The organism is Neobacillus sp. GCM10027624, assembly GCF_042675345.1.
GTDB classification, from domain to species: domain Bacteria; phylum Bacillota; class Bacilli; order Bacillales; family Cytobacillaceae; genus Neobacillus; species Neobacillus cucumis_D.
The window spans coordinates 633324-690994 of record NZ_JBHTHD010000011.1 but is presented as its reverse complement, the minus strand read 5'-3'; the positions used below and the strand labels follow the sequence as shown (position 1 = coordinate 690994).

The following is a 57671-nucleotide window of genomic DNA, read 5'->3' as shown; positions in this document are numbered from 1 at the left end:
CTACTTCCGAAGTTAATTCCTCGAAACCTGTTCTAGTTAACTCTTGTCGCATTGGTACAACCATTTGTTTCATAAATTCTTCATAGGCATTTGACATTAATTATCCCTCCTGTTTTCAGTGTAAGCATACTATAAAAAATCGCAGAATTGCAATCAGAGCTTACTCCCCTAATTTCCTCGCTTCGGTCATTTGCTTCCAAACAGAACCCTTTGCTTCCTCGCCGCCCTCGATTCGTTCAATTGCCATTTTTATTTGCATACTGACTTCAAACTCAGAATCGTCTTCAGCAGCCTTTAAAGCAGGCAGTGCATTTTCATCGCCTACTTCATATAAAAACATAGCTGCCCGCCAGCGAACTAATTTACTTGGGTCCTTTAGGGCCTTCAGCATTTCGTCTTGAGCCTCCGCGAACCCTAAATCTGACAAGCAATCTCCAGCTGTCCGGCGGACGGTCACAGTTTTGTCATTTAGTGCTCTATATAAATAAGGCAGAACTTTGGTATCCTTAATCATTCCAAGGTACACTGTTGCCAGTCTTCTAATGGATGGTTTTTCGTCTGATAATGCCGTTTCTAAAACGGGCAAATCCTCAAGCTTAGGATCGTCCATTTGTTCGAGCAGTTGATAGCGCACCTGCCAATCTGGGTTGTTTAAATCGTCCTTAGTTATTTTTTTGCGTGAAAGTGCGGTTTTTTTATCAGATGTATCACCTGATTGGGCTTTTTCAACTAATGCTTCAAGCCGGTCCTTAGGATAAGCGGCAATCAGTTCCTCGACCACTTCCTGGCCGATTTGTTCAAAGTCACCATACCGTGCCCCTTGATTTTGCCATTTCCGTAATAAAATATAATTATCTTCCGGAAGCTGCGCCTGCTCTCTTGCCTTTAAAAAGTATTCAGGCATCCCAAACCGTTTTTCAGTCGTGCCATCAGTGAGCTTAACCTGCAAAGGAATTCCCTTAAACATTTGGATTTCAACTTTTATCTCACCGAAATGCTCATCCATGCCTTTTTCATTTTTAGCAGCATCTTCAGCGTTTTCACCAAATGCCTGACGTACCTTTGGTAATAGTTCCTTCCAATCGAATTTCGCGTTCCGCTCCACTGCTAGGAAGTCAGCTACATGATATACGCCTTTGATTCCTTCGATTTGTAAGATCTTTTGAATCACCTTTGGTGCATCTGCGCTGGTTTCTTTTTTATAATTATGACTTTTTCCCATTGGGAGTTCTTCATCTAAAAGGATTTTCATTGTATTTGGACTTGGAGTTGGTTCAATTGCTTTAATTTTCAACAGGATCACCTACTTTGTATTCTCTACACAGTTTACCATATTGAATAGGTTAAATTCATTATTGATGCATTTACCTAAAATGGCGATTTCCGCTCCAATCAATCATTAACTTAGCCTAAAAAAAGAAGAGTTCATCACTTATGCTATGAAAAACTCTCCTGTTCGTATGCTATTGTTTGACCTGCAAACTTTTTGTGCCTTGAAGTCCGATTTGTAATGAGGTCATTAGACCTTCAAATGTTGCCTCTTCAAGTGTTCTTGGGGCTAGGCAATCGCCGATTTGCCATACCTCAGGAGCAGAATCTTTAATTTGCTCATACAATTCTACATTTGGTACGCGCCCAAGTGAAAGAATGATGGAGTCCACATTTTTAATGGTATCCTTCTCATAAGAAAATAAATTTCGAATTACTACTTCATCCTCTTTAATTTCGCCTAAATCATAGTGAGGAATCATTTTAATATTTAGCTGATAGAGCTTCTTTAAATATTCATTTCTTAAATATTGATGAACTTCCTCGCCTATATAAAGCCTTGAAGAAATTAATGTTACTTGATGACCTTTTTCGGCTAAATCAATGGCAGCCTCCATACCCGGCCAATCCCCGCCAAAGTCGAAGACCAATACATTTTTTCCGATATTTTTACCTCGATAATTAAATAATTGATCAACCGTACAAACTCTAGGATCATTTATCCCAGGGATTTGGGGAATATATGGGCGGGACCCAACTGCACAAATAATCACATCCGGGCTGAGTCCCTTATTTTCCTCGGGTCCAATGTGCCAGCCAAGTTTTACATTTACATTACTAACTGATAACTTTTTAATAAAATTATCGAGCATCGTTTCCGCAAGCTCTTGTCGCATTGGAGCACGTCTTAAGGTTTGCAAAAGCCCTCCGACCTCATCCGCTTTATCTGCTAAAATGACTTCATGGCCAAACTCATCTAACGTTAAGGCAGCTTTTAACCCTGCAGGGCCTGCGCCGATAATAAGCACTTTCTTTTTCTCACGCGGTGTTTTCCGAAGTGCTTGCACCTCCAGCTCCTTCCCTGCTGTTGGATTTTGGACACAGCCTATGGCCAATCCTTTATGATAATGACCAATACATGCTTGGAGACAGCCAATACAGGCATCAATTAAATGATGATTCCCCTCTTTTGCTTTATTCGGCATTTCCGGGTCGACGATCAAGGAACGTGTCATCCCAACGACATCTGCCTTACCTGTGGCAACAATTTGCTCTGCCTCGACAGGGTCAACAATCCGCGAACCAACAAACACGGGTACGGCACCGGCCATACGGATTTTAAAGGCTTGCGGTGAATTATAACCATGTTTGACTGGGGATGGCGGCACAATATGCGTTGACCCTGCAAATGTGCTGGAATCGCCCGATGTGACATTAATAAAGTCTACACGGACTTGGTCCACTAAATACTCAACAATTTGGACGGAATCTTTTACATCCAATCCATCCATCGTCATTTCATCGGCGCTCATTCGGATCCCAACCGTGAAGTCTTCACCGACTTCTTGCCAAACCTGCTGCATCACTTCCACAATAAACCTCATTCGGTTTTCAAATGAACCGCCATATTCATCGGTACGATGATTGGTTTGGCCGGACCAAAACTGTGCTGGCAGGTATCCGTGAGAGCAACAGATTTCTACCCCGTCCAGACCACCTTCTTTAGCAAGTTTTGCTGATCTAGCAAAGCCTTCGATTACATCTTTAATTTCCTCAATGCTCATCGGTCTTGGCATCGTTCCGAACCGGAGACTTGGTACAGCAGAAGGAGCCAATGCTGCAGTGCGATAATCGCTTGAAACTACTTCTCTTCCCCCATGAAATAATTGACTGAATACCTTCGTTCCAAATTGATGGACTTCATTTGCAATCTCTAAGTAGGCCGGTACAATCCGTTGATCAAACCCTGCAATTGTATGGGTCGTCAGCATTCCTGATTCGTGTACAGCCGCTGCTTCTAATACAATCAGCCCCGCTCCACCTTTTGCCCGGGCAGAATGATAGGCAGTCATCTCCCGCGTAGGAATCCCACAGTCAACATGATTTGTCTGATGTGCTGTACTAAGAATTCTATTTTTTAATTCTGTGTGACCAATTTCGATTGGGCTAAATAAATGCTTATAATTCGTCACGACTACTCACTCCTATTGGTTTGTATTTAACAAGTAACCTAGCAAAAATCGTGCCAATCTGTAAGGTTGCTAGTAATTCAAGATATTTTTTAAAAATTCATAATTTTCACCGAAACTAATTGTATAATGGAAGAAATTAGTGAATGTTTTTTGCATCAATCGGCGCAAAAAAGGTTCACCGCAACTAAACTCTCCCTAATAAACTATTAAAACCAAATCTATAGGGGGAATCATGGTTAAAGTCGATGCAGAATGTGTTCACTTTTAAAAAGGATGGGTGGATAGATGATCACTGAATGGAACTATCAACAAAAAATTAATGGACTCGAGAAATTAAATGTATCTCTTAAGGAACAGCTGGAAATTGCACTGCAAAAAATTAAGGAACTTACTCAAATATTGAATTCTTCCTATGATGAAATTTTTGTAACGGATGCAGAAGGAAATGTTTTATTTGTAAGTGATTCGTGTAAATATTTTACTGGACTCCCGCCTGAATCCTTTATCCACAAAAATATTTTTGAATTGGTGGAGAAAGGCATCATTACCGACTCTGTCACGATTAAAACGATGCAAACCCAGACAGTACAATCAAATGAACAAAATTACCCTAATGGAAAAACCGTTCTGGCGACAGCTAAACCTGTTTTTGATGATGAAGGGAAATTGTATCGGATCGTCACTAATTCACGTGATATCTCGGAATTAGTGGAGATGAAAAGAAGGTTGGCAGAGATTCATGCTTTACAGCAGGAAAACCTAGATGAAGCCATAATCGAAAAAGCGGTCGGCCGCCAAAAGTTTATTACGCAATCCAAAAACATGGTCAACACACTAAAATTAGCTGATAGAGTGGCTCCATTAGACTCCTCGATTTTCATACATGGTGAATCGGGTGTAGGAAAGGGAGTATTAGCACGGATCATTCATGAATATAGCCCAAGAAATGGCCATTCATTTGTTCAAGTGAACTGTGGAGCAATACCTGAAAGCTTACTGGAATCAGAATTATTTGGCTATGAGGCCGGGGCATTTACCGGGGCAAACAAACAGGGAAAGGCCGGCCTGGTTGAAATGGCAGACGGCGGGACATTGTTTTTAGATGAAATCGGAGAAATGCCGCTTGAGCTACAAGTGAAAATCCTCCATTTAGTTCAGGACAAAACTTTTAAAAAAGTGGGCGGAACCACTGAAAAGCACGTTGATATCCGCATCATTTCCGCTACCAATAAAGATTTATTACAAATGATTGAGGAAAAAAAATTCCGTCAGGATTTATACTACCGCCTACACGTTGTTCCACTAAGAATCCCCCCATTAAGAAAACGGAAGCAGGATATTTTAGTTTTAACAGATTATTTTTTAAATCAATTTAATCAAAAATATTCACAGCAGATTGAATTAGATGAGAATGCCAAACTCTTGCTGCAGCTCCAAGAATGGCGTGGGAATGTGAGAGAATTAGAGAATTTTATTGAACAAATTGTTGTCACGGCAAATAAACCTTTAATAAGTATTGAAGATTTACCGTTTGCAATCGATCATCGAATTTCTCATGAAAACAGTCTATCATTGCAGCAGCTTCCATTAAAAAGAGCCGTAGAAGAAACAGAAAAACAAGTTCTTACCTATGCACTAAAGAAATATAAATCGACAAGAAAAATGGCCAAAGCATTAGGAGTAAATCAAACCACCATAATGAGAAAACTACATAAGTATCACATGACCTCAAATGAAACGACTTGATTGGTACAATTAACTGAATTTTTAGATATTGGCATAAAAATTGCATTATATTTCAGTGAACAATCAAATGACAGGGAGTGATGAGAGTGGGAGAATTACTTTTTTGTTTGGGCTATGGAGGTTCACTAATTATTTTGGGACTTATCACCAAATTTTTCGTCCGCAGAATGGAAAAAGATGTAATAACCACAACAAATATATCGAAAGATGAAAAGGCGGGGATGTAAAGATGATCTATACAATCGGTATTATTGTCTCCTTCCTTGTTTACATCCTGATCGGTGTTTTTCTTTCCAGACGAGTTAAAAATTCTGAGGAATATTATGTTTCCGGAAGAAAAGGCTCTACTCTGATGGTCACCGGTACTCTGGTTGCTTCGTTTTTAAGTACCGTTTCCTTTATGGGGGAAGCTGGATTTTCATACGAAGGCTACCCGATCCTTTTACTCATCCTGGTTATTTTCAATGCAACCGGCTATGTAGTAGGTGTGTTCTTTTTCGGGCGGTATTTACGAAGAAGTAAATCCTTGACTGTTCCTGAATATTTCGGTAACCGCTTCCAATCTAATAAAGTAAGAATGGCTGCAGCAATTACAACAATTCTTGGTATTGCTGCTTATTTGGTCGCTGTTACACAAGGTGCAGCCGTATTGCTTTCAGAAATATCCGGGATTTCCTACACATTTGCCTTACTGATAATGTGGGTCGTTTATGCTTCTTTTACCGTTCTTTCCGGCGCAAAAGGAGTTATGGTTAATGATACTATCATGTTTTTCATCTTCTCAATTGCTACTTACTTAGCTTTCCCGTATATTATTCATTCTGCCGGAGGATTCCCGGATGCCATTGTGAAAGCAGCAACAAATCCTGCTCGCCCTGATTTATTAAGCTGGCATGGGATAACTGGCCCGAATAACTATATGGGGGCACCGTGGGAAGCATTTATCTGGGCAGTTATCTTAGGTTTAGTATGGTCAGCGGTTATTTCCATCAGCCCTTGGCAGAGCAGCCGTTATTTAATGGCAAAAAATGAACATGTGGCGATTCGCTCCGGTGTTTGGGCAACCATTTCTATCATTACGATCTACTTGTTCCTTCATATCAGCATTTCTACGATTACTACGATTAATCCGGATATTAAACCTACGGAGAAAGTGTTCATTTGGGCCGCAATGAATATTGTTCCGAAGTGGCTGGGTATTATTATTGTGAGTGGTATTATGGCTGCAGCGTTATCGTCCTGTGCCAGCTTCTTGCAACTCATTGGCTCAAGCATTACGCGTGATATCATGGAACAGTCCCGAAACAAAAAGTATTCAGACAAACGCCTGCTTGTGACAAGCAGAATTTCGATGATTGTCGCTAGTATTGTCATCCTTCTAATCGGGCTTTGGCAGCCACCTTCCATTATGTGGATTGGTTATTTTGCTGCTACCCTATTTGCCGCTTCCTGGGGCCCTATTGCCTTCGCAAGTGTCTTCTCAAAAAAGGTAACAAAAACAGGTGCATTGTGGAGTATCATATTTGGATTTTTAGGAGTAATTCTTGGCGAATCCCTGAAAAAATACGGTGTTAAACTGCCGGTTTATTTAGATCCAGTAATTATTGGTGTCATTTTAAGCTTATTAGCTCTTTGGATTGGTTCTAAAGTTGGCGAAATTTCTAAGGAAGAACGGGAATTCCAAGCAAATATTTTAACACGACCAATTGAAGCAGACGATAAAGAAGAAATGGCAATCACGAAACGTTATCCTACCTATTTAATGATTAGCGGCGTTATCATCATCATTATTACTTTCATTTTCTACTACTATCCATTGACACTGGCGATGTAGAATACTAAATCTAGTTTTTTGGTGTAAAATTAAACTCAAACTCTTTTTATCAGCGATTTTTCAGGTTTTATCAGCGGTTCTACCCATTTTATCAGCGAATCGCATAGGTTTATCAGCGAATTAAAAAAAGTTGACCCAGAGATTAAATCTGCGTCAACTTTTTTATTGTACGAAACCTATTATTATCCTTCCGCCAGCTCCGCAAGATACGACCAGCGTTCAATTAACTGCTCAAGCTTCTCATTTAATTCTGCTTCTTGTTTCATCAAATCCTGTGCTTTTGTAAAATTACTGCCAACCTTTGCGAGTTCCGCTGAAGTCTCTTCCAGTTTCTCCTCTATTTTAGCAATCACGTCATCAATCTCTTCCCACTCTTTTTTCTCCATGTAAGTCATTTTTTTCTTTTTTTCCTTTTCCGGAGATTTTGCTGATTGGGCGGTGGCGCTAGTCGTTTTTTGCACTTCAACTATCGATTCTTTTTCAAGATATTCGGTGTAATTACCAAAGAACGAATTAATGGAACCTTCCCCTTGTAGAACAAGCAGCTGGTCGACGACCTTATCTAAGAAGTAACGGTCATGCGATACGGTGATGACTACCCCAGGAAATTCCTCTAAATAATCTTCAAGAACCGTCAGCGTTTGTGTATCAAGATCATTTGTAGGCTCATCCAAAAGTAGAACATTTGGAGCGGTCATTAATATTTTTAACAGGTATAAGCGGCGTTTCTCTCCACCGGAAAGCTTTCGGATTGGTGTCCCATGGGTAAATGGCGGGAATAGAAAACGCTCAAGCATTTGCGCTGCTGAAATTGTTTTCCCATCGGATGTCTCGACGATCTGCGCTGTTTCCTTAATGTATTCAATCATCCGCATGTTTTCATCCATGTCTTCGCTTTCCTGTGTGTAGTAAGCGATTTTTACCGTTTGCCCCATCAGGAATTCCCCTTCATCAAGTGGAATTCGCTTAGCAAGTATATTGAGCAAAGTTGACTTTCCTGTTCCGTTTCGTCCAATAATCCCGAATCTGTCTCCAGGCTTCACCAATAGGTCAAAATGGTTAAGGATTGTTTTCGCCCCGTATCGTTTAGAAGCATCCTTTAATTCAAAAACTTGTTTGCCCAGCCGGCTCCCATTTAAAGAAATATCAAGCTTCTCCCCAGAGGGTTTCCCTCCTGCAAGCTTATCGTCCAGCTCCTCAAAGCGCTGAATCCGCGCCTTTTGCTTTGTTGTTCTCGCCTTTGCACCTCTTCTGATCCATTCAAGTTCCCGTCTGAAAAGATTTTTTCTTTTTTCAAATGTTGCTGCCTCATTTTCTTCCCGGATAGCTTTGGATTCCAAAAAAGCCGCATAATTTCCTTTATAGCTGTAGAGATTGCCACTGTCTAATTCAAACATTCGATTTGCAACACGGTCTAAAAAATATCGATCATGGGTGACGAGTAAAATTGAACCGCTATATCTGCTCAAATAATCCTCGAGCCATTTGACAGTATCAAAATCAAGATGGTTAGTCGGTTCGTCTAAAATAAGTAAATCAGGCTCAGCGATTAAAACCTGCGCCATTGCTACACGTTTTTTCTGTCCCCCGGAAAGCTCACCTATCTTCTTTCCAAAATCCTCAATCCCTAATTTCGTTAAAATGGATTTCGCATTCGTACTCGCATCCCAAGCATTCAGAGCATCCATTTGTTTTTGTAAGTGAAATAGCTCGTCCTGAATTTTGGAGTCATTAGGGGAGGAGTTGAGCCTTTGAAGCGTTTTTTCATAATCACGCATTAATTTTAAGATCGGTGCTTCTCCATGATAGACCTGCTCAAGTACCGTCCGGTCTGCATCAAAATCGGGCTGTTGAGCCAAAAAGGCAATAGTATAATCCTTACCTGCAATAATCTTCCCCTCGTCCGGCTGATCCAAGCCTGCGACGATTTTTAATAAGGACGATTTTCCCGTTCCATTTACCCCGATTAGGCCGACACGCTCTTTTTCTCCGATTGTAAAAGAGATATCGTTAAAAAGTTGTTTCTCCCCATAGGTCTTCGTGACGTTTTCCACTGTGAGCATTTTCATGATTGACCATTCCATTCTTGATAAAATTGTTCTAAAAATATCTCCATCATTTGATGACGGCCTGCAGCCATTTTTTTTGCCGTTTCTGTATTTAACAAGTCTTTTAATTTTAGTAGTTTTTCATAGAAATGATGAATACTGGTTGATTTCCCTTTTCGGTATTCCTCTATCGTCATTTCTTCTCTTATCTGGTAGGATGGATCATAAATCTGCTGACCCTTTTTTCCCCCATAGGCAAAGACACGGGCAATCCCAATGGCGCCGATTGCATCTAGTCGGTCCGCATCTTGGACAATTTTTGCCTCGATTGAATCAAGCTTTACCTTTCTTCCACCCTTGAAAGAAATGGAAGCGATGATTTTTTTAATTTGCTGTATTTCGTCTTTTGATAATTCAATGGTCCTTAAAAATCCATCTAGTTTTGCTTCGCCTGTTTCTGTGGTTTCATTTAGTTTTTCATCTGGTATATCATGAAGGAGCGCTGCCATTTCAATAATGAACGGATCTCCTGATTTTTCTTGTTCGTTTATATATAATGCATTACGGCGGACACGGTCGACATGGAACCAATCATGCCCTGTCGCATCTTCACCTAATTCACTTTGGACAAACATTTCTGCTTGTTCAATGATTTGCTTTTTCAAATAAAACACCTACCCTCATCCTTGCTATTCTATCATGAAAAAGAAGGATTGTTGAAAAACTTTGGATGAAACTTTCCTAATTGAAAAAATAAAATCCGCAGGGATTCTGCGGATTCAACCAACTATTCCATTCCGTTAAACCAGCTAATTCCTAGGGTGTTCTCGCCCGCGTGAACGCCGATTACTGCTCCCAGTGGACAGAGGAGAATCGTAAGTTCCGGGAATTGTCTGCTTAACTCCTTCTTCCATTTTTCTGCCTGATCCTCATGCAATCCATACAAAATATAAACTTCCTTCATCTGATATTTTTCATAGGAGTGCAGCAAATAGTCGACAATCCTGTCTTTTGCTTTTTTCTCGCTTCGGACCTTTTCCCTAACGGTTAAAGCACCGTCCTCAATTGAAATAATAGGTTTCACATTCAACATACTGCCAAGGAAAAATTGCAGTCCTGTCATCCTGCCGCCGCGATGGAGCTGCTCAAGGCTGCCGACCAAGACATAGGCTTCATTTGTTTCCCTAATCGTTTCCAGCCTGTTCACGACATAGTCTAAGGTTTTTCCTTCCCAGAGCCATCCCATCCCCTTTTTAATCAAGGCTGCTAGTGGATAGGTTAGAATTTTTGAATCAATCGTCGTGACAGGAATTGCCACTAGATTACTCGCTTGAATACTTGAAGAAACTGTGCCGCTTAATTTTCCGGAGATGAGTACCGTAATGACCTGATCATACTCTTTCTCTAATCGCTCATACATCGTTTTAAAGGCTCCCACAGAGGGCTGCGAAGTTTTTGGCGGTGTCTTTAATGTTTTTAATTTTTCAAAAAGCTGTCCTGCCGTTAAATCAATCCCATCTAAATATTCCTCGCCATCGAGAACAATCGAAAGCGGGACCGTATATAAATCCGGATGTTTTTTTAGTTCATCATCTAAAAATGCTGTGCTGTCGGTCACCCAAGCCGTTTTGACCAAAAATGATCACTCCTTATCCCAATAATCTATAGCTTTAGGAATATCATTACTTTAATGGTAACCTCTAACAATTGTATTGTAAATATTTAAAATTTTCAAAAATTACCTATAATAGACCTTCAATATCTTTAACAATCTCAAACGGTTTTGTACTTGGAGCATAACGTTTATGGACATTCCCAGTTTGATCCACTAAAAATTTGGTGAAGTTCCATTTTATTGCTTTAGATCCCATGACCCCGGGAGCTTGTGAAGCTAAATAATTGAATAACGGATGTGCCTGACTGCCATTTACATCCACTTTTGCAAACATCGGAAAAGTAACACCATAATTTAATTCACAAAATGATTTGATTTCCTCTTCATTGGCAGGTTCCTGGTTCATAAATTGATTGCAGGGAAAACCTAAAACGGCAAATCCCTTGTCCTTATACTTTTCATAGATTTGCTGAAGCTCATTAAATTGCGGGGTAAATCCACACTTACTTGCCGTATTGACAACCAATAGTACTTTCCCTCTAAATTGCTCAAGTGAAACGTCAGCACCATCAATAGTTTTAGCATTAAATTCATAAATTGCCATTTTATTTCCCCCTATAAATGATCATTTCAAGCCTCTTTAACGATGAAATTACATATTCAATCATCTCAACCAAATCATCTAATTGTTCTTCCCGTACCATCCGATCAAATTCAACCGTAACGGTATGCAGCCCTTCTATTTCCTTGTGAAGTGGATTCATTTGTACCCTTTGCGTAATTTTTCTCGAAGGTCCCCATATATCTGAAAATAGTTTCTCAATTTCATTATGATCTACATTGGGACTCTCGTAACAGAATTCAAGTTTCAGGGAACAGCCCGCCATTTTTTCTGACCCGACTACTGGAATAAGTTCTGCTGCTAAATTTACCATACTAGATTCTAGTGCAATTTTAACCGAAGTACTCTTCCCAGAAGATTCATCCATTTTAAAAGAAATATCAAAATTCCGTGACATTTTTGCCATATTAATGATATCGTTGCGATCGGTAATCACGATTTCGCCGCCCAGGTCTAAGTCATAAATAGCACCCTCGATGACAACTTTCATGTTATCGAAAGCAGTTGGATCAAACATAGATTTCACCCGCTTCTAATTTATTACTTTTATTGTATCAAAAATTATTTTCTTTTCTGTAAGAGAGATAATGTTTATAATGTTATTGACCAAATATTAAAAATTTATATTTAAATAAGACATGATTTTGTTTAACAGAAGGAGATGGTCACTTGCCTATTAATATTCCAAGGCTTTTACCCGCACGGGAAATACTCGAACAAGAAAATATTTTTATCATGGATGATGAACGTGCAATCAGCCAGGACATTCGTCCGTTAAATATTTTAATTTTAAATTTAATGCCCATAAAGGAAAGAGCAGAAACACAGCTATTAAGATTATTAGGAAATTCACCGCTGCAGGTGAATGTGAAATTTTTAAAAACACGTTCCTATGAATCTACCCATACAAGTAGACAGCATCTTGAACAATTCTATACCACCTTTCCCGAAGTTAAGCCGCAGAAGTTTGATGGGATGATTATTACCGGTGCTCCAGTCGAACTTTTAGAGTTCGAGCAGGTAAAGTATTGGCAGGAGTTAACAGAGATAATGGACTGGTCAAAAACCAATGTGACTTCGACGTTACATATTTGCTGGGGAGCACAAGCTGCGCTTTACTACCACTTCAATATTGGTAAATTTGAGTTGCCGCGTAAATGTTCTGGTATCTATTCACACCAGGTTTTTGATGCAAATGATATCTTATTGCGCGGATTTGATGATGTTTTCTACGCACCGCATTCAAGATATACAGATGTATCCATTGAAGAGATAAAAGATCATCCTGAATTAAAGCTGTTAGCCGCATCAGAAAAAGCTGGGCCATTATTAATATCCTCGCGCGACAGAAAACATGTAATGATCACAGGTCACTTAGAATATGAATCTGAATCATTGGCAGAAGAATATATGAGAGATGTTAATAAAGGGCTGGATATCCATATTCCAGAAAATTATTTTCCAAATAATGACCCAAGCAACCCACCGGTAAACCGCTGGCGCTCACATGGACATTTATTCTTTTCAAACTGGCTGAATTACTACGTCTACCAAGAAACACCATTTTTATGGGATTAAACAAAGCATCGGTTCGAAGTGAACCGATGCTTTAGTTTTATTTTATCTTGAACATAAATACCCACATAAAGGACAAGGACTGCCGCAACTCTAGTGGAAGATTTTCAACAGGCAGTTTTTCTGCCTCACGCTTGTACACTCCCATATCGGCTATTTTTTTAAAGCCATTTTCCTCTGCAAGCTTTTCGAATTCCCATGGCATCATCGTATTACAAATAACCTTTTCTCCATAAAGTCTTCGAAAACTATTGATTCGAGGCATGGCAGTCGGTCCTAAAATGGCTATACAAGCGAAGCCGTCTTTTTTTACGATCCGTTTTATTTCAAAGAGAACCTTTAAGGGACTTTCTGTCCATTCTAAAGAATTAATGGCCATAACGGCATCGAGAGAATTTGACTCTAGAGGAACCTCTGAAATATCTGCCTTGATAAATTGAACGGAACTGCCCTTTGCCAGCACTGATGCCTTTTCAAGCATTTGTTCTGATAAATCGATTCCTGTTACATGATGCCCCAGTTTGGCAAGCTTAACGGAAGCATAGCCATCCCCGCAGCCTAAATCGCAGATAGCTGTCCCGGCCGGCAAATATTTTTTCAAAAACGGAATGATGTCCTTCCTGCTTCCAGTTTCCCACATCCCTCTGCTGTTGGAATGCCAGCTGTCTGCCCGATTATCCCATTGTTTTTCAGCTTCATCAACCCATTGCATTTCCACATTAAACCTCCAAAAATGAATTTATATTTATAATTCGTTCCAAATTAAAAATTCCCTTCTTGATTATTATCCCTTCGATTTAGAAAGAATAATGGAAAAAGGAGGAATAAGAATGGAGACGATTGTCGGGCTTCACCGGAATCATTTTGGCGAAATTATTAGCTTCGTTACTTCGGAAGGGAGGGTCATCTCTTACCGGAAAGCGTTAATGGAGGCTGAAAACGGCTTATTAGCTGGCATACAAACTGAAGAGGATTCTGAAGGCAATTTGACCTTAAGCTCTGGACTACAACAATCCTTTGACCACTATCCAAATTTATTTTAAAAAGCACCTGGCTTTTGAACCAGGTGCTTCTCTTTTGCAATACCGTTATTCCAATTCATTTTCATTCTGCTTTTGAATGTCTCTTAATGCATCAATTCTTGAAATGTCTTCTTCAAAAAACTGAACGAGATCACCAATCCGGTCAATCGAATCCCAGCTTAAATGATGTTCAATTCCTTCCACATCATTATAAATATTTTCGTCCTTAACACCGATAATTTTTAACATCTGCTCAAGCAGACCATGACGAAAAACCAACCGTTTTCCTATTTTCCGGCCTTTTAATGTTAGCGTAAGTCCTCTATATTTTTCATAAACCAAATATCCATCTTTATCCAGCTTTTGAACCATTTTTGTTACTGAGGAGGGATGTACTGATAACGCTTCCGCTATGTCAGAGACTCGTGCGTATGTTTTTTCTTCAATCAGTTTATAAATTTGTTCTATATAATCTTCCATACTTGGTGTTGGCATCCCGTTCCCTCCAAATAAATCATCATTAAAAGTGTACTATAGAAAAATTTGAGTGACAAGATGCTTTGTCACTTTATGGGATTATCTTTGCGGCACTTTTTCAAATAAAAATTTCACTTTTTTATCCTGGTCATCTAAATAAAGCCGAGCATTAAAGGTTTTTTCATTTTTTGTAAACCCTTCAATCATGTCCGTTTTCCCCTCAGATAGCAGTAATTTAATATTTTTTTGAGTGATATTTTTCCCAAGAATTTTTTTTGAAATCGTAAAATCACATTGATTTTTCCGATAATTATTGCAGCCATAAAAGCTTCCTTTATCGATAACCGCTCCATCACATTTTTTACATGATCCTAGTTTGGTGACGGTTTTTGTTTTTTTCTTTCCCGGCGAAAAATTGTCCCTCACGTCATCAGAAAAGCTCCAATTTTGTGATTGGTCCACACTCGTATTGATGAGATGGACAACCATTTTATTGGTCTGCTCCATAAAATGCTTTGGGGATGCAGAACCGTCTGAGATCTCTTTTAATTTCTGCTCCCATTTTGCGGTCATTTCCGGCGAGGCCAGAATTTGCTGTCCAATCGCCTCAATTAAAATTTTTGCTTTCGCCGTAGCGTAAACCAAGTTTTTGGTCACTTGAATATAAAGCCGGTCTTTTAACATCGTGATAATACCTGCCCTAGTTGCCTCGGTCCCGAGTCCTTCCGTTCTTGACAAAACTTTTTCGAGTTCTTTATCCTCGATATGCTTACCGGCCGTTTTCATTAATGTAATTAATTGGCCTTCAGTATAGCGTTTTGGAGGCTGTGTCTGACTTTCTTTTACATTTATCTTTTCTGTTATGCCCTTCTCGCCTTTTTCTAATAATGGAAGTGACGGTTCATCCTCATGTTCCTTTGGAGGCTGTAAAACCTTTCTCCACCCCTCTTCAATTTGCACCTTGCCTTTTGATTGAAAAGAGGCACGCCCATCCACCAATGTTGTTACCGTTGTATATTCAGCAATTGCCTTGTTATAATGGGCCGCAATTAAGCTCGTTACCACTAGATCATAAATTTTCCGTTCATCCGCATCCAGTCTCTCGATATTGGGAATTTGTTCTGTCGGGATGATAGCATAGTGATCTGTTACCTTCTTTTCATTCACATACCGTTTGTTATCAATTAGCGAAGAGTTTGGCAGTGGAAAGAAAGATTCATATGCTTTAATATGGCTTAATTTCCCCAGAATTTCCGGGAAAGAATTTGCCTCTTCTTTTGTGACATAGCGAGAATCTGAACGTGGATAAGATACATTCCCTTTTTGATAAAGCTTTTGCAGTACATCCAAGGTTTTTTTCGGTGAGAATTTAAAACGTTTATTTGCTTCTGCTTGAAGGGCTGATAAATTGTAGAGCAGTGGCGGATAAAATTCTTTTCTTTCAGAAACCACCTCAGCAACCTCAGCTGGTTTTCCCTTACAAAATGCAGCTACTTTTTCGGCTAAGTCCTTTGTTTTTACTCGGGTTTCTCCATCATTCTGCCATTTACCGCTATAACGTTTGCCGTTAATTAAAAAATGGGCGATTACTTCCCAAAACGGTTCGGGTTTAAAATTCTCAATTTCCAGTTCTCTTTTCACAATTAGGGCTAAGGTTGGTGTCTGGACTCTTCCAACAGAAAATACATCTGAAAAGCCTTGTTTCTGCAGGAGAAGACTATAAAGTCGGGATGCGTTCATCCCTACCACCCAATCAGCACATGCCCTTGTATAGGCTTCAAAATACAAGCTTCTGGTATCATTTTCATTTAAAAGTTTGGTAAACCCCTCTCTTATTGCGTTGGCAGTCAAGGAAGAGATCCAAAGTCTTTTCATGGGCTTTTTACATTTGGTTAAACGGAGGATATTCCGGATGATTAATTCGCCTTCCCTCCCGGCGTCCCCGGCGTGAATAATCTCATTTACTGCCGGATCGGTGATTAACTTTTTAATGACTGCAAATTGCTTTGCTTTATCTCTTGTCACTTCATATTCAAAGTGTTCAGGAATCATCGGCAGTGATTCAAGTGACCATTTTTTCCAGCCCTGTTGATACTTCTCAGGTGAAACTAATTGACATATATGACCGATTGCCCAAGTCACGTAGGCACCATTTGTAAAAATTTCATTTGGAAAGATTTCAATAAAGCCATTTTGTTTTTTATGTTTAAAAATTGAAGCAAGCGTTGAGCCCTGGTCCGGTTTTTCGGCAATAATTAATTTCATGCACATTGCTCCCTTTTTGCAAACTATCCGACATCCATTTTCCCACTTTGCCACCGCAACGTAAAGAGTAAAAAATCACTCAAAAAATAAAATCCCTTCCAGTTACCGTGGTTTCTGAAAGGGATTTACTAAAGTTATAATTTTCTCTTTAATTGAATTGTTGTATCTTGAATATACCAATGGTCTTCTTCGATAATATTGGAGACTGTCAAAATAAATGAAGGAATTCTCTCAACTTCAAAAACAATCGCTCCAATTTTCTTGGAGAACATAATAAAAGCCTCACCGTGTGAAAAATTGGATAATTGATTACCGATATGGAGGATAGACAACATAATTTCTTGTTTTTCATCTGTTTCGATTTGTAAATTCGGCGAGAATCTTAATATCCAATCCTCTCCGTCAATGGAAAATCGGAACATGCCCTCACCCTTTTTCTTCTTTATAATTATAAATATGAAGAACCTTGAATTTTATGTTTAAACACGCTAAAAGTTGTCCATTCCTATCCTTCGTCCATTTGGTTAAATAAACGCTTTCATTCCTTGACTGTCCAATTCTGATATTGTATATTTAAAGCATCATGTTACATAATGCTTGGCAAAATTTTTGCCCTATTTGACATGATAATTATTTAACTTGGCACTGAAAAAAGTGTCTTGAAAGGCTTAGGAGGAAGAAGTACATGCAAAACGGTAAAGTAAAATGGTTCAACAATGAAAAAGGTTTCGGTTTTATCGAAGTTGAAGGTGGAGACGATGTATTCGTACACTTCAGCGCTATCACTGGTGAAGGCTTCAAATCTTTAGAAGAAGGTCAAGAAGTTTCTTTTGAAATCGTTGAAGGAAACCGTGGACCACAAGCTGCTAACGTGGTAAAACTTTAATCTCAAATAATCTAAGGCTGGCCATTTGCCAGCCTTTTTTATTTTCTTAGTCAAGTTAGTTTTTTTCCAAACTCTTTGATCTGCTCCCCGACAGTACATTGTGAAATACAAAATTGATGAGCCTTCCTGCGGCCGTTGTCTTTAATTAACTGGCGATGCAGAAAACACCCTTCACAGTATTGGGCCATTAAAGATTCTACATATGTTAATACTTCTTTTCTTGCTGGACTCTTCACTTGACTCTATCCTCCCATTCTTAAAGAATTTGTGTTTTAGCGAAAATTTCTTTTCCCTCCAACGCCTGTGTGGCTAATTTATCGGCTTCTTTATTTTCATTTCTAGATATAGCTGTGTATCTCGGCTGAATTCCTAACGATTTGATTTTTTCCTCAATCCGGTCCAGCCAACGATTTAAGTTTTCTTCATAGCAAGGCCATTCTCCTTCGAGCTGCTTTAATACAACCTGAGAATCACCTTTAAATTCACATGGCAGGTGATGCACACCTAAGTCTTCTAAAATATTCAATGTATAAAAGAATGCTGCATACTCTGCTTCATTATTCGTATCCATTTGATCAATATGTTCATTGGCCCGGATTCGATATTTCTTCTTTCCCTGCCGAAAGAAAATAACGGCACCAAGACCAGCCCGGTTGGTTTCTTTGTGAAATCCTCCATCAAAATAAACCGTCACTTCATGGGGATCTTCTTCGATTTCAACAGTTAGTTTCTTCATTTCCTTTAAAGTCCAAGATGTCCCCATCTCATCATAATAGGTTAATTCTGAAACTCTTCCGGACTTATCAAGTTCCTCCCCTGTTTGAAGGGCTAATTCGCCTGAAATCCAGTCAGAGGTAAATTGGACTTTTTCATTTCCCTTAGGTTGATATTTCCACTCAATTCGATATTTCATTTTTTCCAGCCTTTCTTATACTATTTCGGTTTTAAAGCAACAACTTATACGTTCATAAATATTAATCCTTCATTTTACCTTATGTTGATATGTTCTTATCATACCCAGTTATTAATAGTTGTGATAGAAAAAACTTTTTCTCCAATATGGTCATGAATTATGATAAACTTTCATTAGCTTACAAATGGAGGAAATTGTCTTGATTGAAGTTTATATTGATGGGGCGAGTGCCGGTAATCCCGGACCAAGCGGAGCCGGCATTTTTATAAAAGGACAGGGAACTGCAGATAAATATTCGATTCCGCTTGGGATCATGTCCAACCATGAAGCAGAATACCATGCCTTTATAAAAGCATTAGAAATTTGTTTAGAAAAAGGCTATACCCATACAGTCGTATCGTTTCGAACCGATTCGGAATTAGTTAATAAAGCTGTTGAAAAGGAGTTTGCGAAAAACAAACTTTATGCTCCGTTATTAGAAAAAGCACTGCAGCTATCGAAGAAATTCGATTTATTTTTTATGAAATGGATTCCAAGCATTGAAAATAAAATCGCAGATGAACTTGCAAGGCTTGCAATCCGCAAAAATAACCTGGAGGAACAATAATCATAATGAAAAAACCGATTATTGCTGATATAAGTTTGCTGCTTGTTACTTTAGTATGGGGAACTACCTTTGTTTTAGTCCAAAATGCAATTGATTTGCTAGAACCCTTTTCCTTTAATGGCGTTCGTTTTTTAATTGCAGCCTTGTTACTTTTAATCTGTCTTATCCTTTTTGACAAAAAACAACTGAGACTGCTTAATGGTAAAATGTTATTATCGGGTGTTTTTATCGGTTTTTGGTTATTCCTTGGATATGCAACCCAAACAATCGGGCTTTTATATACCACCTCATCAAAAGCAGGATTTATTACAGGCTTAAGTGTTGTTCTGGTGCCATTATTATCGATTTTTTTAGCAAAACAGTATCCAAGCCGTAATGCCATTTTTGGTGTGTCCACTGCAACAATTGGTTTATTTTTTCTGACGATGACGGACGTAACTGGCCTCAATATTGGCGATGGTCTTGTTCTAGTCTGTGCTATAAGTTTTGCGATGCATATTATCATGACCGGCAAATTTAGCAGTAAGTATCCAAGCCTTTTATTAACCGTCATTCAAATTACAACGGTTGCCGTCCTTTCCATCATTTCTTCGTTCATTTTTGAAGATTGGAAGAGATCTTTAGACCCTGATATTTTATTATCCAATGATGTGCTAATCGCCATCATTATTACCAGTGTGTTTGCAACAGCTGCAGCATTTTTGATTCAAACAAATTTTCAGAAATATACAACTGCAACAAGAGTTGCTCTAATTTTTGCCATGGAGCCCGTTTTTGCTGCAGTAGCTGGTTATTTTTGGGCACATGACCGCTTATCCATCAGCGCATTGTTCGGCTGTATCCTTATTTTTGCGGGAATGATTATTTCTGAATTTCCTACGGATAAACTTTCTTTTCTAAGAAAAAGTAAAACCATTGAAGGCTAAAACAAAAAACTCCCTGTAAAAAGGGAGTTTTTTGTCTTTAAATAGCAAGAAGTTCTCTTTCTTTTACAAACCGAATTGCATCTTTTCTATTTTTTACTTTGTTAACCATGAGTGTTTCAAGCAAAGAAATATAAAAACTTCCATCAAAGCTCTTTTGCGCTTTTAACGTTATTTCTACTGCGGTATTGATTATTTCATCGGAAGCATTTGTATAACGTTTTCCGAAATAAATAAATCCAATCGCATCTTCGTGTAATTGGAAGCCCTTTCCTTGCAGATAATCCAAATAATCCTCCAGCGACTGCACTGACTTTCCCCTCTCCATTCTAAAAAAAATTCCCTCTAAAATCTTAACGTAAATTTCTTTGGTTTTCTATGATTTTTTGTACATAAATGGCCCGCAATTCCAATGAGTACACCTAAAAGCGCCCCTCCCACTACTTCTTCGGGCTGATGTCCTAGCATTTCTTTTAGTCTTTTCGGCGTATTTTGTTTAAATTCCAGGCTTTCTTCTTTATGAATTTTTTCTATTAAATCATTCATGGAATTAACCTTTAAAGTGAGTTCGCCTGTTTGGCGGCGGATACCCTGGGCATCATACATGACGATTAATCCATAGACAAGTGAGAGAGCAAAATCAAAGGTTGGCAGCCCTCTTTTTAATGCAATGTACGTCGTTAAAGTGGAAACCCCAGCTGAATGCGAGCTGGGCATCCCGCCTGTTTGAAAGAATAGTTCAGGACGCCATTCCTTCTTTTTAACATAGTGAATAGGAATTTTTAACCCTTGGGCTAACCCAATGCTAAATAAGGCCAAATAAACACCTTTATTCATTTCATCACCTCTTCCATTATTGTTAAGAAAGATGTGTTTTATTATTCTTGATGGAAATACTAACAAAACAGGAGGTGATCGTTTTGAGTAAAAATAAAAATTCCGACCGTGGAACAAAGGCTCCAGGGGTAACACCGCAAGGATATGGGCAAGATGCTGAATTTGCTGAGGAACCAAAGAGCAAGTTAGAAAATGCGGCAAAAAAGTCTAACACGAAAATATAAAAAATGAGGCTGATTTACTCAGCCTCATCCTTCCTAAGAAACAATTGCCTCGTCAATCGGCAGCAAACGCTGCACACCGCGAAGCTCAAGCTCGGTTAATTTATTCAATGCCTTTTCCTTTACAATCTTAAGACCAGCATCTTCAAGTGCAATGTTGACTGGAACATCACATTTAATTTCTGCTAATCGTCTTGATAAATGCAGCATCTCTAAATCTTGCTCAATTTTGGTCTTAATTGATTTTGAAAGCCCATCAAGGTTCGATATAATTCCTTCAACATGATTGTATTCTTTTAAAAGCTTGAGGGCCGTTTTTTCGCCGATACCTTTTACTCCCGGATAATTATCACTAGGATCTCCCATTAACGCTTTTAAATCAATCATTTGACGAGGTGTTATACCTTTCTCCTCAAAGAAAGTTTCAGGTGTATGAATAAGGTAGTTGCCATAGCCTTTTTTCAACAAAATAACCGAAATATTATCATCTAACAACTGAAGGATATCTTGATCCCCCGTTAAAATGGAAACATTTGCATGTCCACTTAATTGTCTAGCAATGGTACCAATACAATCATCTGCCTCAAATCCCACCATTCCAATATTAGGGATATCAAATGATTCAACTACTTCTTTTACTAAATCAAACTGAGGAATTAATTCCACTGGTGCTTCCCCACGATTGCCCTTATAATTTTCAAATAGTTCTGTACGAAATGTTTTGCTTCCCATATCCCAACAAACCGCTACATGGCTAGGTTTAAAGGAAGAAACGGCTGTAAATAAATGCTTGATGAAACCATGAATTCCATTTGTTGGAATCCCTTTTGAATTTATCATGAACTGACCGGTTACAGCCGTAGCATAAAAAGCACGGAATAACAGAGCCATACCATCAACGAGCATAAGTGAAGGTTTTTGATTTTCCAAACTAGAACCTCCTTAAAATTTAGGGTCATAAAAACAACACAAAATCCATTATAACATAGTTCGGCCCTAAATTTTACTCAATTTTGTTCTCTTCATAGGAGATCCAATCGCTAAAACTTCCTAAGTACAGCTTTACACGTGGAAAACCGGCTTTCTTTAAAGCAATAAAATTAGGAACTGCCGTTACACCTGAACCACAGTAAACGATTATCTCATTATTAGGATCAATATCTAAAAATCGCTGTTTTTGTTCAACCTCTGACTTATAAAAGCCGCTATTTAGCCCCTCAAACCACGGTTTGTTTACGGCACCCGGAATATGTCCGGCTTTTTTGTCAATTGGTTCTTCAATTCCTAAATATCTTTTCTCTTCTCGCGAATCAATTAAAATGATATTGTCAGGCCGATTTTGGACTACAGTTTTTACCTCTTCCACTGAAGCCAGCCATTCAGACTTAATGGATGGGATGAAAGTTCCTTTGGCAAATGAAGGGACTTCGTCTGTGAGAGGGTAGTTGGTCTCGAGCCATCCTTTAAACCCGCCTTCAAGAACATATACATTTTCATGTCCGAGGTATTGCAGCATCCACCAAAAGCGGGCAGCAAATGCACCTTCTCCCTGGTCGTATGCGACAACAATCGTGTTTTGATTAATTCCCGCTTTTTCCAGTTTACCGACGAATTCGGAAATTTCCGGCATTGGATGCCGTCCGCCATGATGAGAAACAGGACTTGATAAGTCTCTTTCAAGATGAAAATAAACAGCCCCGGGGAGATGATTGATCTGATAATCAAGACTGCCTTTATCAGGTTCCGCTAAAGAAAACCGGCAATCAATAATGCGAACATCTGAATTGTTTAAATTTTCTAGCAACCATTCCTTGTCCTTACCAAAGTTCAAAATAATCTCTCCCCTTAAATAAATTATTATTCACCAAGCTTTTGCTGTACATCCATTAACACTTCAAGCGAGACTCCGCCTTCTAATGCGGAAAGAAGGCTCAAATAAAATTCATTTGATTGCTCTTCTACATGGCCTAACAGCTTGTTAAATTCAGCCATTAATACATTTGCATAATAATGATTAATACGGGTTAATTCATCGTTTAAATATTCGTCTGCAGGTATAGTTAATACATTCATTAACTCATCCAACATTAATTTTTTGTCGTCTTTTTCAAAGAATGATCTTGGATTTTTAAAATAAGACATAGCCTTAACAAAGCTTTGTTTATTCATGTCTTTAAAGGCATTTTGAAATTCCAGTTCAATTCCCTGCTCTAATTCAAACCTGGAGAATGACAGGTCTTCATTTAGATCAATCAAGCTTCTCACAAAACTGATCTCAAAATCAGCCATAATCTTTTCAGCAAAACGGTCTAAGCGCACCGTGGTTGCTCTCATTTCCTGAGCAAAATCAAACCCTAAGCTATCAAGGAATTCATCGAGGGCTGCCTGCAATGCTTTTTTCAAATTACGGCCATCATCCCGTAATGTGGAAGGATTAAAGGCTTCTTTAAAGAAATCACTAAAACGAAGAAATACCCGCTGCTTTATATAATAGATTAATTCCTCTGCTTCTTGGCGCATACGATTTTGCAAACCTTCAACGGATTGCCTGTTAAGTAATTCTTTGATTCTCGTCTTTTGATTTTCAATTGCTGAACGCTTCTGTTCTTTTACGGATTGATCCTCTTTTGCGCTTTGAATCAGCTTGTGAACCAATTCATGAACACGGCTAAGTTCGTTTTCAGCTGAAGCAATTGCCATTTGTGTAAGGTCATTGGAAATAAATTGATAGAATGACCTTTCAAAATCAACCATATTGGAAGCAGGAGTAGCAGAAGGTTCTTGTTTTTCCTTAATCGCTAATAGACTAGATAACGGATGAAGATGCGGATTTCTGATCCCATATTTTCCAAGTTGATCTTGTACATATTCTACTACTGTATTTTTCTCTTCCTCATTCTCGGCCAAGTCAATAGCATTAATGATAAAGAACATTTTATCAAGCTGGAACGAGTCCTTTACCCGGCCCAATTGAATTAAAAATTCACGGTCTGCCTTTGAAAAAGCGTGATTATAATACGTTACAAAAAGAATCGCATCGGAGTTTTTAATATAATCAAAGGCAACCCCGGTATGCCGTGCATTGATGGAATCTGCTCCAGGAGTATCCACAAGGGTAATTCCCTTTCTGGTTAGCTCACAATCATAGAACAATTCAATCCATTCAACATAACAGGATTTCTCCTCTTTTGCGACAAAGTCGGTAAATTCGCTTAAATCCGTTTCTAAGACTGTGCCTAGGAGACTATTGAATGAATCATACCCTTTCTTAAAGGCTTTCAAAAAAGCAAAATGGGTTTTCTCCATTACTCCGTCTTGCTTATTTTGTAGAAGAACTTTATCAATTTCTCCACAGGCCTCTGCTAAATTTCCAATCTGTAAATCAAATACCTTTAAGGAACGATTTACATCTTCAAGCATTGCTTCAGGTTCTTTAAATTTCACTAGAACCATTCCATGCGGATTTGATTCAGACACAGGCTTTATTTTATTAATGGCCGCAGTGGTTGGGTTCGGTGAAACAGGAAGAACCTTTTCCCCCATTAAAGCATTGGCAAAAGAGGATTTCCCCGCACTGAAGGCACCAAATAAGGCAACCGTGAATCCCTTGTTCTCCAAGCGCGACGCCTTTTCTTCCAATTCCCTTGCAAGCTTTTTAAAACCTGGAAGATCATGAATAAGGCTGGAATTTTTCCGAAGTCTCTCCACCATTTTCTTTAGCTGGTTTGTTTCTTGTAGAGATTCTTTTGGCGCCTCAGGTACAGTATTTAATTGCTTGTTTTCTATAACTTTGCTTTCACTTTCTGCCTGTTTAATTTTCGTCACACCACTTTGAACCACTTCATATTCTTCATCCTCATGATCAAATAAATGGAATGTGTCCAATCTCGCTTGATCCGAAAGGGTAATGATTTCATCGACTTTTTTGGCTTTTAATTTTAATTCCTGTTGATATTTCCCGATTTCTTCAATTGCCTGGACATACGGCTCAATGCGATTGTATTCCTGTAGATACTGATGTTTCACTTTGTCGTTTCTTTCCAATAAAGCATGCAAAAATTCAGCTTTTAATTCTTCTACACGTTCTCTCGCTAATTTTTTTATTTTAGAGGCTACCTCTTCTGTGTAATTTAAGACATATTCACCTGATAAACGCGCACCAGGCTTAACTGAAGATTTTAACAAATCGACAGGAAAATCGATCTTCAGAGCCTGAGCAGAAGCGGTTAAATCGGGTTGATCAATTTCGTGTTCTTTAAGAAATTTCAATAAAAATTCACGGAGGTGCCACTCAAGCTGTTCTTTTGATTTTTCCAGCATGTCCTGGTAAAAACGCTCAAGTCTCGACTCTCGTTCCTCCTGTGTTTTTTGTTTTGAAAACAAGAATCCAACTTTAAATTCAGATTGGCTTGATTCTAAATAGGCCTCTGCCAAAGATCTTGTTTGAAATGGCATTAGATAAGCATTCTTAATAATTTCAGTTAAATCTTCATCAAATTTCTTTTCCGATTGTTCTAGACTACCTGCCGCACTGCCCATTTTCGATTGTAACAGCTGATGAAGCTCAAGCAGTTCCTCTCTTTCAGCTTCCGATAACTCATTGAATTTTTCTAAAATGGATGAAAGTTTTTCTTCCTCCCCTTTTTTAGCTTGGTTCAAATGGTCTTGGGCAATTTTTCTTAAAGAATGAAAAATAGATGGAAGCAATGCTTCATCTTTCGCAGCTAATTTTTTCGCAATAAATTGTTTTAATTCGGCAAATTCATTGAAGCGGTGACTTTGGTTTTTTAATGATGTATAAAAAATCCGTTTCGGACGTACTCCCCAGGTTGCAAAAGAATCAATAACACTTTTCTGGAAGTCAGCAAAGCTAAGTTCATCATCATTATGTTTATCAATTTGATTGATAACTAGATATACTTCTTTCCCCGCCTCTGCCAGCTCTTTGGTGAATAAGAAATTTAGTTCAGCTTGAACATGATTGTAGTCCATTACATAAAAAATCAAGTCAGCTAAATGCAGTGCGGATTCTGTTGCGATTCGATGGGCATCATCGGCAGAGTCAATTCCCGGTGTATCCATAATCACCGTATTTGCCGGCAAATTCGATTCGCTGTGGCTGATTTCGATTTCCTCGATTTGATCTCCATCTTTGCAATAATTTTTCACCAAATCATAATCATATGGTGCTAAGTAAATCCGTGGTTTCTCATTTTTGAAAAAAACCTTTGCGTATTCTTCGCCTGTTTTCACTTTTACAAGATTGGCACTGGTTGGAATCGGACTAGATGGCAGTAAATTCTCTCCGATAACCTTATTAATCATGGTCGACTTACCTGCTGAAAAATGGCCGCAAAATGCGACAACAAATTCCTGATGTTCCATTTTCTTAGCTAATTCCTTTAGCTTTCCGGCATTTTCAGCGTCTTTTTCGTTTAGCAAATAATCATAAATTCCAATTAATTTATTTCTTAATGATTGAGCAGTTTCCTGTTGTTTGGTTGTTTGAACCATGAATCCTAATCCCCTTAACTACATAGTAATAGTATTATTTTATACGATTATTCACACTTTTCCTATCTTGACAATCGATTATCTTAGAAAAAAGTAAAAAGCCAAAGAGTTCGCATCGGCTTTAGGCTGTCAGAAAAACTTTCGATATCCTTTTATTTCATCATTTTCTATTATCCATTCACCTCGTTAATTTATTATAAAAAGGTTAAGTTGTTCAATAGGTCTGTTGATCTCCGCTCCAGGCACTTCGCTTTCCGCGGGCGTGCCGGGGAGCCTCCTCGTCGCTTCGCTCCAATCAACAGGTGTATATAAAAATTCTACAACTCTCAATAAATTAATAAAAAGAAGTGGTAAATTTATTTTTTTAGCCAAAAATGTTTAGCTAAAGGTTTTTTTATTGTGAATAAGTTCCGGAAAACCACCCTCTTCGCCTTACAGACAAATATATAGTTTTCTCCTTCCATCTGGGTAAAATTACCGTTTTAAATGAGGATAATGATGCCAATTTGATCCCCATATTCATTTTAAACGTTGTTATAGGGTTCTTTTTTATATTCGTTCTGAAAGGCAACTTGAAAGAGCAATTAATATGAACATTGTCTACTTGTTGGTTTTTTGGCTTAAAATTCCACGATCGGCTCCATATCATTCAACGATTCGTTGGAAATCGTCAACACTGTTTTAAAGATACTGATATATTTCAAGAAATTTTCGATGAAGTTGTTCTCCAAGCAACGAATCACAAATGGTTGGAGGGCCAGTTTAATTTACGGATTCCACTCATTTAAAGGCAAACGCCAATAAACAAAAGTTTACAAAAGAATAGGTGGAAGTAGAGACTCGCGAATATTTTTGAGGAATTGAAGAGGATAGAATAAAAACTGGAAAAAATCCGTTAAGAAGAAAGAGAGAAAGTAAAAAAGACTAAAGAAATTCGGGTTAATACAACAGACCTTGAAATGTTCATAATACTGTTCCTTATTGAAAAATAAAGTGGGAGGAGTACTAGGAAAAAGCTCCCTGTTGATTGGAGCGGAAGGTGCGAAGACTCCTGCGGGAGTACGGGGCAGGGGAGACCCCGCAGGCGCCAAAGCGCCGAGGAGGCTCCCCGGCACGCCCGCGGAAAGCGAAGCACCTGGAGCGGAAATCAACAGGCCCATTAGCATGGACAATCTTTAAATAAACATCGGTATTTTAGATTGAGACATAATAAAAAATTGCCGAGAAAAAACTTTTCTCGACAATTTGAGCCCAGGAGATTTCCTTGGCTTTTTAAGGTGTTAATTAATGTGTTACATTTTTTAAAACGTGCTTCATGACAAATGCATAAATAATAACTGTACCGCCCACAAAAGCAAAAGTCATCATAACACCTTCCTTCTCCGTACTTGTTGAGAATGATTTTCATCGTTGATTAGATTTTAGCACAGGTGATAATGATTTTCAATAACACTTTTTTATTTGTCACATTTATTTAACAATTTAGGAAGAAAACGATTACAACTTTCGAAGGCTCCTTCATACCGCGTATGACTTTTTAGCGCTCGTTCCTCGATTGGAATTCGAATCGACAGCATAACGATATTTAAAATCGTGAATATAGCCGCTGTAAAATAAGCATTAAATAACAGCGGAATGACAAGTAATTCTAAAGATACAACCAGATAATTTGGGTGCTTGATCCACCGGTAAGGCCCTTTTCTAATCACATTCGCATTTGGCAGGACAATAATTTTTGTATTCCAATACTTCCCCAATGAAAATAACGCCCATACTCTCACCAACTGAGCAAAAATGAAAACAAAAAATAACCAGTGCCAGGCAAAAGACATTTCCCGATTAAGGAGGATTTTTTCACTGAAAAATATGAGAAAAAAAAGTAGGTGCATCCAAACCATTAAGCGGTAATGCTCCTGCCCATACTCTATTGCTCCCTGCCCAATCATCCATTTCTCATTTTTTCTGGCAATCAGTAATTCAACGACACGCTGAACAATAAGGAGACACCAAAAGATAAGGAAAGGATAAAAATCCACCATTTTATTGCCACCTCAATAATAATAACTCTGAACTAAAGCCTGGACCCAGTGCCGTACACAGGCCATTCTCTCCTTTTTTTGTTTCCAGCTCCATAAACCTTTTCAGGACGTACAAAATGGTTGCCGATGACATGTTTCCGTAATCCTTCAAAATCTCGAAGGAAATATGGGTCATGGACGGTAAAATGCCCAAAGAAGAAACATACGCATCTAAAACTTTTTTTCCGCCTGGGTGGGCAATAAAATAACCAAATTGACTTAGTTTCATTCCGAATTGTTCAAGAAAATCATTCACATTCGGCTTTAGCCAACTTTCAATTATTTTGGGGATATCACGGGAAAAAACGACAAATAATCCTTGGTTTCTTATATCCCAGCCCATTACATCCAAGGATTCCGGCATCAGAGTTGATTGAGTTGCGATGATAGCAGGCGAGGTTTTACGTGAACGAAGGTCTTCAATATTGACGTCATCCCCGCAAATGAGTGCACAAGCAATCCCGTCTGCAAATAGAGTAGTTCCGATCAGATTACTTTTTGAAAGGTCGTTTTTCTGAAAGGTTAAACTGCAAAGTTCAACAGCCAGGACAAGGGCCTTTGCCTTTGGAAATGCTAAACAGTATTCATAAGCTCTAGAGATACCGGCAGCTCCCCCTGCACAGCCGAGCCCCCAAATGGGTATTCTCTTCGCATGCTGTGAAAATGGAAGTTGGTTCATAATTCTTGCTTCAATACTAGGAGTTGCAAAGCCAGTGGTGGAAATAAAAAAAATGGCATCAATTTCTTGATAGGGAATCGGTTTTGTCAAAAATAATTGGCTTGATAAACATTCCTTAATCGCTTGCGAACCAAATTTAACGGCGTTTTCAATATATGCCTGATTTTTTTCTTCAAAGGTATGCTCTTCCTTAAACCAATTGATGTCTTTAACAAAATTTCTTTTTTCAATTTGTCCGTTCGAAAACGCCTTTAATAATCGTTCTATATCTTTAAACGAATCAGAAAAAAGCTTCCGGGCAAATTCTTCGGCTTGATCCTGTTTTATTTCATATGGCGGAAGTGCTTCCGCAACTGAAATTATCGTCGGCATCTTCATCTCCTCCAATTCAATGAGGTTATTTTTACCAAATGCCAATGGATTATTCTTTTATGTACAAACTAAATATTTTCACAAAAAAAAGCTCCCCTTATGCTGGGAAGCCAATCGTTTTGAAGGTTGTTGTTGTGCAATTAAATTATAACGCGAAACGAGGCATTTGTTCATTATATAATCTTTTCCAATTAGGTATTCGATTTATGGTTTATCAGGCTGTTTTTGAACATCAATCTTAATTTTATTGGTTGCCAGGGATCCGCATATTTTACAGTATTCCTGCTTGTTATACAAAAGACGGCATAATTCACAATAATATTTTTCCACTAAGAAACACACTCACTTTTTGAGATTATAAGCACTATATTTTCATGTTATTTTCAAAATCTTAGAGTGTGACAATATTTCATTTCCGCACTTTCATACAACGATCTTACTCGTTAATCAGTTAGCTGCATCACAGGGGACGTGTGAGAATTCACAGTTTTTTCACAATTCCACCTCCTCCATTGTGACTTTCCTCACTGTTACATCAACTTTTTAACATTAACATGTTACTTAACTAAGGAATGAACAATTTGTGAATTTACAAATTTTATCTTTTTCTTTCTAAATTGTTTTGTATTATGAAAGTGAACTTATTATTTTCCAATTATTCGAAGGGAGTGTAAGGGATGGCAAAGGCGGAAGTGAAAACAAATCAAAAAACAGAAATAGAGGACAGTTCCTCACTAAAAGGTACATTAGCGTCCGTTTTCTTTTTAGGACTCTTTATCGTAGTCACATGGGTAAGCGTCTATTATCTATTTGTAGAGAGATTTTAAAGATATAAGGGGGGGAAAAATCTTATGCATATGCATAAATTTGAAAAAATTTGGCTTATCTTCGGAGTAGCAACACTGATTGTTTTCTTGTCCACGATCGGTGTAAGTGCATTCTATCTCGGAAACAAGCCGCCTAGCTGCTTAACTACCATTAACCCGGATAAAGTGGATCAAACAAAACCATTTGATAAACCAGGACTTCATAAGGTTGAAGGGAAAGAGTGGGACTACGAACTTGTTTATGTCGCATCCACTTTTTCTTATAACCCGACAGAAGTAAAAGTACCGCTTGGGGCAAAAGTGAGAGTAATTGCTACTACCAAAGATGTTGTCCATGGCTTTGAAGTTGCCGGAACCAATATTAATATGATGCTTGAACCTGGATATGTCAGCGAATACACAACAACATTTGACAAAGAAGGCGAATATTTGATTGTTTGTAATGAATATTGCGGTGCCGGGCACCATTTAATGAGTTCGAAGATTGAGGTGGTAAAATAATGGCTAGCGTTTCAGCAAATATAAAAGTAGACCCTAGGGATGCGAAGCTTTCAATGGCCCATTTTTATGTGGCTTTCACAGCACTTGCTCTTGGCGGACTAATGGGCCTTCTGCAGACACTTGTCCGTTCTGGAAAATTCGAGTTGCCTGCTGGGATTGGATACTACCAACTTTTAACCGTTCATGGTGTCATGATGGGCCTTGTATTAACAACCTTTTTTATCATGGGCTTTCAATATGCAGCTGTCAGCCGTACAGCTGGTACACACTCACCTGCAGCAAGACGCACCGGGTGGATTGGTTTTTGGGTAATGACCATTGGTACTGCGATGGCTGCAACAATGGTCCTATTAAATAAAGCATCAGTACTTTATACATTTTACGCACCACTGCAAGCACATTGGATCTTCTATCTTGGGATGACTTTCGTTGTGGTCGGAAGTTGGATTGATGGTGCAGCGCAAATTATGACCTATGCAAAATGGCGGAAAAACAATCCAGGTAAACCAAGCCCACTGTTAAGCTTTATGGCAGTCATTAATACAGTTATGTGGATTGTCGCTACACTGGGTGTTGCTGCGACAGTATTGTTCCAATTACTACCTTGGTCTTTAGGATTAGTTGATACGGTAGATGTTCTCGTAAGCCGTACATTATTCTGGTATTTTGGCCACCCGCTTGTTTATTTCTGGCTGCTTCCTGCTTACATGTGCTGGTATGCAATTATTCCAAAAATTATTGGCGGCAAAATTTTCTCAGATTCTTTAGCAAGGTTATCGTTTATTTTATTCCTGCTCTTCTCCATTCCTGTTGGCTTTCACCACCAATTAACAGAGCCGGGAATTGATCCAGCGTGGAAATTTATTCAAGTTGTTTTAACCTTTATGGTTGTTATTCCTTCATTAATGACCGCCTTTTCTTTATTCGCAACTTTTGAAAGATATGGGCGTTCTAAAGGCGCTACTGGCCTTTTCGGCTGGTTCCGGGTTCTTCCTTGGAATGATGCACGGTTCACCGTACCTTTTATCGGAATGGCTTCGTTTATTCCAGCCGGTGCGGGTGGTATTATTAACGCATCTAACCAAATGGACCAAGTAGTTCATAATACCATCTGGGTTACAGGACACTTCCATTTAACTGCGGCCACATCAGTGGTGTTAACGTTCTTTGGAATTTCTTACTGGCTTGTTCCGCACTTAACCGGCCGTAAATTAACCAAGGCCATGAACAAATTAGCGATTATCCAAGGCTGGGTTTGGTTTATTGGAATGGTCTTTATGTCAGGTGCTATGCATATACAAGGTCTTCTTGGCGGTCCAAGACGTTCAGCGTTTTCAACCTACAATGGTGCCAAGCAGGCAGCTGAATGGATTCCATATCAAATTGCCCAAGCTGTTGGTGGAACCATTCTTTTCTTAGGAATCATCTTAGTATTAATCATTTTCATTAATCTTGCCTTCTTTGCCCCAAAAGGAGAAGAAGAATTCCCTGTTGGTGAAGCAGAAAATCTTGAAGAAAAAGCACCAATGGTATTCGAAAACTGGAAATTGTGGCTTGGAATGCTTGCAGTTCTCATTCTTTTCGCTTACACAATTCCATTTATCGATATCATACAGAACGCACCACCGGGATCGAAAGGATATAAAACCTGGTAAGCTTTAAGGCTTCAATCTATGTGATTGAAGCCTTTTCATTTTGCGTTTTAACGAGCGGGTTTTTTGGCAGGTTCACCAGTAATACAGATAAAAGGATAAAGAAAGAACCAATAAATTGAATGAACGCAAAGCCTTCTTTATAAAGAAAAACGCCTAATAAGGTTGCCACAACCGGCTCTACAGTTGCAATAATGGATGCTTTACTGCTATCTATTTTTTCCAACCCTTTTGTATACAATAAATACGCCACCACGGTAGGAAATAATCCTAACCCTAGTCCATAATAAATAACCTCTCCACTGAAAAGAATGCTTCCCTTATTCCAAAGGCCCGTAACCGGAACTAGCGCAATAGACGCGACAATAAAGGTATATAGAGTAACAGTGAACGGTGTATATTTATTTAACGCAAATTTTCCAAATATGGTGTATAAAGCATAGCCGAAACCTGCGCCCAGTCCTGTCAGTAATCCTGCCGCACTAAAAGATGTTGTTTCATTAAGGTTACTTCCTGCAACCAATACACACCCCAAAATCGTCCCTGCTACTGAAACAAGTTTAGCAGCATTCAGTTTTTCCTTAAGAATTAACCAGGAAAGAACCGTGACAAATGCCGGGGCTGTATACAATAAGATAACCGCCAGAGAAAGATTCATTTGTTGAATAGATGAAAAATAACACCAATTAAAGAGCACGATACTGCAGACACCTGTCCCTACAAATAACCAAGCGTCCTTCCATTTAATTTTCATTTGCGCGGGATATTTTACTAAACCAGTGATTCCTAACAAAACCGCTGCAGTTACAACCCTGATTGTCACAATTTCCATTGAAGTAAAACCGAAGGCATCTAATCCTCTTACAAAAATAGCAATAATTCCCCAAAGTGCCGCACTGATCGCTACTAATAAAATCGGAAAGATTTTCTTCATGATAACTGATACACTTCTCCGTATTTTTGATAGAGATAATCAATTAAATAGGATGGATTAAGGCCTTCACCGGTCACATCTTTCAGGATTTCAAGCGGCTTCTTCAATTTACCATATTGATGAATATTCTTTGTCAGCCACTCTTGAACAGGCAATAACTCTCCTTTTTCAAGAAGTTGATCGAAGGTTGGAAGGTCTTCGAGCATTTTATTTTTAAATTGTGCAGCATACATATACCCTAATGCATAGGAAGGAAAATAGCCAAAACTTCCCCCAGCCCAATGAACATCTTGCAGGACTCCCTCTGCATCATTTTCCGGCCTGATTCCTAAAAACTCTTCATATAAATCGTTCCATACTGTTGGCAAGTCACTAACCTTTATTTCATCATTAAATAATTTTTTTTCTATTTCATAGCGGATAATGATATGTAACGGGTAGGTCAATTCATCCGCCTCGATTCGAATAAAGGAAGGTTTGGATTCATTAATGGCACGATAGAAATCCTCAATTGAGACATCATCAAACTGACCATCCGCATATTTCTTTAACAGCTCGTATTGATACTTCCAGAATGGTAAACTTCTTCCGACGATATTTTCATAAAAAAGAGATTGTGATTCGTGAATTCCCATTGAAGTACCTGAACATAAAGGTGTTCCAATTAACTTTTTGGAAATATTTTGTTCATATAATGCATGACCGCCTTCATGAATCGTTCCGAAAACAGCGGTACGGAAATCGAATTCATCATACCTGGTTGTCACACGTACATCACCGGGATTTAATCCTATTGCAAATGGATGGATGGTTTCATCTAATCTCCCTGCCTCAAAGTTGTAGCCCATTTTTTTTAAAACCTCTAAACTAAACAGACGCTGGTTTTCTTTATTAAAATGGTTAAAGAGAAAATCTGTTTGCGGCTTATTTGAGGTTTCCGATACTTGTTTGACCAATGGGATAATTTTACTGCGAAGCTCGCCAAATACCCTGTCTAACACTTCCACAGTAACCCCAGGCTCATATAAATCTAACAGTTGATCATAGACCTTCTGTTTTGTTCCCCAATACCCTACAAACTTCTTTGTCATTGAGACGATCTTTTCCAAGTAAGGGCTAAACATGGCGAAATCAGCATTTTCCCTCGCTTCTTCCCAAACACTTTCTGCCTTTGATTGAAGAATGACATACTCTTTATATTCTTCTGCAGGAATTTTCTTATTTCGCTCATATTCTTTTTTGCATTCCTCGAGAATTTTTTTGGTTGAGTCGGATATTTTGATCCTCGATAAATTTGCTATATACGCAGCCATTTCCTCCGATATTGACATTTTAAACACTTCTGAGGAAAGCATCCCAATCACTTCTGACCTTTGCTCTACAGCCTGCTTCGGAGCTCCAGTACGCAAATCCCAATAAATTAAGCCAAGAGCCTCATTATAAGCAGCTATTTTTTTCACATAGTCTAAAAATTCTTTTTCCAGTCTCGCTGTCTGAACGCTCATTTAGAACCCCCCTCTTAACAATGAATAAATTTTATCATATTTTTCTGAAAAAGAGTTTTTTTTGCCCTTTTAAAATGGCAAAAAAAAACAACAGAAATAAAATTCTGTTGTAAAATAAATCTATAGGGAGTTAGAGATGTTTCATGGAAAATAAATATTAGTCAAGTAAAATGTTTAAAGAGGGTATGCTTTATGGGGCTGAATCCCCTTGGCACAAAAAATTATTTTTTACCGATCGCGACTCTCCAAGTATCGGGACCTTCTTCAAGGTATTCCCAAGTAAATTGGTCGGTTCTCTCCATCATAAATTGATATTGAAGCGGTCTTGGGTCATGGTCATTCACAATTTGCATAAATTCTCCTGATTTTAATTCATCAAATCCATTTAAAATCGTTGGATGTTTTTCACGTGGTGGATAATCAGGAACATGGATGACTTTAGCAAAAGTTTGCATCATTTTCACTCCTATTAATTTGTTAACTTCTCTTATATTATAAGAAATATTTTTTAACAACCTAGTGAGAGGTATCACACCCTAAACATGATATTTTACAAAATAAAAAAATTTATTAGGAGGAACTTAGAATGAGGGAATTAGTTGGAACTTGTAAGTGCTGTAATAAGGAAATCTATTGCTTAGATGGTTTTTTTAACGGAATCCATACAAAAGATAAAGAGATTTATTGTTATGACTGCTATGAATCAGAAGTAAAAAAAGATAAAGATCCGCAAGACTAAGCTTTGCGAACCTTTCTCTTCCTTATTACTCTTCATCAAGTGTTAAATCTTTAACTGGAAGTTTTTCTTCTTCCTTGTGTGTAGGCTTGCGCAGATTGAATAGACACTTCACACAGAATACCATCAGAATAACCACACCGATTAAGAAGATTGTATCTGGGACAGCACGCCAGGTTAAAAGTGTTTTAACTAGTTCATCTTTTAAGAAGGAAGATGAACGGCTTGCTGCATATCCATGATAGAATGCTTTCTTGATTTGAATGAAACCTACTGGAAGTAAGGAGAAGAAGACCATTCCTGCCAATCCAATATTTAAAAGGATACAGCTGACTTTTAGCCACTTATCTTTCCATACTTCTGGTTTGACGATATTTCTTAAAGAATATAGAAGTAATGCAATTGCAAACATTCCGTAAACGCCCATCATCGAAGCATGGCCGTGAGTAGGAGTTAAGAACTGACCGTGTTCGAAATAGCTGACTGCTGGCAGGTTGATTAGGAACCCAAGAACACCTGCACCCACCAAGTTCCAAATCGCAACAGAGATTAAGAACCAGAAGGAAGCTTTGTACGGGAAGTCAACGCCGCCGGAACGCATCATTTTATATTGTTCATATGCTTCAAGAATTAACAAAGTTAATGGAATAACTTCCAATGCTGAGAATACAGCACCAAGTGCAAGCCAAACTTCTGCCGAACCATTATAATAGTAATGGTGGCCAATTCCAATTACACCACTGCCTAAGAGTAAGATTAATTGGAAATATAGCTGTCTGACTGTTGATTTTTTCGTTACTAATCCTACTTGAACTAATAGGAAACCAATGACAACTACTGCAAATACTTCAAAAATTGCCTCAACCCATAAATGGATAATCCACCAGCGCCAGTAATCAGCAAAGGTAAAGCTTGTATCCGGATTAATAAATAGTGCAAAGATATAGAATGCTGGTACCGCAATAGCGGAGTAGAATAATAGGTGGATTAAACCGCCTTTGTCCGTTTCTTTTTTAAGACCAGCTTTAATTCCTCGATAAACAATAAATAACCAAATTAACATACCGACAATGAGGATTAGCTGCCACAAACGGCCTAATTCAATATACTCCCAGCCTGCATGACCTAATAAGAACCACTCATTACCTAAGTATCCGTTTGCACCAAGCCATTCTCCGACCATACTTCCGCCAACAAGAACAACTAGTGCCCAGAAAAGAATGTCTACCAAAAGACCTTGTTTTTTAGGCTCGTATCCACCCACAAGTGGCGCTACGTAAATGCCCATACCTAACCATGCAGTTGCAATCCAGAAGATCGCCAATTGTAAGTGATATCCTTTAGAAATATTAAATGGCAGGATATCATGAATCCATTTTATACCGAAGAAACTGTCTGGTTCGATATAATAGTGGGCTAGCAATGCCCCAAACATACATTGTACAAAGAAAAGAATTGAAACAATAACAAAGTACTTTCCTGATTTTACTTGTGAGTTTGTTACCGGTATTTTTCGCAAATCAATTTTAGGGAAATTCCCTTCCTTATATGCCTCTTGCATACTGAATTGATAACGATAGAAAACAAATAGGATAATTCCGACCATCAAGACAAAGATTGTTACACTTGCGCCGCTCCACCAAACAGCCGAGAAAGATAAATGGTTACCGGCATCTTCATAATATGGCCAGTTATTAGTATAAGTAATTTTATCCCCAGGACGAACCGTACTTGAAAGCCATGCTGTCCAGAAGAAGAAATCAGAAATCTGCTTAATTTGATCGCCTTTTGCAACATAGGCACGGTCATTTTTCGGCATATCACTATCTTTAATTAGATTTGCTTTTAATCCCCAGTGATCGCCTTTTGTGAAAATATTCTTATAGTAAGCTCTTACTCTTTCAAGTCCAAAAGCTTGTGCATCTGTTAAATTTAATGATTCTTTACTGCTATCATAACGATTTTTACGCATTTCTTTTATTACAGCATTTTTAATCGCAGATTTTTCATCTACACTTAGACTAGAAAACTTTTTACCATACTGTTCATTTGCTTTAAAGTCCTGCATTCCTTCTGTATAAATCTTTAAAGATTCAGCTGTATAGTCTGGACCCATATATGATCCGTGCCCTAATACTGTACCGTAATCCATCAAACCATATTTTTGCCAAACTGCCTGACCACCCATGATTGTAGCCTTAGTAAAGAGAACATCACCCTTTTGATTGGTAACCTCCAATGGTCTCGGTGCTTGCTCTTTAAAAATCCAGTACCCACCACAAAGTAATACAGTAAAACTTACTAAAATAACTGTAATTAAAACGGATTTTAACATTCCGTTTTTATTAGTTTTTACCTTTGTAGGCGTTCCCCGCTGTATTTCCACTTTCTCTCATCCTCTCTTGTTTCAATTACATATCGAATTGTAATAGTTATGAAAAAATCATAGTGTGAAGGAAATCACACACATGGTGTTATTTCTCACATTCGTGTGTTGTTTTCACAAAGTTGTCACATTGAGAATTATTTTCAATAAAATTTCACTTACCTATGACGGAGGTCACATATTTGTTGTGAAACCACTGTTAAAATGGGGCTATATTGAATTACTAATACGAAGGTGATGTTAATTGAAGCAAGAAGACATTATAAAGAGGCTTTCTGCTGTCCCAATTTTTAAAGAGCTGACGGCCGCTGAGCTGGCACCTTTTGTTGAGATTGCCCAGGCTCGTTTCTATAAGCATAAAATGTATGTATTTATGCAGGATGATCCGATGGACCGGGTATTCTTTATCCACAGCGGAAAAGTAAAAATTTATAAAACGGATTTTTCCGGTAAGGAACAAATCGTCTCCGTTCTCGAACCGGGAGAAATGTTCCCACACGCAGGCTTCTTTCGAAAGGGCACTTTCCCGGCTCACGCAGAGATTATGGAGGATGCTAACCTAATTGTCATCCCAATTGATAAATTCGAGGAGATTTTAATTTCTTATCCTGAGCTTTGTATTAAACTATTTAAAGTTCTTGGAGAGAAGATAGTGGACCTGCAAAATCGACTGGAAGAGCAAATACTTCATAATACCTATGAACAAATTGTTTTACTATTAATTAGGCTCTGCAAATCAAATGGTGAAAAAATTGATGACCAATTTAAGCTGACAACGCAATTTACCAACCGTGAGCTTGCCAATATGATTGGAACCTCCAGAGAAACCGTCAGCAGAACCATCAATCAATTAAAAAAGAAAGAATTCATTTTTCTTGATGATGACGGCTATTATTTCATTAACCGAGAATCACTTAAACAGGAACTATTCTATTAATTGAATGCTTTCGTAAGTTTCTACTATATATAATGAAAAGGGAGTTGTTTCGTGATGGAACAAAGAATTGTTGAACTTGATGTACGTGAGGATTTAAAAAATAAACTGGAGCCCTTTCAAAAAATTATGGGGGCGATTAAGGATTTAAAAGAAAATGATATTTTCATTCTTCATGCAACCTTTAAACCAGTCCCATTATTCGCGGTATTAAAAACAAAAGGCTTTAGCCATGAGGCGGTAGAAATTGCCGAAGATCACTGGAAGGTAACATTTATAAAGAATCCAAAGTAATACGAATGAAGGGTGATATAAAATGATTTTAGACAACCGCGGTTTAGAACCGCCACAACCAATGATGCGAACACTTGCTGCATTAGAGACACTGCCTGATCATGAAGTTTTGACGATCATTAATGACCGCAGACCAATGTTTCTATATGAGCAATTAGAGGAACTTGGATACAATCAAAGAACTGAACAACAAGACGACGGAAGTTTTAAAATTGAAATCTTCCGATAAGAAGGTGTAAATGATGCTTCCACAAAATATGGGGAGTGAGACCAATGTTAAGCTTCCCTTTTCGTTTATTTTCTTTAGTTTAATTGCCTTAGTATTATCACAAATTGTCCTTTTATTTAATGGAGATTTACTTATAGGAGGCAGTTTTCGGATCCCTGCCATCTGGTCGGCAGCACATATACTAGTTTTAGGCTGGGCATTAATGGTAGCAATGGGAGCGATGTATCAGCTTGTACCGGTTGCTTTCTTAACAAACATCTGGAATGAAAAATTTGGATTCTTACAGTTTTTTGTTACAGCTTTTGGAATTATTGGCTTTGCCGGTTTGCTCTATTCATCACCCCAAAATGCTATTATTCCTGGAATTCTTACCCTGATTGGAATATTAATGTTCTTATTTCAAATGATGATGACTTTAAAAAAACAAACTAAGCCAAACATCCTGACTGCTTTTGTTGGTACAGCATTATTTTGTTTATTCATGACTATTTCCATGGGTATTACATTAGTTTATTTCCTTAAGACCGGCAGTGGCGCAGGAACCTATCAAGCTGTTTTTAAAAGTCATTTGTTAATGGGGGTTACAGGATGGTTTACCCTGTTGATTTTTGGTTTTTCCTATAAAATGGTGCCAATGTTTTCATTATCCCATGGTTTTCCTATGATCCAGGCTAGATATGTTTATGGATTTTACGCAGCCGGTCTCCTTGTTACATTAATCGCATTTTTAACCGGTTGGGGCCTCCTTGTAAAGCTTGGTCTATTCCTACTGCTTGTGGGCTTTTCCATCTTTAGCTGGCATATACGAATCATTGTCAAAAAAAGATTAAAGAAAAAATTAGATACACCATTTTCATTTGCGTTAGCCGCGATTCTGTTCGGCAATATCATTCATTTAGCTGCATTCATTCTTGTCTGGACTCATTCCTTCAGCTCGGTTATTGGACCGCTCGTCTATGCTTATATCATGCTCTGGATTGTATTAAGCATTGTCGGTTATTTATTTAAGATTGTTCCATTCCTTTGGTGGACTTTTAAATATAGCAAGGAAATGGGCAAACAATCGGTTCCAACATTGAAAGAGATGATGAATGAAAAACTTGTTCCGCCGCTATTTTCATTTTTTATTCTCGGAGTTTTGATTGTTTTTTCTGCATTAACCTTTAAAATTACGCTTCTCTTTACGATTGGACAATTCATTTTATCCGTAGTTTTAATTATTATTGCAATCAGTATTATTAGCGTCCTAAAAAAATAGTGAGGTGTTTATCATGAATTTAAAAGAAAAAATTCTTAACGAGCTAAAAAATGTTTATGACCCTGAACTTAATATTAATGTTGTAGATCTTGGCTTAATTTATGATTTAGATGTTTCAGGTGAAGGGGATGTTAAAATAACCATGACCTTAACAACACCAGGATGCCCACTGCATGACAGTATTACAACGGGTGTTCGTTATTGTGTAGAAGGAATCGAGGAAACAAGAAATGTTGACGTAGACCTAGTTTGGACACCAGCCTGGAGCCCGGAAAAAATGACACCGGAAGGTCTTAGACTGCTAGGAAGATAATTTTAAAAGGGTCACGTAGCGTGACCCTTTTCGTTTACACTTCTTTAGCCCCTACAGGCAGTATCTCTTTTATTTTTTCTAAAATATTGGATCCTATATCATTTTCAAGCAAAATATGAACTGTTCCCCGGTCATTTTCACTTCGAATTAACCTTCCAATTCCCTGACGGAGCCTGAGAAGCATATAAGGTAAATCAATTTCTTCAAATGCCTTTTGCACACCATCCCTCTTCGCAATGAAGACGGGGTCATTCGGCGGAAACGGCAGCGAAAAAATCATAACATTCTCTAAGGATCGTCCAGGAATATCAAGCCCTTCCCATAGATGGATTGAGCAAAGGATGGAATTTTCCTCATTTTGAAATTTCGATACAAGTGTGCTGATTTCTTCATCACCTTCGAAATATATAGGATATGGGAGAGTGTCTGCCAATTTTCCCTTAAGTAATGCCAGATCATTTTTATTGTTCAAGAGAATAAGTGTACGACCTTCTGATTCAATCATTTTCTTTGTTAAGTACTCCACTTTATCTGTTATTCTTTCTTTTTCAAACCTCGGAAGATAAATCTCCATCAATTCCTCATAGTTGAAAGGAGAAGAAACAGAAAAGGATAGAAAATCATGAATCCCAAGACTATTAGCTATATAGTCAAATGATTTTTGATTGGATAAGGTTGCGGAAGAAAAAACAAATGGAAGTTTTTGTGAGAATACTTCATCCCTTAATACCTCTTCCACCATTTTCGGCATAATCACAAGTGTCCGTTCACCCATATTTTCTTCAAACCATGTAATCCCGTTCATTTCCTTAAGAAAAAGTGAAAGGGAATAAGTGATTTGCTCAAGGTATTCCTCAACTATTTTTAAATCATATTCATTTATAACAAATAATTCACTTTCAAACACGAGTTCTTCTTCAAGCTTTTGCAAGGTATCAAGCAGCTTTCTTCCCTGTTTAATTAAGGTTGGATGCTTAGAAATGATTTGTTTTTCAGAACCTAGTGAGACTTGGGAAAACTGGGCGATTGCGTTGAAAAATACATCATTTTCTAATAGAGCCTCTTCAATCGTGTACAGTGTATTTTCACGAACTTCATTTTCCATCAATCTGGTCAGCAACGACTCAAGCAAAGTGTCTGTAAAGCGATAGCTAAGTGCCTTCTGCGCCGCAAATTCTAATAGGTGACCTTCATCAAATACAACGGAAGAATACTCTGGTAAAAGCGGCAGCTGCCCTTCTCTTTTCCTTGATTCCTTTGTCCAAACATGTTCCATATAAAAGTCATGAGAACAAATGATAAGATCCTTTGCGTGACGGTAGTAATCTCTGTGTAATGTAAGACCACAGCGATGCCGTTTTTCGCAGGAAAAACAATCCTGAACAGGGTCCCAGCTTATCTTTTCCCAAATTTCATCGGAAATAACCGGATAATCCTTGCGGTCACCATATCTTTCAAAGGTCTGCATCGAACCATCCGTATGAAGAAATTCAGGTAATTTTTCATAAATATCGTTCAGTTCATCGGAAAGGTCTAAATCTTTTACTTGATCCAACTTTTTTATACATAAATATTGATCCCTCGATTTTGCAAGCCGGACATCCATATTTAATCCTAAAACAGATTCAAGTTTTGAGATATCTCCTTCTTTTTTTACTAACTGTTCAATTAACGTTTCATCTGCACAGGCGATAATAGCCGGGCGATTTGTGTAACGTGCATACATAATTGCATAAAGCAAATAAACAATCGTTTTCCCTGTTCCAACTCCTGCTTCAGCAAACATTATTTTTTTATCTTTAAAAGCCTTTTCTAGCTGAAAGGCCATATAAATTTGCTCATCTCTTAATTCGAAACCGGCGTCAGGGAGAATCTCATAAAATAAATCACCAATCCATTCGCCTAGTTTGTCATAAAATGATTCAGTTTTTGAAACAGTAAATGGAAACCCGTTTTGCATAAAATCCCCCTCTATAAAATGCAGCGCTCGGAAAAGAGCGCTACACATTGAATTGCAATATATTGTCTACAATTCCGACTGCCTTGGCGGCCGCTTTCCCCAATATTGATATAGGTCTGTACGAATAAACCCATTAAAAAGCTTTCTTTTTTTCGTTGCAGGCTTCCCATATAATTGTTCAAAGTTTTCATTTGAAGTCATTATATAAATGGACCAAGTATCAAGCTTGCTAAAGGCTAGTCCCATTTCTTTGTACATTTGCTCTACTGCATTTTTTTCCCCAAGTCGTTCGCCGTAGGGTGGGTTCCCAACAATAACACCATATTCCTTTTTAGTCGAAATATCTTTTACCTGCATTTGTTTGAAATTAATTAATTCACCAAACCCTGCTTCAAAAGCATTCTCCTGAGCGATTTTCACCATACGATGGTCAATATCTGAACCTGTAATATCAAGGGGCTGATCGTAATTTGCCAAATCCTCCGCCTCTGTTCGAACATCATCCCAAACCTTGGAAGGAATCCAATTCCAACTTTCTGACACAAACTCTCGATTAAATCCAGGAGCAATATTTTGCCCAATTAAAGCAGCTTCAATTGGAATCGTTCCAGAACCACAAAAAGGGTCTATAAACGGACGGTCAGGCTTCCAATTAGTAAGCATGATTAGAGCAGCTGCAGTAGTTTCCTTTAACGGAGCCAATCCTTGATCAGCCCTATAGCCGCGTTTATGAAGTCCATCACCGCTGGTATCAATCGTAATCGTAGCAACATCCTTTAACATAGCCACTTCAATACGGTATAATCCACCTGTTTCCTCGAACCAGGAATTCCTTTTATAATGAGTTTTCATTCTTTCAACAACGGCCTTTTTTACAATCGATTGGCAATCTGAAATACTAAAAAGCTTAGATTTTACTGACTTGCCGATTACAGGAAACTCTGCATCTTCTGGTAGATATTTTTCCCAAGGCAATGCCTTTGTTTTTTCAAATAATTCATCAAAGGTATAAGCTTTAAATTCTCCAACCTTTATCTTTACTCTTGCAGCCGTCCGCAGCCATAAATTAGTACGGGCGATTGCATACTCGTCTCCAGTAAATGTTATTTTCCCATTATCCACTTCGCATTCATAACCAAGTGAACGGACTTCTTTCGCAACAAGAGCTTCTAGACCCATAGCTGCCGTTGCGATTAATTGATATTTTCCCATTATTTCACCCTTAACAAAATATGTATGTTCTCATTATAGACCAAACGCATAGCTTGAATGCACTCGACAATTGAAAATAAAAAAGCCCTCCCTATTAGGAGAGCCGTTCAATTCTTCATACTTTCCCATTAAAAACGTTCTGTAAGCCATGTTCTGTACCATAGTACTACAATCGATTTTAACATCTCGTACTTAGGTGGTAATCATCTATCTACAGAATCTCAATGACTCTGTCCTTCTCCTTGTTCAATTCCTCAGAGAAAGTGCCCCTACCATAATTTGGGTTTCTCGCTCGTGGGGTTTACCGCGTTCCACCCTTTCCATTTCTAGAAAGGCTCCGTCACTGTGGCACTTTTATAGGTATTCATACCATATCCCATAGGACTTAGGTATTTTCCCGGCCGTCAGCTGGATAACCCAGCTGCCCTAGCTTATGAATTCGCTAGGCACGAACACTACGAGCATCGCAGCTCGTGCGAGCATGGACTTTCCTCTACAATTCGCCAAAGCGGTTGTAGCGATTACCCGAACGTAATTAATGAAGACAATTTTTATTATATGTATTTCATGGATGTAATTCAATGGTTTTTATTAGGAAATACGGGTATTTTCTGTTAATCGTATAATTTGCTACCAAAAACATGCTTTTCAAGATTGGATAAACGTTTTAAAATATCAAAATTCGTTGTACCGGCTGGCTGGGAAATCGGCTGCCTTCTTGATGTTTCTTCAAGCTGCTTACGTAAGCGAAGATTTTCCTGTTGCAGATCATCTATTTCTTGATGAAAGATTTCGTAATCCTTAATAATTAAATCCAAAAATTTATCCACATCTTCTTGTTTATACCCTCTTACTGCGGTTTTAAACTCTTTTTCTAATATATCCTTTGCTGTTAATTTAACTTTATCAGACAGCATTCAAATCACCTCAAAATTCGCCAATCATTACCTATTATTTTTTCAAAAATATGCGCTTTTGTCAATTTATCTTTCCTAAATGATTAAAAATCAGATCTTTTTAATTGTTCCTCTTCAACAATCAACTGTAAATCATAAAAGGTAATCAGTTGGATAGGATAGGACCTCAGGCTTTGGTATTGAAGGGCTAGTTCATACAGGTATTTGGGACTTCCCTCTTTTTCCTGATCGTAAAGAAGTAGGAGCGCATCACTTTTCTCAAGAAAAAATTGATTTTTAAGCCGGAACTGCCATGGCTTTTCATAAACTTTTTTTGTAACGGAGTCTACAAAATCTGCCTGCATCAGAACAGATTCATACCACTCTTTATTTTTTTCACTCCAGTTTGCCTCTTGTTCCAAAAATGGTGTAATAACGGCTAGTCTTAATTCAGGAAATTCTTCCTGTAGTTCAAAGACAGCTTCCCCTGCCCAAAGTTCAACTCCTAATTGGCCGCTGATTAATACCCATTCGAGTCCTTCCTCGAGCATATGAAGCAATTCTTTTTTGATGGCAGCCTTTATGAAAAAGACAGAAGGGTGGTCATTTTGAAAAATCCCTAATTCAAAGGGCTTATAACCGGAAATTGTGAGTACCTTCGGCATGACTACTCCCTCTAAAAAAATTTTTTAAAATAGGACAAACACATTTTAAAAGATAACATATTATGTAGTAAACCAAAAAGAAACAAGGGCTAAAAAGCCCTTGTAAAATTCGCCTTATTCTTAGTAAAAACCAGGTCCCATTGGTCCTGGTCCCATAGGGCCTGCTCCCATTGGTCCAGGTCCCATTGGTCCTGCTCCCATTGGGCCGGCACCCATTGGCGCATTTGCCATTGGCCCAACTGCACCTGGCATTCCACATGGGGAACAACAGTTAATATGTTGGTTACAAACCTCTTCACAACAAGAAGCAGATTGTGGACAGTAGTGTTTATGTTGATACATATGATGGTTCACAGTTGTTGTGTGAACAGGATGAATGTGTGGCACCACCGTTGATGAGAACGTATGGTTCACAATGTTTGTTGTCGGATGAATGACTGGCGGCGTAACATTAGTACCTAAATACATATTGATATCTCCTTTCAGATAGTAATTCGATTTACACTAATAGGCTATGATGAAAGAAGGATTCTTGTACTAAGGAAAATACCTAATTTTATGCCGGACAGATTTTATTTTTGAAAAACCTAAAAGATTGAATAAAAGCTATCTTTTAAGCTTGTAAAAAGGACAGCAGTCAAACAAACGACAGCAAAAAATAAAAACAAGATTGCCTTATACATATTACCAGCTCCATAATTATTTTTGAGTCGTTTTTACTCACACAGTTTTACATTTTACCGTGTTTAACGATGATAAACAATATGGATTTACTGGTTTTTGCGTGAAAAAAATATGAAATTTTTGTTACAAAAATCGAAATATAGCGAATTTTGCGCTTACCCAGGAAATTTGACGAGTTTTTTCTCCAATCGTTTTAATCTTAACTCAAGTTGATAAAGAGAAAGCGGATGAGTATCCTTTTTTTGTCTTTGTAATTGGCTGACAATGTCCATCGCTTTTATACAATATTTTCTAGCTATCTCCACATCTTTTATTCTATGTTCATAAATCTTTGTCAATTCAAGGCATGATTCTTGAACAATCCTTTTGTCTTCTGAATTAACTGTTTCACTTAAAAGGTGCACTACCCTTTCCCATTCCCGTTCCTTCTTTAATTGAAAGGCTAGAGCCAGTTTCGCGTGATCAGAAGGCAGATCATTCCCGTCTGCAAGGTTTGTTAACACCTTTTTTGCTTCATTATCTTCACCTATAGCGGCAAACCATCTTCCAACCTCAAAGGTTTCCATCCTGGTCCGATTCGGGTCAATACCGCAAATTTGAAAGGTTAAATGAGTATACAAGGTAACAAGGGAAAGGATATCCACTTCATTGTGTTTTAAGATGCCAATCATTCCGTCAGGCTGTTTACTCTCGATAAAATCAAAATAAATCATTGGAGCCAAAAAACCCGGAATATCATCAATCCTTTCAACACCTAATACCTCTTTTTCAACAACAGCCAATTTTAAACGATCCAACCTATGTTTCCAGAGTCTCCTTGCAGAATGGAACAAATCAAAATGTCCAAAGGACGGCAGTTTTGGAACATGGTCCCTGACAAGTGTATGCCTCGTCTTTACCTGCGGCCAGTCAAACGATTTGCCATTATAAGTTACTAGAGTCTTATAGTTTACTTTTTCCAAAAAACTGTGATATAAAGGGACCTCCGCACCTGGATTAGGCAAAATATGCTGTCGTAAGATTAATTCATTTCCTGAGACACTGGCATAACCAAGTAAAAAAATCGTATTGCCGACTCCACCGCCAAGACCTGTTGTTTCCGTGTCAAAAAAGAATAATTCATTAGCACGATGTCCTGCAGCAGATAATGGATGGCTAATAGATTGTTTGTTCCATATTTCAACAGCTGCAAGAAAATCTTGAAAATGATAATGCCCATGCCGGTGCGATAATGGATATTTAATCTCGCGGATAAGACAGTAATTTTGATCGAGCACATATGGAAAAACATTTTCACTTTCCCATTGCTCCCTAAAGGGAATCTCCAACAAGGAAGACTCAGGAACACTTAAGTCTTTTTCTATTTGAACTCCAGTTGAAATATGTGGTTTTAACCGATTTAGTTTATTTTTTAAGGACACTTTTTACACTTCCCTTATCGACCCGGAAAACTTTACAAAAACATTTATAATTTTAATTGCATCTTTTTTGGATTGCTCATTAATCGTGTCAGCGCCAATACAGGATGGACAACCGGATTCACATTGGCAATGCTCAATCATTTTTCTAGTTTCTTCAAAGACCTCTGGCATCCCTTGATAAATTTTTTCACTTAGGCCTATCCCACCAGGATAGCGGTCATAAAAGAATATCGTTGGTTTTTCGTTATGATCCGCTTTAACCTGCGGAATGACATGAATATCTTGTGGGTCTGCCATCACAAACAATGGGGCTATATGGTTCAGAGCATGGGCGGCTCCAATCAATCCTTGTTCTAACCTCTCTTGACCCATTTCAGAAAATGACTGATCTAATGAAATCCACGCTGCATTTGTATGCAGTTCTTCTTCGGGCAAATGGATTGGACCGGAACCGATATTTTCATGAGTTTCAAACTTGATTTTTTTAAAAATCGTTGCCATGGCGCGGACACTTACATCGCCAAAACCGATTTCGGCTTGAGTTTGCGAGGAAAGCTTATCGACCTCAAGGACCTTTAATTGGACAGCTAGATTTGCATCAGTAAAATAGTCAACGTCCACTTCCCGAACAAATGCCTTTTTTTCGTCCCAATCCAGCTTCTCAACCTGGTATTGACGGCCTTGATGCAAATAAATGGCTTCATCATGAAGTAATGTCATGGCGGAAAAACGGTCCATTTCGCCAATCACCTTTACATTCGCAATATCTGATTGATCTACAATTACAATATTTTCCTGAGAAGCAGACCGAAGGCTAATATTGTGGGCAGGAAAGGAATCATTCATCCAATACCATTTATCCCCATTTCGATAGAGAATGCGCTCCTCTGTTAAATATTCTAATAACTCTTCTGTATCCACAGACCCAAATTTCTCCTCCTTCTTAAAAGGAAGCTCATATGCTGCACATTTCATGTGGTCAATTAAAATGATTAGATTATCGGGATTGATTCTTGCTGTTTCCGGACTTTTATTGAAAAAGTATCCCGGGTTCTGGATAATATATTGGTCTAGTGGACTCGAACTGGCTACCATAATAACCAGGGCCTCTCCGTGCCTTCTTCCGGCTCTTCCTGCCTGCTGCCATGCACTCGAAATGGTCCCTGGATAGCCTGTCATAATACAAACCTGAAGCTGGCCAATATCCACTCCTAGCTCCAGAGCATTGGTGCTTACAACCCCATAAATGTCTCCTGAACGCAGACCCTTCTCAATTTTTCTTCTTTCCGTCGGAAGATATCCGCCTCGATATCCCATAATTGACTTTGGACCTAATTGGTTTTTCACCAATTCCTGAAGATAGGTTAAAATGATTTCAACCCTTACCCTGCTTCTCGCAAATACAATCGTTTGAATTTTATTTTTTAATAATTCACCGGCAATTTTCCTTACCTCGAGTGTGGCACTTCGCCGAATATTTAGCGGTTTGTTCACAATCGGCGGATTATAGAATAAAAAGTGTTTCTTGCCGCTTGGGGCACCATTATTATCAATTAAGCACATTTTTTCTTCCGTTAACGCTTCTGCCAGCTCAAGAGGATTTGCAATCGTTGCGGAAGTACAAATAAAAACGGGATTGCTGCCGTAATACCGGCAAATCCGTTTTAATCTTCGAATCACATTGGCAACATGACTGCCAAAAACCCCCCGATACGTATGGAGTTCATCAATCACAACAAATTTAAGATTTTCAAAAAGGGACACCCATTTTGTATGATGCGGCAATATTGCAGAATGGAGCATATCCGGATTGGTAATGACGACATGTCCCGCCTTCCTCACTCTTTGCCGAATAGTCGCCGGTGTATCTCCGTCATATGTATAGCTATTTATATCCACACCCGCTGCCTGAATGATTTCGTTTATTTCACTTTTTTGATCCTGTGCAAGTGCTTTTGTCGGAAACATATATAATGCCCGCGCATTTGGATTTTGGAGAATCGTCTGCAAAACGGGCAGGTTATAACAAAGGGTCTTACCTGAAGCAGTTGGTGTTACTGCCACAATGCTCCTGCGGGCCATAACAGTTTTATAGGCAGTGCTCTGATGTGTATAAAGTTCTTTTATTCCCTTACTGTTCAATGCCTGACTTAAAACAGGATGTAAGGATTCAGGCAATGAAACGGTTTGGGCCGGTTTTTCTTCAATTGTCTCCCATGTCAGGATATTTTCTTTAAATTGTTCATTTGTCTTTAACTCAGATATAATTTCCTGCAGGTTTTTTTTCAACTTCATAAACCTCACCTCAATACTTCTATTTTATCGAATGAACGTTCGTAATTAAAGAGTTAAAAGGTTATTTTTCCTTATTTTAATTCTGGAGGATTATTCCAGCCGCCTTTTTTTAGCCACAATTTTGTAACATTTACAACACATTTTTTTAAGATAATACAGGTAATGATTAAAAAAAGGCTTGTTTTTTTGATACAATAGATTAAAACTAATTTAATGTGGTGAAAGAATGAAAATAGAAGAAATTAAAAAGGTACTTTCAGAATTCACTCTCTTTCGGGACTTAAATGACTATGAATTAACCAAAGTAACCGATATCGCGATTGTGAGGGAATGGAAAAAACATAGCCATGTTTTTTTACAGGGAGACCCGCTTGAAAATGTCTACTTTATTAAAAGTGGGAAAGTAAAAATCTATAAAAGCGATATTAGCGGGAAAGAACAACTTGTTAACGTTATGAAAAAGGGTGAAATGTTTCCGCATGTCGGCTTTTTTAGAAAAGGAGACTACCCTGCCTATGCTGAAATCCTCGAGCCATCAACCTTAATTGCAATCCCCATACTAAAGTTTGAATCTGTGCTAATTGAAAACCCTGAGTTATGTATAAAAGTATTTCGTGTCCTTGGGGAAAAAATTGTTGATCTGCAAAACCGGTTGGAGGAACAAATTCTTAATAATACGTATGAACAAATTATAAAATTACTCATCCGCCTTGCACAAAAGTATGGCAAGAAGCTTGAAGATAGCACCCTCCTCTTAAAAGCGGAATTTACCAATAAGGATCTTGCCAATATGATTGGAACAACCCGGGAAACGATTAGCCGGACACTGACAAAAATGAAAAAAGAGGAATTAATTGAAGTTGACGATGAAGGCAATATGATGCTTGATATCGATATTCTGATGGAAGAGATTCATTTAATCTAAGGAAAGTTTAACCGCTGCCTCACTTGGCAGCGGTTTTTATTCTGTGTTCCTATCCAAACCCAGGCCCACCCTGTTATTCAGGCACATACCTAGTACTGTTAGCATATGATGTTGTGTGAAATTCTTGAAAGTGAGGGAATTGCAATGTCATCCAAGCTTCCGGGCGATCCAAATAACAAAAAAAAATCAAAAACCGAGCCGTTCAGCGATCTATTTAAATCCATGAATGACTTGTTTCATGAACAGCCTATAAGAGGTTTTTTACAATCGATTGATGAATTCTTTAAAACTCCCTTTCCACTCAGTGCGGCCTTTCCCGTTGAAACGGTTGAAACGAAGGAGGAATATATTATTACGGCAGAACTTCCGGGGATTAAAAGAGAACAGATTCATCTAAATATTTCCGGCCATTACGTAACGATTTCCATTGATAACAATGAAATGATAACCGAGGAAGATGAAAATAATCAGCTTTATCATAAAAGGCAATTGCGCCAGCATTCCTCCAGAACCATTTCACTTCCCTACCAAATCAATGAAAAAAAAGTAAAAGCCTCCTATCGAGATGGCTTACTTCAGATCCGAATTCCTCAGGAAAAAGGAAAAGTCATCAGAATTGAAGAATAACCTACAAGAAACATAAAAAAGGCGGCTTATCGAAGCCGTCTTTTTTATGTTTTGAACATTCCGCCAAGCCCCTTTACCAGTGTAGAAACTTGATTTACTGCATTCATCATTGTACCAGCAGTATTCATCATTTTATTAAGATCTACTGTCCCATCCTGGGATTTAAACGAATTCATAATCGATTTCATTCCCCCAGGTTGTTTGGGGATCATGTTTTGTTTTGGATAAGGATTCATCATTGGATACCCGTTCATGGGCATATACTGGTTAGGAACCTTTTTCTCTTGTGGCTGAAGTGGATTTTGGAAAAGAAATTGCGAATTCTTCTGTGAAAACTGCTGGTTTGGATAGGGCATTTGCTGTTGAAACATTCCTTGTTGATAGGTTTGGCCAACCATTTTCGGTAAGTATGGGTTTTGCTGCTGGTACTGGTTCCAATCGTAATTTTGTGTTGGGGACGGATACGGAAATGGCTGATTTAAAACAAACCCTTGATGATTTCTTTCATAATCAACTGGCCACCCTTGCTTCCTTTGCCCTGGTAATCCACGATTGAAGTAGGGATCTGGCCGATAGTTACCATACATGGGCAAACATCTCCTCCGCACTTTCATTACTTCACTTTATGATAAAAACCCAAGAAAGGTGATTATTTTTAAAAGTACAGCGATTTGTCAAAACGAAACGAATTTTGTCTGAAGTTTAAATATTTCAAAAACAAAAAATCCTTTTTTTTCGTGATACGATAGAAAAAAGGTGAAGGAGGAGAAATCTATGGATATTCATGAATTAAAAAGCAAATTTATTCAAAGTCGAGATTACAGCACAAATGATGTTAATACACTAATGGATTTTGCCAAGAAAGCCTATATTCACAATGAAATTAGCATTAAAGAATATCGCCTTCTTGTCCGTGAACTTGAATCTCAAGGCGCGGTTATTCCTGAAAATTATACGGAAAACTCCCTCATCGAAAATTCTAACTAAATCACTTTAAAGAGATGCCATTTGGCATCTCTTTTCTATTTTTCTAACTCCAATAATAGACCTGTTAAAAAATATTCTACCGTTCGATTTGTATTCGTGAACCTTGTTCGGCTTGTTTCCGGGAAAAAGGCTTGGATGGATAAATCAGAAATATGTTCGGCTGTAAGATCAATTTGCTTTTCATGAATATGCTTTCGAGAGTTTTCTTTTAGCCATTTTTTCATTAACTCCTTCCATTCATCCGTTACCACCTTTACTTCATCAGCAAAAGGTTTTACCACTTGATGAAAATCCTGTTTTATCCCTGTTTTACGTACTTCTTGATAATATTTCAAGAACAATTGATTGTTTTGAAGTAATTTTTGCGTTAGTTCTTTATGTCGCTCTTCCATATGCTACCTTCCTTTTTTGGCAAAAATAAAAAGTAGCCGTAAATGCCAAAGCTACCTTAAAAAGATATTCTCTATTTTACTGTTTATTAAAAGCCAAGTTCAAGCTTTAGCCTTCCAGAGACATGATTTTGCTTCAGATCTGTATTATTGAAAGTATCAGGGAAGAGATGCCCCATTTCCACTTCTATTGCTGATAATTGTTGTTTAGGCACTGTCAATTTATTGTGTTCATCTTCCACTAAACTGTTTCGAAGGTCTGAGAATGATGCCTCTAGAACCGACTCTAATTCTTCCAACTGATCGTAAATATCTGTCAGCATCGTAAGCAGCATTTCTTTTTCAGACATTGGCTTATTCATGATTAACAGCCTCCTCAAGTTTTCTATAAGATAGTATTCTCCCTCTTTTTCCTGCTTCCTTCTACCATGACAAAACTAGAAGTTATTCGTCAAACAAAGTGTAATTTTGGCATTTTAAGCTTACGTATTCGACAAATCGTATTCCGAATGAAATTAGTAAAAACGTACAAGCTAGAAATGGAGGTGTTTTCGATGACAAATAAAAAACAGCAAAATAAAAATCCTAGACAATCAGAGACTGAAAAAAGAGCTGGCTATGGTGATAAAAAACTAGAAGGCCCAAATCGGCCGGCAGAATAACGAAAAAGCAAGGAAACTCCTTGCTTTTTTTCTTTTATAAAGGTTATTGAAAGAACAATATTGATTTGAACTACGTTGATTGGAGCGGAAGGCACGAAGACTCCTGCGGGAGTACGAGGCAGGGGAGACCCCACAGGAGCGAAGCGACGAGGAGGCTCCCCTGCACGCCCGCGAACCGCTTGTGTCTGGAGCGGAAATCAACAGGCCCTTTTGCAGGGACAATCAATAAATTAGTATTTTTCTTACAATCTGAGCAAGAATCACCCTGCTTTTTTCGTTTATGTAAGTGTATTTTTTAAGGCAAGCATCAGTTCTAACTGCCTTAATTTCTTGAAATACCAATCTGTTAGGTGAATTGAATGTTTATGACTGACTGGTCCATGGAGCCATATTGGGGATACAAGTTGTTGTTTATTCCAATCCTCATAGGTATGTTGATGATGTTTAATCACAGGAAAAGCTGCTCTTAAGATCGGCGTTTTTCTTGCAATCTTCGTTTTAAAGTACTGTTCATAATCATACCTTGAACCTGTATGCGGTGTACGATTGGCAAATTCAAAAAAATAAGGAAATAAACGTGGATGAAAAAGAATGTTTGCAAGCCGTTTCCCCAAATGAATTCTTTTTGAAACCGATCGGAATCCATTCACACAGGACCCATACACTTCTCCCCCACAGGTTGGAAACAATACACAGCTGAAATGAAGCCAATCCTGAAAAGTGAAAATCATCGAACGAAACACTTTCTTCTTATAAATTGGATGCTCAATTATTGGTTGTTGAATGACATTTTGTTCATTAATAATTAGAGCCGTCATCATTCTGAACTTATCTTTTTCATTCCAATAGTGAACCCATTCTTTTTGAATAAATGAAGAAACATTGAAATATGGAAGTAAATGAAACATCGAACGGTCTAATCTCGTCGAATATTGATAGAGCAACAGCTGGGGGAAAACATCGTGGAAAATTAACCAATTAGCCCGCTCATAGGTTAGGAAAAGCTGCTTTCTTATTTTTGGCTCCAATAAATGCGGGAAAATAGACCCTTCAAGGTCACACATATTCCATCCTCCATTCCTTGAAACCATATGGGCAAGAAAGGACCAAATAATATCAGGATTTTTCTTGAAATACCGAAAATAGGCATTTGTTCTTGAAATATTATCGAGATTTTTCTTATCCGTTTCAGTTATTATTTGACGGATAATCTCCTGTTCCTGTATTGTAAAATGATTCATTATGCTCTTCCCTTGTAAAATAAAAGTTATAATGATTAGAATACGGAACTTGCAAATTTTTATGCACCCAACTCCGCTGTGATTTGTTATGATAAGTAATAGTTTGAGAGGTGCAAGATATGAGTGTGAATTATCCAAACGGAAAACAGTATATTCCTAATGCAGCGGCAAATACCAAAATTGCTTATAAGAAAAAAAATGAATCTTACAGTAATCGAGGAATGACTCTTGAAGAAGACTTAAATATTACAAATGAATTTTACAGAGAGAAAAAAATTGCGGTTGTTCATAAAAAACCTACACCTGTTCAAATTGTTCAGGTAGATTACCCAATGCGAAGTGCGGCTGTAATAAAAGAAGCTTATTTCAAGCAAGCCTCTACTACCGATTATAACGGGGTATATAAAGGTAAATATATTGATTTTGAAGCAAAAGAAACACAGAATTCCAGTTCATTTCCCTTAAAGAATTTCCATGAACACCAAATCCGGCATATGGAAGAGGTATTGCTTCAGGGAGGAATCTGTTTTGTTATTTTAAGATTTACAAAACAGGAACAGGTTTATTTGCTTGAAGCGAAAAACTTATTACAATTTTGGGATAGAATGAAAACAGGAGGAAGAAAATCAATTACCAAGGAGGAAATTGAACAACTTGGGTATTACATTCCGCTTGGATTCCAAGCAAGAATTGACTATATTAGAATAATAGATACACTTTATCAATTGTCTTAAATAACCTTGAGTGAAGTTGGAAAGGAAGGACTTTAAAAATGGCTGATCAATATCAATCAAGAGAGGAGCGCCGAAAACAGAAGCAAGCAAAGGGCAAACCCAAAACAAAAACAAAGAAAAAACCTAAAGGGATTATAAAAAAGATATTTTTAACCCTTGTCGCCCTTGGAATTGTCATGATTTTGGCCGGGGTTGGAACTTTTGCCTACATGGTGAAAGACGCTCCAAAACTTGATCCAAAGGTTTTAAAAGATCCCATTTCATCGAAGATTTTAGATATGAATGGCCACCTACTGACTGAAGTGGGTGCTGTTAACAGGGAATATGTCGACTATAAGGATATACCAAAGCTTTTGGAGAATGCCGTCCTGGCTACGGAGGATTATCGTTTTTATAAGCACCATGGAATTGATCCTATCCGTCTTGGCGGTGCTGTGCTGGCTAATATTAAGCATGGATTTGGGGCTGAAGGTGGAAGTACCATTACCCAGCAGGTAATTAAAAATTCCTTTTTAACACCTGAGAAAACAATAAAAAGAAAAGTGGAAGAAGCGTGGCTTTCCTATCAGCTAGAACAGAAATATACAAAACACCAAATTTTTGAAATGTATGTCAATAAGGTAAATATGTCAGAAGGCAGCTACGGGATGGCAACGGCTGCTGAAACCTATTACGGAAAAAAACTAAAGGATTTGACATTGCCTGAAGCTGCCTTGCTAGCGGGAATGCCGCAAAGTCCTAATAATTACAATCCATTTACAAATCCTGACCTCGCAGAAAAAAGACGCAATATCGTATTATCCTTAATGCATCAACACGGTTTTATTTCAAAGCAAGTGATGGAAGAAGCCATGAAGGTTCCGATTAAAAAAGGATTAGTAAAAGAAGACAAGCGCAAGATTGATGAGAAACCTTTTGATTCTTTTGTTGATGCAGTAATTGATGAAGTGAAACAGCAAGGAGATTTTGATATTTTCTCCGATGGATTAACTATTTATACAACGGTAGATCCAAAGGCACAAAAATATGTTTATAAAATGCTGAACACCCAGGATGTGATTAACTATCCTGATGAAAAGTTCCAGGCTGGTATTTCACTTCTTGATACGAAAACTGGAGCAATCCGGGCAATCGGCGGCGGTCGAAATCAGCAAGTTAAACGCGGTTTCAACTATGCAATTGATACAAGACGCCAGCCGGGTTCAACCATCAAGCCTGTCTTGGATTATGGCCCAGCCATTGAATATTTAAAATGGGGAACATATCAGACAATTGATGATAAACCGGTAAAATATTCGACTGGCCAAACCTTTGGAAACTGGGATGGCCGCTACATGGGGAGAATGACCATTCGAACTGCATTGCAATTATCTAGAAATACCCCAGCTGTACAAACCTTACAGCAGGTAGGATTAGATCGCGCCAAAAAGTTTGCTAATAATTTAGGGATTCCTTTGAAAGAAATTTATGAATCCTATGCAATCGGTGGATTAAGGGACGGTGTTTCTCCTCTTCAAATGGCCGGTGCATACAGTGCTTTTGGTAATAATGGTTTATATACAAAACCATATGCAGTGAAAAAAATTAAACTACGTGATGGAACTGTCATTAACACCACACCAGAAACAAAAGTGGTGATGAAGGATTACACAGCCTTCATGATTACCGATATGCTTAAAAGTGTCCTACAATATCCGGGTACAGGAACA

59 protein-coding genes and 1 other RNA gene (2 of these 60 cut by a window edge) are annotated in these 57671 nt (G+C 38.1%); 23 read left to right on the top strand and 37 right to left on the bottom strand.

What is annotated here, in order from left to right; genetic code table 11:
- The 3 genes from ACFQZ9_RS19835 to ACFQZ9_RS19825 form a co-directional block, all read right to left on the bottom strand.
- A protein-coding gene (locus ACFQZ9_RS19835) for a BrxA/BrxB family bacilliredoxin (RefSeq protein ID WP_498945030.1) crosses the window boundary here: on the bottom strand, positions 1-97 show its beginning. 341 nt of this gene lie to the left of the window's left edge; 97 of the gene's 438 nt are visible here — the first part of the coding sequence; it begins with the start codon at positions 95-97; its stop codon lies off the left edge, out of view.
- A 63-nt stretch (positions 98-160) separates the two neighbouring features.
- Positions 161-1294 carry a conserved virulence factor C family protein gene (locus ACFQZ9_RS19830; RefSeq protein ID WP_498945029.1) on the bottom strand — a complete coding sequence of 378 codons (1134 nt, stop codon included), beginning with the start codon at positions 1292-1294 and terminating at the stop codon, positions 161-163.
- 169 nt (positions 1295-1463) lie between these two features.
- Positions 1464-3461, bottom strand: a complete 1998-nt coding sequence (locus ACFQZ9_RS19825; protein ID WP_498945028.1) for a beta/alpha barrel domain-containing protein — start codon at positions 3459-3461, stop codon at positions 1464-1466.
- A 285-nt stretch (positions 3462-3746) separates the two neighbouring features.
- Between ACFQZ9_RS19825 and ACFQZ9_RS19820 the strand changes: the two genes are divergently transcribed.
- From ACFQZ9_RS19820 to ACFQZ9_RS19810, 3 genes are all read left to right on the top strand, one after another.
- Complete coding sequence (locus tag ACFQZ9_RS19820; protein ID WP_498945027.1) at positions 3747-5207, top strand: sigma-54 interaction domain-containing protein; 1461 nt, start codon at positions 3747-3749, stop codon at positions 5205-5207.
- Between the two features lie 86 nt (positions 5208-5293).
- Positions 5294-5434 carry a hypothetical protein gene (locus tag ACFQZ9_RS19815; RefSeq protein WP_198308950.1) on the top strand — a complete coding sequence of 47 codons (141 nt, stop codon included), beginning with the start codon at positions 5294-5296 and terminating at the stop codon, positions 5432-5434.
- 2 nt (positions 5435-5436) lie between these two features.
- Complete coding sequence (locus ACFQZ9_RS19810) at positions 5437-7041, top strand: sodium:solute symporter family protein (RefSeq protein ID WP_498945026.1); 1605 nt, start codon at positions 5437-5439, stop codon at positions 7039-7041.
- 182 nt (positions 7042-7223) lie between these two features.
- Here ACFQZ9_RS19810 and ACFQZ9_RS19805 read toward each other — a convergent pair whose 3' ends face one another.
- The 5 genes from ACFQZ9_RS19805 to ACFQZ9_RS19785 form a co-directional block, all read right to left on the bottom strand.
- Entirely contained in the window at positions 7224-9110 is a 1887-nt protein-coding gene (locus ACFQZ9_RS19805) for an ABC-F family ATP-binding cassette domain-containing protein (RefSeq protein ID WP_498945025.1), read from the bottom strand.
- Positions 9107-9754 (bottom strand): HD domain-containing protein, encoded by a 648-nt coding sequence (locus ACFQZ9_RS19800; RefSeq protein ID WP_498945192.1) that lies wholly within the window; start codon positions 9752-9754, stop codon positions 9107-9109. The genes ACFQZ9_RS19805 and ACFQZ9_RS19800 overlap by 4 nt, the downstream gene beginning before the upstream one ends.
- A 122-nt stretch (positions 9755-9876) precedes the next feature.
- The gene (locus ACFQZ9_RS19795) at positions 9877-10725 is read right to left on the bottom strand and encodes a DegV family protein (protein WP_498945024.1); all 849 of its coding nucleotides are present in this window, start codon (positions 10723-10725) and stop codon (positions 9877-9879) included.
- 106 nt (positions 10726-10831) lie between these two features.
- Positions 10832-11308 (bottom strand): glutathione peroxidase, encoded by a 477-nt coding sequence (locus ACFQZ9_RS19790; protein ID WP_498945023.1) that lies wholly within the window; start codon positions 11306-11308, stop codon positions 10832-10834.
- 1 nt (position 11309) lies between these two features.
- Positions 11310-11843 (bottom strand): hypothetical protein, encoded by a 534-nt coding sequence (locus ACFQZ9_RS19785; RefSeq protein WP_498945022.1) that lies wholly within the window; start codon positions 11841-11843, stop codon positions 11310-11312.
- A 152-nt stretch (positions 11844-11995) separates the two neighbouring features.
- Here ACFQZ9_RS19785 and metA point away from each other — a divergent pair, with 152 nt between their 5' ends.
- The gene (gene metA, locus ACFQZ9_RS19780; protein ID WP_498945021.1) at positions 11996-12904 is read left to right on the top strand and encodes a homoserine O-succinyltransferase; all 909 of its coding nucleotides are present in this window, start codon (positions 11996-11998) and stop codon (positions 12902-12904) included.
- Between the two features lie 37 nt (positions 12905-12941).
- Here the strand turns inward: metA and ACFQZ9_RS19775 are convergent, their stop codons facing one another.
- Entirely contained in the window at positions 12942-13613 is a 672-nt protein-coding gene (locus ACFQZ9_RS19775; protein WP_498945191.1) for a class I SAM-dependent methyltransferase, read from the bottom strand.
- A gap of 118 nt (positions 13614-13731) precedes the next feature.
- On the opposite strand from ACFQZ9_RS19775, the gene ACFQZ9_RS19770 reads away from it, so the two are divergent.
- Entirely contained in the window at positions 13732-13944 is a 213-nt protein-coding gene (locus ACFQZ9_RS19770) for a DUF3892 domain-containing protein (protein ID WP_498945020.1), read from the top strand.
- Positions 13945-13989: 45 nt separating this feature from the next.
- Here the strand turns inward: ACFQZ9_RS19770 and mntR are convergent, their stop codons facing one another.
- The 3 genes from mntR to ACFQZ9_RS19755 form a co-directional block, all read right to left on the bottom strand.
- Positions 13990-14418 carry a transcriptional regulator MntR gene (gene mntR, locus ACFQZ9_RS19765; protein WP_198308959.1) on the bottom strand — a complete coding sequence of 143 codons (429 nt, stop codon included), beginning with the start codon at positions 14416-14418 and terminating at the stop codon, positions 13990-13992.
- An 81-nt stretch (positions 14419-14499) separates the two neighbouring features.
- Positions 14500-16665: a DNA topoisomerase III gene (locus ACFQZ9_RS19760; protein WP_498945019.1), complete on the bottom strand. Its 2166-nt coding sequence runs from the start codon at positions 16663-16665 to the stop codon at positions 14500-14502.
- Positions 16666-16799: 134 nt separating this feature from the next.
- Positions 16800-17087, bottom strand: a complete 288-nt coding sequence (locus ACFQZ9_RS19755; RefSeq protein WP_198308961.1) for a hypothetical protein — start codon at positions 17085-17087, stop codon at positions 16800-16802.
- 263 nt (positions 17088-17350) lie between these two features.
- Between ACFQZ9_RS19755 and cspD the strand changes: the two genes are divergently transcribed.
- Positions 17351-17551 carry a cold-shock protein CspD gene (cspD, locus tag ACFQZ9_RS19750; protein WP_026563856.1) on the top strand — a complete coding sequence of 67 codons (201 nt, stop codon included), beginning with the start codon at positions 17351-17353 and terminating at the stop codon, positions 17549-17551.
- A 50-nt stretch (positions 17552-17601) separates the two neighbouring features.
- On the opposite strand, the gene ACFQZ9_RS19745 is transcribed toward cspD, so the two are convergent.
- Together ACFQZ9_RS19745 and ACFQZ9_RS19740 are read right to left on the bottom strand one after the other, a co-directional pair.
- On the bottom strand, positions 17602-17787 hold the full coding sequence (locus ACFQZ9_RS19745; protein ID WP_498945018.1) for a zinc-finger domain-containing protein: 186 nt from the start codon (positions 17785-17787) through the stop codon (positions 17602-17604).
- A gap of 20 nt (positions 17788-17807) precedes the next feature.
- On the bottom strand, positions 17808-18464 hold the full coding sequence (locus ACFQZ9_RS19740) for a ribonuclease H family protein (protein ID WP_498945017.1): 657 nt from the start codon (positions 18462-18464) through the stop codon (positions 17808-17810).
- 199 nt (positions 18465-18663) lie between these two features.
- Between ACFQZ9_RS19740 and ACFQZ9_RS19735 the strand changes: the two genes are divergently transcribed.
- A complete protein-coding gene (locus ACFQZ9_RS19735; protein ID WP_198308964.1) occupies positions 18664-19071 on the top strand; it encodes a reverse transcriptase-like protein in 408 nt (135 codons plus the stop codon).
- A 5-nt stretch (positions 19072-19076) separates the two neighbouring features.
- On the top strand, positions 19077-19997 hold the full coding sequence (locus tag ACFQZ9_RS19730) for a DMT family transporter (protein ID WP_498945016.1): 921 nt from the start codon (positions 19077-19079) through the stop codon (positions 19995-19997).
- A 37-nt stretch (positions 19998-20034) separates the two neighbouring features.
- On the opposite strand, the gene ACFQZ9_RS19725 is transcribed toward ACFQZ9_RS19730, so the two are convergent.
- Together ACFQZ9_RS19725 and ACFQZ9_RS19720 are read right to left on the bottom strand one after the other, a co-directional pair.
- Complete coding sequence (locus tag ACFQZ9_RS19725) at positions 20035-20322, bottom strand: DUF6123 family protein (protein WP_498945015.1); 288 nt, start codon at positions 20320-20322, stop codon at positions 20035-20037.
- Positions 20323-20339: 17 nt separating this feature from the next.
- On the bottom strand, positions 20340-20831 hold the full coding sequence (locus ACFQZ9_RS19720; protein WP_498945014.1) for a divergent PAP2 family protein: 492 nt from the start codon (positions 20829-20831) through the stop codon (positions 20340-20342).
- An 83-nt stretch (positions 20832-20914) separates the two neighbouring features.
- Here ACFQZ9_RS19720 and sspL point away from each other — a divergent pair, with 83 nt between their 5' ends.
- Positions 20915-21055 (top strand): small, acid-soluble spore protein L, encoded by a 141-nt coding sequence (gene sspL, locus ACFQZ9_RS19715; protein WP_026573211.1) that lies wholly within the window; start codon positions 20915-20917, stop codon positions 21053-21055.
- A gap of 33 nt (positions 21056-21088) precedes the next feature.
- On the opposite strand, the gene ACFQZ9_RS19710 is transcribed toward sspL, so the two are convergent.
- The 5 genes from ACFQZ9_RS19710 to ACFQZ9_RS19690 form a co-directional block, all read right to left on the bottom strand.
- Positions 21089-21982, bottom strand: a complete 894-nt coding sequence (locus tag ACFQZ9_RS19710; protein WP_198308968.1) for a 5'-3' exonuclease — start codon at positions 21980-21982, stop codon at positions 21089-21091.
- Positions 21983-22055: 73 nt separating this feature from the next.
- On the bottom strand, positions 22056-22883 hold the full coding sequence (locus ACFQZ9_RS19705) for a sulfurtransferase (RefSeq protein ID WP_498945013.1): 828 nt from the start codon (positions 22881-22883) through the stop codon (positions 22056-22058).
- A 26-nt stretch (positions 22884-22909) separates the two neighbouring features.
- The gene (locus tag ACFQZ9_RS19700; RefSeq protein ID WP_498945012.1) at positions 22910-26566 is read right to left on the bottom strand and encodes a dynamin family protein; all 3657 of its coding nucleotides are present in this window, start codon (positions 26564-26566) and stop codon (positions 22910-22912) included.
- A 1457-nt stretch (positions 26567-28023) separates the two neighbouring features.
- Positions 28024-28605, bottom strand: coding sequence for an isoprenylcysteine carboxyl methyltransferase family protein (locus ACFQZ9_RS19695; protein ID WP_498945011.1), 582 nt, complete (start codon positions 28603-28605; stop codon positions 28024-28026).
- Position 28606: 1 nt separating this feature from the next.
- Positions 28607-29695, bottom strand: coding sequence for a type III polyketide synthase (locus ACFQZ9_RS19690; RefSeq protein ID WP_498945010.1), 1089 nt, complete (start codon positions 29693-29695; stop codon positions 28607-28609).
- A gap of 677 nt (positions 29696-30372) precedes the next feature.
- Here ACFQZ9_RS19690 and ACFQZ9_RS19685 point away from each other — a divergent pair.
- The 3 genes from ACFQZ9_RS19685 to ACFQZ9_RS19675 are packed head-to-tail and all read left to right on the top strand — an operon-like array spanning position 30373 to position 32678.
- Positions 30373-30522: a cytochrome c oxidase subunit 2A gene (locus ACFQZ9_RS19685; RefSeq protein ID WP_026573217.1), complete on the top strand. Its 150-nt coding sequence runs from the start codon at positions 30373-30375 to the stop codon at positions 30520-30522.
- Between the two features lie 24 nt (positions 30523-30546).
- Positions 30547-31023 carry a cytochrome c oxidase subunit II gene (locus ACFQZ9_RS19680; protein ID WP_026573218.1) on the top strand — a complete coding sequence of 159 codons (477 nt, stop codon included), beginning with the start codon at positions 30547-30549 and terminating at the stop codon, positions 31021-31023.
- Entirely contained in the window at positions 31023-32678 is a 1656-nt protein-coding gene (locus ACFQZ9_RS19675) for a b(o/a)3-type cytochrome-c oxidase subunit 1 (protein ID WP_198308972.1), read from the top strand. The genes ACFQZ9_RS19680 and ACFQZ9_RS19675 overlap by 1 nt, the downstream gene beginning before the upstream one ends.
- 16 nt (positions 32679-32694) lie before the next feature.
- Here ACFQZ9_RS19675 and ACFQZ9_RS19670 read toward each other — a convergent pair whose 3' ends face one another.
- The 3 genes from ACFQZ9_RS19670 to ACFQZ9_RS19660 form a co-directional block, all read right to left on the bottom strand.
- Positions 32695-33609, bottom strand: coding sequence for a DMT family transporter (locus tag ACFQZ9_RS19670; RefSeq protein ID WP_498945009.1), 915 nt, complete (start codon positions 33607-33609; stop codon positions 32695-32697).
- Positions 33606-35114 (bottom strand): carboxypeptidase M32, encoded by a 1509-nt coding sequence (locus tag ACFQZ9_RS19665; RefSeq protein WP_498945008.1) that lies wholly within the window; start codon positions 35112-35114, stop codon positions 33606-33608. Before ACFQZ9_RS19665 ends, ACFQZ9_RS19670 begins: the two co-directional genes overlap by 4 nt.
- Positions 35115-35335: 221 nt before the next feature.
- Complete coding sequence (locus tag ACFQZ9_RS19660) at positions 35336-35569, bottom strand: DUF2249 domain-containing protein (RefSeq protein ID WP_026573222.1); 234 nt, start codon at positions 35567-35569, stop codon at positions 35336-35338.
- 131 nt (positions 35570-35700) lie between these two features.
- Here ACFQZ9_RS19660 and ACFQZ9_RS19655 point away from each other — a divergent pair, with 131 nt between their 5' ends.
- Positions 35701-35853, top strand: coding sequence for a hypothetical protein (locus tag ACFQZ9_RS19655; RefSeq protein WP_498945007.1), 153 nt, complete (start codon positions 35701-35703; stop codon positions 35851-35853).
- Positions 35854-35878: 25 nt separating this feature from the next.
- On the opposite strand, the gene ACFQZ9_RS19650 is transcribed toward ACFQZ9_RS19655, so the two are convergent.
- Positions 35879-38185: a nitric-oxide reductase large subunit gene (locus ACFQZ9_RS19650; protein ID WP_498945190.1), complete on the bottom strand. Its 2307-nt coding sequence runs from the start codon at positions 38183-38185 to the stop codon at positions 35879-35881.
- A gap of 295 nt (positions 38186-38480) precedes the next feature.
- Here ACFQZ9_RS19650 and ACFQZ9_RS19645 point away from each other — a divergent pair, with 295 nt between their 5' ends.
- From ACFQZ9_RS19645 to ACFQZ9_RS19625, 5 genes are read left to right on the top strand one after another with little or no spacing between them, the layout of a single operon-like run.
- Positions 38481-39173, top strand: coding sequence for a Crp/Fnr family transcriptional regulator (locus tag ACFQZ9_RS19645; protein WP_498945006.1), 693 nt, complete (start codon positions 38481-38483; stop codon positions 39171-39173).
- A 54-nt stretch (positions 39174-39227) separates the two neighbouring features.
- Positions 39228-39464 (top strand): DUF2249 domain-containing protein, encoded by a 237-nt coding sequence (locus ACFQZ9_RS19640; protein ID WP_498945005.1) that lies wholly within the window; start codon positions 39228-39230, stop codon positions 39462-39464.
- 22 nt (positions 39465-39486) lie between these two features.
- Positions 39487-39693, top strand: a complete 207-nt coding sequence (locus ACFQZ9_RS19635; protein WP_133335987.1) for a DUF2249 domain-containing protein — start codon at positions 39487-39489, stop codon at positions 39691-39693.
- Positions 39694-39706: 13 nt separating this feature from the next.
- Positions 39707-40951 (top strand): hypothetical protein, encoded by a 1245-nt coding sequence (locus ACFQZ9_RS19630; protein ID WP_498945004.1) that lies wholly within the window; start codon positions 39707-39709, stop codon positions 40949-40951.
- A 13-nt stretch (positions 40952-40964) separates the two neighbouring features.
- Positions 40965-41264 (top strand): metal-sulfur cluster assembly factor, encoded by a 300-nt coding sequence (locus ACFQZ9_RS19625; RefSeq protein WP_198308977.1) that lies wholly within the window; start codon positions 40965-40967, stop codon positions 41262-41264.
- A 34-nt stretch (positions 41265-41298) separates the two neighbouring features.
- Here the strand turns inward: ACFQZ9_RS19625 and ACFQZ9_RS19620 are convergent, their stop codons facing one another.
- The 8 genes from ACFQZ9_RS19620 to ACFQZ9_RS19585 all read right to left on the bottom strand — a co-directional run bounded on the left by ACFQZ9_RS19620 (position 41299) and on the right by ACFQZ9_RS19585 (position 50397).
- A complete protein-coding gene (locus ACFQZ9_RS19620; RefSeq protein ID WP_498945003.1) occupies positions 41299-43224 on the bottom strand; it encodes an ATP-dependent DNA helicase in 1926 nt (641 codons plus the stop codon).
- 66 nt (positions 43225-43290) lie between these two features.
- A complete protein-coding gene (locus tag ACFQZ9_RS19615) occupies positions 43291-44436 on the bottom strand; it encodes a THUMP domain-containing class I SAM-dependent RNA methyltransferase (protein ID WP_498945002.1) in 1146 nt (381 codons plus the stop codon).
- 137 nt (positions 44437-44573) lie between these two features.
- An RNA gene (rnpB, locus tag ACFQZ9_RS19610) (RNase P RNA component class B) lies at positions 44574-44969 on the bottom strand.
- 81 nt (positions 44970-45050) lie between these two features.
- Positions 45051-45353 (bottom strand): cell division regulator GpsB, encoded by a 303-nt coding sequence (gene gpsB, locus ACFQZ9_RS19605; RefSeq protein WP_198308980.1) that lies wholly within the window; start codon positions 45351-45353, stop codon positions 45051-45053.
- Between the two features lie 83 nt (positions 45354-45436).
- A complete protein-coding gene (locus ACFQZ9_RS19600) occupies positions 45437-45997 on the bottom strand; it encodes an SLOG family protein (RefSeq protein WP_198308981.1) in 561 nt (186 codons plus the stop codon).
- Positions 45998-46117: 120 nt separating this feature from the next.
- Positions 46118-46465 (bottom strand): CotD family spore coat protein, encoded by a 348-nt coding sequence (locus ACFQZ9_RS19595; RefSeq protein ID WP_498945001.1) that lies wholly within the window; start codon positions 46463-46465, stop codon positions 46118-46120.
- Positions 46466-46836: 371 nt separating this feature from the next.
- On the bottom strand, positions 46837-48102 hold the full coding sequence (locus ACFQZ9_RS19590; RefSeq protein ID WP_498945000.1) for a ribonuclease H-like domain-containing protein: 1266 nt from the start codon (positions 48100-48102) through the stop codon (positions 46837-46839).
- A gap of 3 nt (positions 48103-48105) precedes the next feature.
- Positions 48106-50397: a DEAD/DEAH box helicase gene (locus ACFQZ9_RS19585; protein ID WP_498944999.1), complete on the bottom strand. Its 2292-nt coding sequence runs from the start codon at positions 50395-50397 to the stop codon at positions 48106-48108.
- A 226-nt stretch (positions 50398-50623) separates the two neighbouring features.
- On the opposite strand from ACFQZ9_RS19585, the gene ACFQZ9_RS19580 reads away from it, so the two are divergent.
- On the top strand, positions 50624-51322 hold the full coding sequence (locus tag ACFQZ9_RS19580) for a Crp/Fnr family transcriptional regulator (protein ID WP_498944998.1): 699 nt from the start codon (positions 50624-50626) through the stop codon (positions 51320-51322).
- A gap of 144 nt (positions 51323-51466) precedes the next feature.
- The gene (locus ACFQZ9_RS19575) at positions 51467-51949 is read left to right on the top strand and encodes an Hsp20/alpha crystallin family protein (RefSeq protein ID WP_498944997.1); all 483 of its coding nucleotides are present in this window, start codon (positions 51467-51469) and stop codon (positions 51947-51949) included.
- Between the two features lie 44 nt (positions 51950-51993).
- Here ACFQZ9_RS19575 and ACFQZ9_RS19570 read toward each other — a convergent pair whose 3' ends face one another.
- Positions 51994-52536, bottom strand: a complete 543-nt coding sequence (locus ACFQZ9_RS19570) for a YppG family protein (RefSeq protein WP_498944996.1) — start codon at positions 52534-52536, stop codon at positions 51994-51996.
- A 187-nt stretch (positions 52537-52723) separates the two neighbouring features.
- Between ACFQZ9_RS19570 and ACFQZ9_RS19565 the strand changes: the two genes are divergently transcribed.
- Positions 52724-52936 (top strand): YppF family protein, encoded by a 213-nt coding sequence (locus ACFQZ9_RS19565; RefSeq protein ID WP_026573237.1) that lies wholly within the window; start codon positions 52724-52726, stop codon positions 52934-52936.
- A gap of 35 nt (positions 52937-52971) precedes the next feature.
- Here the strand turns inward: ACFQZ9_RS19565 and ACFQZ9_RS19560 are convergent, their stop codons facing one another.
- From ACFQZ9_RS19560 to ACFQZ9_RS19550, 3 genes are all read right to left on the bottom strand, one after another.
- Positions 52972-53328, bottom strand: coding sequence for a DUF1798 family protein (locus ACFQZ9_RS19560; RefSeq protein WP_498944995.1), 357 nt, complete (start codon positions 53326-53328; stop codon positions 52972-52974).
- Between the two features lie 86 nt (positions 53329-53414).
- Positions 53415-53687: a hypothetical protein gene (locus tag ACFQZ9_RS19555; RefSeq protein WP_198308989.1), complete on the bottom strand. Its 273-nt coding sequence runs from the start codon at positions 53685-53687 to the stop codon at positions 53415-53417.
- Between the two features lie 578 nt (positions 53688-54265).
- The gene (locus tag ACFQZ9_RS19550; RefSeq protein WP_498944994.1) at positions 54266-55228 is read right to left on the bottom strand and encodes a DUF2515 domain-containing protein; all 963 of its coding nucleotides are present in this window, start codon (positions 55226-55228) and stop codon (positions 54266-54268) included.
- Positions 55229-55347: 119 nt separating this feature from the next.
- Between ACFQZ9_RS19550 and recU the strand changes: the two genes are divergently transcribed.
- Together recU and ACFQZ9_RS19540 are read left to right on the top strand one after the other, a co-directional pair.
- Positions 55348-55962 (top strand): Holliday junction resolvase RecU, encoded by a 615-nt coding sequence (recU, locus tag ACFQZ9_RS19545; RefSeq protein ID WP_198308992.1) that lies wholly within the window; start codon positions 55348-55350, stop codon positions 55960-55962.
- 38 nt (positions 55963-56000) lie between these two features.
- Positions 56001-57671, top strand: partial view of a PBP1A family penicillin-binding protein gene (locus ACFQZ9_RS19540; RefSeq protein WP_498944993.1) — the 5' portion only. It continues 987 nt past the right edge of the window; 1671 of the gene's 2658 nt are visible here — the first part of the coding sequence; its start codon is at positions 56001-56003; the stop codon falls past the right edge of the window.

Bases quoted from the DNA above. Each gene is read 5' to 3' on its own strand.
- ACFQZ9_RS19820 (WP_498945027.1), top strand. From the start codon at position 3,747: ATGATCACTGAATGGAACTATCAACAAAAAATTAATGGACTCGAGAAA.
- ACFQZ9_RS19810 (WP_498945026.1), top strand. From the start codon at position 5,437: ATGATCTATACAATCGGTATTATTGTCTCCTTCCTTGTTTACATCCTG.
- ACFQZ9_RS19805 (WP_498945025.1), bottom strand. From the start codon at position 9,110: ATGAAAATGCTCACAGTGGAAAACGTCACGAAGACCTATGGGGAGAAA.
- ACFQZ9_RS19790 (WP_498945023.1), bottom strand. From the start codon at position 11,308: ATGGCAATTTATGAATTTAATGCTAAAACTATTGATGGTGCTGACGTT.
- ACFQZ9_RS19785 (WP_498945022.1), bottom strand. From the start codon at position 11,843: ATGTTTGATCCAACTGCTTTCGATAACATGAAAGTTGTCATCGAGGGT.
- ACFQZ9_RS19775 (WP_498945191.1), bottom strand. From the start codon at position 13,613: ATGCAATGGGTTGATGAAGCTGAAAAACAATGGGATAATCGGGCAGAC.
- ACFQZ9_RS19770 (WP_498945020.1), top strand. From the start codon at position 13,732: ATGGAGACGATTGTCGGGCTTCACCGGAATCATTTTGGCGAAATTATT.
- mntR (WP_198308959.1), bottom strand. From the start codon at position 14,418: ATGCCAACACCAAGTATGGAAGATTATATAGAACAAATTTATAAACTG.
- ACFQZ9_RS19760 (WP_498945019.1), bottom strand. From the start codon at position 16,665: ATGAAATTAATTATTGCCGAAAAACCGGACCAGGGCTCAACGCTTGCT.
- ACFQZ9_RS19755 (WP_198308961.1), bottom strand. From the start codon at position 17,087: ATGTTCCGATTTTCCATTGACGGAGAGGATTGGATATTAAGATTCTCG.
- cspD (WP_026563856.1), top strand. From the start codon at position 17,351: ATGCAAAACGGTAAAGTAAAATGGTTCAACAATGAAAAAGGTTTCGGT.
- ACFQZ9_RS19740 (WP_498945017.1), bottom strand. From the start codon at position 18,464: ATGAAATATCGAATTGAGTGGAAATATCAACCTAAGGGAAATGAAAAA.
- ACFQZ9_RS19730 (WP_498945016.1), top strand. From the start codon at position 19,077: ATGAAAAAACCGATTATTGCTGATATAAGTTTGCTGCTTGTTACTTTA.
- ACFQZ9_RS19725 (WP_498945015.1), bottom strand. From the start codon at position 20,322: ATGGAGAGGGGAAAGTCAGTGCAGTCGCTGGAGGATTATTTGGATTAT.
- ACFQZ9_RS19720 (WP_498945014.1), bottom strand. From the start codon at position 20,831: ATGAATAAAGGTGTTTATTTGGCCTTATTTAGCATTGGGTTAGCCCAA.
- ACFQZ9_RS19700 (WP_498945012.1), bottom strand. From the start codon at position 26,566: ATGGTTCAAACAACCAAACAACAGGAAACTGCTCAATCATTAAGAAAT.
- ACFQZ9_RS19695 (WP_498945011.1), bottom strand. From the start codon at position 28,605: ATGGTGGATTTTTATCCTTTCCTTATCTTTTGGTGTCTCCTTATTGTT.
- ACFQZ9_RS19690 (WP_498945010.1), bottom strand. From the start codon at position 29,695: ATGCCGACGATAATTTCAGTTGCGGAAGCACTTCCGCCATATGAAATA.
- ACFQZ9_RS19685 (WP_026573217.1), top strand. From the start codon at position 30,373: ATGGCAAAGGCGGAAGTGAAAACAAATCAAAAAACAGAAATAGAGGAC.
- ACFQZ9_RS19680 (WP_026573218.1), top strand. From the start codon at position 30,547: ATGCATATGCATAAATTTGAAAAAATTTGGCTTATCTTCGGAGTAGCA.
- ACFQZ9_RS19675 (WP_198308972.1), top strand. From the start codon at position 31,023: ATGGCTAGCGTTTCAGCAAATATAAAAGTAGACCCTAGGGATGCGAAG.
- ACFQZ9_RS19670 (WP_498945009.1), bottom strand. From the start codon at position 33,609: ATGAAGAAAATCTTTCCGATTTTATTAGTAGCGATCAGTGCGGCACTT.
- ACFQZ9_RS19665 (WP_498945008.1), bottom strand. From the start codon at position 35,114: ATGAGCGTTCAGACAGCGAGACTGGAAAAAGAATTTTTAGACTATGTG.
- ACFQZ9_RS19660 (WP_026573222.1), bottom strand. From the start codon at position 35,569: ATGCAAACTTTTGCTAAAGTCATCCATGTTCCTGATTATCCACCACGT.
- ACFQZ9_RS19655 (WP_498945007.1), top strand. From the start codon at position 35,701: ATGAGGGAATTAGTTGGAACTTGTAAGTGCTGTAATAAGGAAATCTAT.
- ACFQZ9_RS19650 (WP_498945190.1), bottom strand. From the start codon at position 38,185: ATGTTAAAATCCGTTTTAATTACAGTTATTTTAGTAAGTTTTACTGTA.
- ACFQZ9_RS19640 (WP_498945005.1), top strand. From the start codon at position 39,228: ATGGAACAAAGAATTGTTGAACTTGATGTACGTGAGGATTTAAAAAAT.
- ACFQZ9_RS19635 (WP_133335987.1), top strand. From the start codon at position 39,487: ATGATTTTAGACAACCGCGGTTTAGAACCGCCACAACCAATGATGCGA.
- ACFQZ9_RS19630 (WP_498945004.1), top strand. From the start codon at position 39,707: ATGCTTCCACAAAATATGGGGAGTGAGACCAATGTTAAGCTTCCCTTT.
- ACFQZ9_RS19625 (WP_198308977.1), top strand. From the start codon at position 40,965: ATGAATTTAAAAGAAAAAATTCTTAACGAGCTAAAAAATGTTTATGAC.
- ACFQZ9_RS19620 (WP_498945003.1), bottom strand. From the start codon at position 43,224: ATGCAAAACGGGTTTCCATTTACTGTTTCAAAAACTGAATCATTTTAT.
- ACFQZ9_RS19615 (WP_498945002.1), bottom strand. From the start codon at position 44,436: ATGGGAAAATATCAATTAATCGCAACGGCAGCTATGGGTCTAGAAGCT.
- gpsB (WP_198308980.1), bottom strand. From the start codon at position 45,353: ATGCTGTCTGATAAAGTTAAATTAACAGCAAAGGATATATTAGAAAAA.
- ACFQZ9_RS19600 (WP_198308981.1), bottom strand. From the start codon at position 45,997: ATGCCGAAGGTACTCACAATTTCCGGTTATAAGCCCTTTGAATTAGGG.
- ACFQZ9_RS19595 (WP_498945001.1), bottom strand. From the start codon at position 46,465: ATGTATTTAGGTACTAATGTTACGCCGCCAGTCATTCATCCGACAACA.
- ACFQZ9_RS19585 (WP_498944999.1), bottom strand. From the start codon at position 50,397: ATGAAGTTGAAAAAAAACCTGCAGGAAATTATATCTGAGTTAAAGACA.
- ACFQZ9_RS19580 (WP_498944998.1), top strand. From the start codon at position 50,624: ATGAAAATAGAAGAAATTAAAAAGGTACTTTCAGAATTCACTCTCTTT.
- ACFQZ9_RS19575 (WP_498944997.1), top strand. From the start codon at position 51,467: ATGTCATCCAAGCTTCCGGGCGATCCAAATAACAAAAAAAAATCAAAA.
- ACFQZ9_RS19570 (WP_498944996.1), bottom strand. From the start codon at position 52,536: ATGTATGGTAACTATCGGCCAGATCCCTACTTCAATCGTGGATTACCA.
- ACFQZ9_RS19565 (WP_026573237.1), top strand. From the start codon at position 52,724: ATGGATATTCATGAATTAAAAAGCAAATTTATTCAAAGTCGAGATTAC.
- ACFQZ9_RS19560 (WP_498944995.1), bottom strand. From the start codon at position 53,328: ATGGAAGAGCGACATAAAGAACTAACGCAAAAATTACTTCAAAACAAT.
- ACFQZ9_RS19555 (WP_198308989.1), bottom strand. From the start codon at position 53,687: ATGAATAAGCCAATGTCTGAAAAAGAAATGCTGCTTACGATGCTGACA.
- ACFQZ9_RS19550 (WP_498944994.1), bottom strand. From the start codon at position 55,228: ATGAATCATTTTACAATACAGGAACAGGAGATTATCCGTCAAATAATA.
- recU (WP_198308992.1), top strand. From the start codon at position 55,348: ATGAGTGTGAATTATCCAAACGGAAAACAGTATATTCCTAATGCAGCG.